Raw genomic sequence first — 57,671 nt, forward strand, 5'->3', positions numbered from 1 at the left:
CGTCATCCCCGAGTTCAACATGTACGAGTTCAGCCGCCCCATGGCCCGGGACAAGTGCCGCAAGCCTGCGCGTATCTACTCCCACATCTCCCCCTACATGGGCGGCCCGGAGAAGATCAAGAACACCAACGGGGCAGGGGACGGGGCGCTGTCCGCCGTGCTGCACGACATGGTGGCGAACGCCTACCACCGCATGAACGTGCCGAACTCCGCCAAGCATCTCTCGGAATTCCTGACCTACTCCTCTCTGGCCCAGGTGTGCAAGTACGCCAACCGGGTTAGCTACGAGGTGCTGGCCCAGAGCAGCCCGCGCCTCTCCCGCGGGTTGCCGGAGAAGGAAGACAGCCTGGAAGAGGTGTACTGGGAGCGGTGATACCTCTTCCTGTCGACCACGAGAAAGGGTGCCACTGGGCACCCTTTCTTGTTTTTGGGGCTGGATCATGTTTTTGGCATCGCTTTTGCTGACATCGTGGACAGCCCGCGTCGCGGCGGCATACCTTGTGTTAAGGATATGTAGCTGCTGCGGGGCGAGGGTATGTTGAGACAATGGAGTATCGGTCGGCGTCTGTCGTTGGTGACCCTGATGGTGCTGGCGCTGCTGGGACTGCTGCTGTTCTTCTGCCTGCAGATCTATCAGCAGGGGCTGATGGGGGAGAAGAGCCGCCAGACCCAGGCTCAGGTGGAGACCGCCTACAGCCTGGTGGCGGGGCTGGAAGCCAGGGTGCGCAAGGGGGAGATGGACGAGGCGAGCGCCAAGGCCGAGGCGCTGGCGCTGATCAAGGGGTTGCGTTACGGCAACGATGACTACTTCTGGATCAACGACAGCCACCCCACCATGGTGATGCACCCCATGAAACCCGAGCTGGACGGCAAGGATCTCTCCGGGGTGGAGGACAAGCAGGGGCTCAGGCTGTTCGTCGCCTTCGCCGATCTGGCCCGGGCCCAGGGCGCGGGGGAGGTGGCCTACTACTGGCCCAAGCCGGGGGTGGACGAACCGGTACGCAAGATCTCCTACATCAAGCGCTTCGCCCCCTGGGACTGGATCATCGGCACCGGCGTCTATGTGGACGACGTCGAGGCCCAGTACCGGGAGGTGCTGCACACCCTGCTGGGGATCGGGCTGGTGCTGGCCCTCCTGCTGTTTGCCGTGGTCGGCCTCATTGTGCGCAGCATCGTCGTGCCCCTCTCCCGCTCGGTCTCGGCCCTTGGCAACATCGCCAGGGGGGAGGGGGATCTGCGGGTACGTCTGCCGGAGTCGGGGCGTGACGAGCTGAGCCAGCTCAGCATCAACTTCAACCTCTTCGCCAGCCAGATGGCGCAGCTGGTGGCCCGCAGCCAGCAGATAGCGGATCAGAACCGGGTGCATGCCCACCAGCTGGCCGAGGTGGTGGAGCGTACCGGCGCCATCGTCACCGGCCAGGAGCAGGATACCCTGCGGGTGGCCAGCGCCATGGAGCAGATGACGGTGAGCAGCCGTGAAGTGGGCCAGCACGCGGCCCAGGCCGCCGATGCGGCGGACTCGGCCCTCAATCTGGCCCAGCATGGCCGCGAGGTGGTGGTCCAGACCCGGGAGTCCATCAGCCAGTTGGCGGACGAAATGGTGGAGACGGTGCAGGCGGTGAGCCGCCTCGAGCAGGAGACTCAGCAGATTGGCTCCGTGCTCGACGTCATTCGCGGGGTGGCGGAGCAGACCAACCTGCTGGCCCTCAACGCCGCCATTGAAGCGGCACGGGCCGGGGAGCAGGGGCGCGGCTTTGCGGTGGTCGCCGATGAGGTGCGTACCTTGGCGACCCGCACCCACAGCTCCACCGACGAGATCCGGCAGATGATCCAGCGGCTGCAGGAGGGGGCCGGCAAGGTGGTCAGCGGCATCAGCCAGTTGCAGCAGCTCTCCCGCGCGACGGCGGACAGGGCCGGCGATGCGGATGTCGCCATCAATGCCATCGATGGATCCGTCCACACCATTACTGCCATGAATGGGCAGATTGCCACGGCGGCGGCGGAGCAGAGCCGGGCGGCGGAGGAGATCAACCAGCGGCTGGTGGCCATCACCCAGCTGGCGGCGGATGCCCTGGCCCAGAACCGGCTGACCGAGCAGGCATCCGGGCAACTGGCGCTGGCCTGCGACGAGCTGGGGGCCCTGGTGGCGAAATATCGCATCTGACGGCCTTTATCCCCGCTTTTTCGGGATAAGGCTTGAGTCTGGGGGGCTTTTGGGACACCATCTGCCCCATTCTCGGCCAGCCCTGGCCGACAGCCTGCCATTGCTTTGCAAGAGAGAGACCCCATGAGCAAACTAACTGACAATCTTGACGCCAATTTCCAGCTGTTCATCGAAGAAGTCCGCGAGTCGGGTCAGGTGTGGGGTCTGCGCTACGGTGAAGACTGGGTGGTGTGCCGCTCCGCCGAGTTCGAAGATGCGGACGTGATGCCGCTCTGGTCCGCCGAAGGGGATGCCCGCCTGCACTGCGTGGACGAGTGGGCGGATTACGAGCCGGAAGTGATCGAGCTCGAAGAGTTCCTGGACATCTGGATCAACGATCTGGACGAGGATGACGTGCTGGTCGGCCCGAACTGGAACGCCGATCTGGAAGGTCAGGAGCTCGAGCCCATCGAGCTGGCCAAGGCGCTGGTGGAACTGGACGCCTGAGTCAGCCGACCTGCCGGATTGTGATGAACCGGCCCCCTTCGGGGGGCCGGTTTTTTTATGGCCGCCATGGGCCATGAAAGGCGATTTGCCTTTGCACCCGTCCCGGGGATGGGTCATCATCAACCCTTTGCCGATCGGGAGGTGCCATGTTTGTCTTTGACGTGACCACGAAGGCGGGGGCGCAGGGGAGGATCCAGGTGCAGGCGCTGGACTGGAGCCAGAGCGGCCCGGTGAGCTTTCAGTGTGACAGCGACGAGCTGGCCCTGGTGCTGCTGAGCGGGTGCCGCTGCGATGCCGTGGGGTACTTCAATCTGCTGGGGGGCTGCAAGCCGCTCTACGTGGAGCAGTGGCTCACCTATTTGCAGGAGCGTGGCCAGCTGGAGAAGGTCACGGCCCGCCAGGAGAGCCCGTCCCAACCCGATTACCTGACCCGGGCCGGGCTGGCGGATGACGAGCTCAATGCCCTGCTCGGCCAGATCTACAAGGTGGCCGGGTTCAACCGCCTGCAGATCAACCGCTACCTCAAGCATCGCCACAACCCGACCATGCTGGCGACCCGTTACGATCAGAAGGAGCTGGAGCGTTATCGCCAGCTCAACGACATCATTCTGACCCTGTTGAAGCTGAAACCGTCTCCGTGAAGATCCCCATCTGACCGATCTCCGGCCCCAGCTCCTGGGGTCGGGCGATGAGGTAGCCCTGCAAGCCGTCCACATACATGCTCTGCAGCATCTGCTTCTGGCCTATCTGTTCCACCCCTTCCGCGATCACCAGGCAGCCCATGCGATGGGAGACGTCGACGATCATCCGCACGAACTGCTGATTGGTGAGATCCTGCTCCAGCTCGGTGATGAGACCGGGGTCCAGCTTGATGTAGTCGGGTTTGAGCTCGCGAAACAGGCTGAAGGAGCCGATCCCCTTGCCGAAGTTGCAGATGGCCGAGCGGCTGCCGTGGCGCCTGAGCAGCTCGAACAGCCGCCTGGACCCGGTCAGGTTGCGCTCCAGGTGCTCCTCGTCGAGCTCGAACACCAGGTTGGCCCCGATGTCGGGGTCTTTTTGCAACTGGTGATCAAGCCAGATGAGAAAGGCGCTGTTTTGCAGCAGGGAGCCCGGCAGGTTGAGACCCCATCGGCTGTTGTGGCCTCCGAAGGCGCGGTATTGGCGGATGACGTGGCGGATCACCATCTGGGTCAGGCGCAGTACCATGTCCAGCCGCTGCGCCATGGCGAGCAGGGTATCACTTGGCAGCACGGTGCCGTCGCTGCTGCAAAAGCGGGGATAGATCTCGTGATAGGCGAGCATGCCGCGATGCAGGGGCTGGATAGGCTGGCAGGTGAAGTTGACGCTCTCCTGCTCCAGCAGATCGGTCAGCACCTGGGTCCAGTGACGCTGACCCTGCACTTCTACCACCTCGTCGTTCTGCTGGATGGCCCAGCCATTGACTACCTCTGTCTGGGCGCGGGCCAGCGCGAGATCCGCCCGGGCCAGAATGGCCTCTATCTTCTGCTCGCTGCTCAAGCGGGTCATGCCCGAGTAGGCGGCGCTCTCGAGCTCGTGATCGTGCTGATAGCGATCGAAGGCGAGCTTCAGATCCCGTCCCAGCAGATGGGGCGGGATCTGGGCCAGGGGGGGCAGCAGGACGGCAAAATCGGCCCCCGAGATGCGATAGACCCGGTGGCCCGGGAAGCGGCTGACGGTGTGGCTGATGAGGGCGGCGATGTCCCGGATGTAGGCATCCCCGGACTGGAAGCCGCGCTGGGCGTTGAGGGTCCCGAGCTCGGTGGCGCGGATGAGCACCAGGATGGCGGTCTGGGTGTTTTCCTGTTGCAGCAGCTCGGTCAGATCGCGCCGGAAGGCGTGGCGGTTGCCAAGGCCCGTCATCTCGTCCCGGGTCGCCTGATTGTGCAATTCGGTGATCTGGCGGTGGGCATCGATCTCGGCCTCATTGAAGGACGCAAGGAGCTGGCGCAGAGCCGTTTGTGCCTGTACGCTGTCGAGCATGGCGGGATCCCGCTGCTGCAGCGCCAGCAGCCAGCGTTGCTCCTGCCTCGCCTTTTCCCCACGGCGCACGCTGTGGGTGAGAAAGAGCAGCAGGGCGAATCCCGTCAGGGTGGTCATCAGGACCAGCAGCAGGGTGAGCGGTGAGGCGGGGGGGGCGAGCAGCACTCCCTGCAACAGCAGCATGGGAATGCAGACCAGTGCGCTGACCAGCAGCAGGTTTCCCTCATGTTTATTCAACATCGTTTCATCCTTGATGATGTTCATGATGTAGAAATTCTAACCAAGTCGCTGGCGCAAAACATGAGTACTCACGCAACTCCACGATAAAGCGCCGGCGGAATGCAACTAAATGTGAGTGAAAACACTTTCATGGTCTGTAAAAAAAGCGAAGATGGGTTGAAAACAGCCCCAACAGAGCAGAGGTAGATATGTTGCTAGAACCCGTAGACACCGCCAAAGCACGGCAACTATTGAATCAGAGTATGGCCTTGGTGCTCGCAGGGGGACGGGGCAGCCGCCTGAAGCAGTTGACCGATAACCGCGCCAAGCCCGCCGTCCACTTTGGCGGCAAATTCCGTATCATCGACTTCGTGCTCTCCAACTGCATCAACTCCGGCATCCGCCGGGTGGGTGTGGTGACCCAGTACAAGTCCCACAGCCTGTTGCGCCACCTGCAATCGGGCTGGTCTTTCCTGCGTTACCAGATGAACGAGTTCATCGACTTGCTGCCCGCCCAGCAGCGGGTGGACGAGGTGCACTGGTATCGCGGCACCGCAGATGCCATCTACCAGAACGTCGACATCATCCGTGACTACGGTCCCAAGTACATCGTGGTGCTGGCAGGGGATCACATCTACAAGATGGACTACGCCGCCATGCTGCTGGATCACGTGCGCCTCGGCGCCAAGGTGACGGTGGCCTGTATCGAGGTACCACGCTGCGAGGCATCGGCCTTCGGGGTGATGGACATCGACGAGCAACGCAAGATCCGCGCCTTCGTGGAGAAACCGGCCAATCCGCCCGCCATGCCGGGCTGCGAGGATCGCTCGCTGGCCTCCATGGGCATCTACATCTTCGAGGCGGAGTACCTCTACCAGTTGCTGGAAGAGGACATCCACAACCAGGAGTCCAAGCACGACTTCGGCATGGATGTGATCCCGCGCATCGTGGGGGAGGGCAAGGCCTTTGCCCACCCGTTCAACATGTCCTGTGTCGGGGCCAAGGAGGGGCAAAAACCCTACTGGCGCGACGTGGGGACCCTGGATTCGTTCTGGGAGGCGAACATGGACCTTGCCTCCGTGGTGCCCGAGCTCGACATCTATGACGAGAACTGGCCCATCTGGACCAGCCAGAACATGTCGCCCCCGGCCAAGTTCGTGCAGGACAGAAACGGCCAGCACGGCATGACCATCAACTCCATGTTTGCGGGGGGCTCCATCGTGAGCGGCTCCTTCGTGCTCAACTCGGTGTTGTTCACCAACGTGCGGGTGCACTCCTTCTGTACCCTGGATCAGGCGGTGATCTTCCCCGGGGTCGAGATCGGGGCTGGTTGCCGCTTGCGCCGGGTGGTGGTGGACAAGGGGTGCAAGCTGCCAGACGGCCTGGTGGTGGGGGAGAACGCGGACGAGGATGCACGCCGCTTCTACCGCTCCGAGCAGGGCATCGTGCTGGTGACCAAGCCGATGCTGGCCAAGCTCGGCTAACCTCGTCAACACAGACAAAAAAAGGGAGCCCTGGGCTCCCTTTCTATTGGTGGTCGATTTATTTCTCGCTGACCAGGGCCTTGCCGGCCATCACCATGGCGGTGCCATGCTTGCCACCGGCGGCGGTCACTTGCGGGACGCCATCTTCGTCGGTGTCGCTGCCGGCACCCTCGATGACGTTCTCGCCGGAGTCGCCGATCCACTCGGCCATCTGCATGCCGCCGTTGACGGTGCCGCGGAACCAGCTCACGTAGCGCTGGGTCAGCTGGGCCAGCTCCAGCTCGGGTGCCTTCTCGGCCCCTTCGTTGCGCAGGTTCAGCATGGCGGAGCGCAGGGCGCCGGAGATGGCGGCCTGGGTCCAGGGGGTGTATTCACCCTGCTTGCCGGCGAGCCAGGTACCAGCCTTCTGGTTGAAGTAGGCCTTGTCGGCGGCGATGAAGAGCTCGCGCGCCGCGGTGCGGTACTTGGCATCCGAGGTGGCCAGGAAGGCGGCGGTCAGGCCGCGGATGGCGGCGAACTGCGCGTCGATGGACTGACCGGCGTCAAGCTTGCCGCCCAGGGTCAGACCGTCATGGACCAGGCCGTTCTTGCCCTTGAGGTTGGCGAGGATGAAATCAGCCTGCTTGCGGACCAGTGCGATCGCCTGCTCACCCTGCGGGGTCTTGAGGTTCAGCTCGCCATTGTCACCGGCGGCGTAACCCACCGGCAGCGCATCCTGGGCGCGCTGGAAGATCTGCAGGGCGACCAGGGCGTAGGCGGCGTCGAAGGTGGTGACGTGCCCGGCCTGTTTGCCAGCCTGCCAGCTGTCGACCAGGGTGCCGGCCTTGGGCTCGAAGTGCAGGGCCAGCAGGTTCTTGAAGGTGAGGTTGGAGAGGTTCAGGGCCAGGGAGAAGGCATCGCTGCCCGCCACCGCCTTGCCCAGATCGTTGGTCTGGTTGGCTGCCGGAGCGGCGGCGAACGGGGCACCGTCAAACACGGCGTGGAAGGCCGGGTTCTGGTTGGTGTTGGCCGTGCGCTGATCGCTGAAGGCGTAGAACTCGGAGAGGGGCCACAGCAGCATCCAGGCGTCGCGCAACTGGGCGGAGCCGTCCACGACCTCCAGCTTGCCGATGGCACCGGCGTCGTTCTTGCTGGTCTCGGTCACTTTCACCTGATGAGGGAAGTAGACAACCCCCTTGGCCGGATCGTACTGCGGGGTGATTTTGGCGCCCAGGGTCTTGCCGTCAAAGCCGAGCTGACCTTGCAGGATGGCGAGCTTGTCGATGGACTGCTCGGTCAGCATCATGCCGTTGAAGCCGTCGGCGGCAGAAACCCCCAGCTTGTGCTTGCCGTCCTGATCCATGGTGGCGGACGCGGCTTCCACCTCTTCATCGGTCTCGGCTACGTGCATGCCGCCGAGGAAGTCCTGGGACCACATCACTTCCTTGAGCAGGATGCCGCCCACGGCGGCCGGGACCAGCAGGTTGTCACTGCCGCTCCAGCGCAGGGTGGCGTAGTCGCGGAAGTAGGCGGGGACCTGGGTCTTGACGCTCTTCTCGTTGCCCTTGGCGGTCTTGATGGTGATCTGGTCACCGTTGACCGGGGTGGCGTTCACGGCCTGGGCGAACTCCGGGTTGGCGGAGGCGTAGGGCAGGGAGAGGGGATACATGCCCTGGGGAATTTCATCGGCGGGGAAGCCGACGGCCTCGGCCATGGCCAGTACCCGTTTGCCCAGGTCGGCCAGGGTACCGCCACGGGCCTGGTTTTGCGGCCCGTTTACCAGATGGGGGCCCATGCCGGACTGGTAGTTGAGGGCGTACATTGCCTCTTCGGAGTATTCATAGGATTCGATGCCGGCGGCGAAGTCGAACGGGGTCGGCTCGTCGGCGCGGTTGGCGTCCAGCACATCCAGATCCAGACCGAGGGCCTCGGCCAGCGGCTCGCCGGAGAGCTCGAATTCGGTGTAGGCCAGCATGTTGGCGGCGGTGTTGAACGTCTTGTCCTCCACCTTGACGGCAGCCTGTGCGGCGCTGCTGAGGAGTGCGCAGGCGATCGCCTGCACCAGTACGGTTTTTCTCATGTCCTTCTCACCATATTGTTGATTTTATTATGACGCTTCTCATGAATCTAAATGAGAATGGTGTGCATTATGGGGCAAAGGGCGGGGCTTGAGAAGAAAAAAACCGCGCCCCGGTGGGGTGAAGAGGAGAGGCGCGGCGGCAGGTGTCACATCAGTTTGAAGGGGATGACCAGTCGGCCCGGCTCCACCTTGAGGGCTTCGACCTTGTCCTTGATCCGCGCCTCGTTCTGGCGGCTGCCATCGAGCCGGTAGACGGGGGTCTGGGAGAGGAACAGGGAGAGGGACTGGTTGAAGGTGGGCAAAAGCGGGGAGAGGGCGGTGCCCACGTCCGCCGGCTCGGTCTTGACGGAGAGCAGCTCGAGATCGCGCAGATAGATGGCGCCCTGTTCGGCCACGTAGTCCGGGCGGGCACTCAGGGAGAGGCGGATCTTCATCTGCTGGCTGCCCAGCGGGCTCGCCACCTGCAGCTCGCCGGCGGCATCCAGCTCGACCTTGTCGGCCTGGCTGCGGCCGATGCGGCTTTGCATGTCATCGAGTCGGATCTTGCTCGACATGATGCCGGGGATCCCCAGCTGTTTCTCGAAGGCGACTCGCTCCTTGAGGTACTGGTTGATCTCCCCTTCGCTGACGCTGTACTGGGTCAGCGAGCAGGCCGCCAGCAGCAGGGCGAAGGGGAGCAGAAGCAGGTGTTTCAACATGGGAGGGTTCCATTTTCGGGGCTGTCACAAGAGGTGGCGCCATCTTAGAGGCAAAGCGGGTTGGCCGCCAGTGGGGCCGCCCTGACCGGTTTCTGTCGCATCCCCCATATGGGGATGGCAATCCGTTTTCATTCGAGTAGCTATTTCCCTTCACCGCCAGCAGGCCCGCCCTGGCGTCATCCCCGACATACCCACAGACAAGCTCCTGTTTTAACGATGCAAAATCCCATTGACCCCGCGATTTCAAAGCGAGTATTTTACCGCCGCACAAAGTCAAATTGATAATCATTATCATTTTGAATCTTCTTTGAGGGTATGACGTGAAGACTCGAGTAATGGACAATGGCACACCTGCCGAGGCGAAGATGTCGCCTGATTTCTTGTTTACCTCGTGTCAGGGCACGATCAGTGCCACTGACCTGGGGCAACCCATCACCACCCCCGCCTGCGAGTGGCCCCTGCTGGCACAGCAGATAACCCTGGCCCTCGATGCCGCCAGGGCTGCCGGCCAGAGCAACCCCCTGCTCATCGGTGCTTTTGCGTTTGATCCGGCAGAGGCTTCCTGCCTCTATGTGCCCGGCCGTTATGAGCGGAGCGAGAAACTGGCCCCGACAGAGCCGACACCGGCGACAGAAGTGGAGCAGACCGTCGAGGCCAACCGGGTCATCTCGGTGCAGAGCACCCCGCCGGCCAGCGAATTCCAGGCCTCGGTCAGTGCGGCGCTGGATGCGTTTGCACAAGGCAAGCTCGCCAAGGTGGTGCTGTCGCGCAAACTCACCCTTACCCTGCACCAGCCTGCCGACCCTAAGCAGGTGATGGCCCGTTTGATGGCCCAGAATCCCCACGCCTTCCACTTCTCCCTGCCGCTCGGCCAGGGTCGCCGCCTGCTGGGCGCTAGCCCAGAACTGCTGCTGCGGGTCAGCGGGGGAGAGGTGTTCACCCATCCGTTGGCGGGCTCCGCCAGACGGGTGAGCGAGCCGGCGCAAGACGAAATGGTGGCCCGGGATCTGCTGGCCTCTCGCAAGGATCAGCATGAACACAAGTTGGTGATCGACGAGATCCGCCGGGTGCTGACCCCCCACTGCCGCGAGCTGGCGATCCCCGCTCATCCCTCGCTGATGAGCACGGATACCCTCTGGCATCTGGGCACTCCCATCGCTGGCCGGCTCAATGGCGGCGAGGCGTCGGTGCTCTCCTTGGCCTGCCAACTGCATCCCACCCCGGCCCTGTGCGGCTATCCCACCGATCTGGCCCGCCAGTTCATCCGCGAGCAGGAGCCCTTCCGGCGAGCCTTGTTCAGCGGCATCGTCGGCTGGTGCGACAGCCAGGGCAACGGCGAGTGGGCCGTGGTGATCCGCTGCGGCGTGCTCGATGGCCATCAAGTGGAGCTGTTTGCCGGCGCCGGCATCGTCGCTGGCTCGGATCCCGCCATGGAGTGGGCCGAGACCGGCACCAAGCTGGGCACCATGCTCAAAGCGCTGGGCCTGGGCTTGGAGGTGGCGCAATGAGCCAACGTCAATATCTGGGCTGGCAGAGTGGACAGTCGAATCTGGAAGCCCTGGGCCTGAGTCCGGAGGTGGCGCAATGAGCCAATTAAACCACTTCCTGCCCTATACCCGCTGGCCTGACGAATTGGCCCAGCGTTACCGCACCAAGGGGTATTGGCGCGGCGAGCCGCTGACCGCCATGCTGGCGCGTCAGTGCGAGCTGGCCCCCGACGCCGAGGCCATCCTCTGCGGCGAGCGCCGCTTCAGTTATCGCGAGCTGGACGCCGCTTCGAGCCGGCTGGCCGCCAATCTGGCCCGCCACGGCCTGGGGGTGGGGGATACCGCGCTGGTGCAGCTCCCCAACGTGGCCGAGTTCTATCTGGTGTTCTTCTCCCTGCTCAAGGCCGGCATCGCGCCGGTCAACGCGCTCTTTAGCCACAACCGGCTGGAGCTTCTCTCTTATGCCGAACAGATCACTCCGCGCCTCTTTGTCGGCTCGCTGACCCATCCGCTGTTTGCGAGCAAGGGTCGAGAGAGCGAGCTGCTGACAACCATCGGCACTGAGCTGGTGCTGCTGGATGGCGACACAGGGGCGCTGGGGCTGACCCACTGGTTGACGAAGGGGGATGAGAGTGAGCCAGTGAAATATGGCCCGACCCCGGCGGACGAGGTGGCCTTCTTCCAGCTCTCCGGTGGCAGCACCGGCACCCCCAAGCTTATCCCCCGCACCCATGACGACTATTACTACAGCGTGCGTCGCAGCAACGAAATTTGTTGCCTCGGCCCCCATACCCGCTATCTGTGCGCCCTGCCGGCGCCCCACAACTTCCCCCTGAGCTCCCCCGGGGCGCTCGGTGTATTCGAGGCGGGCGGCACTGTGGTGCTCGCACCCGATCCCAGCCCCATCAGCTGTTTCCCGCTGATCGCCCGCCACCGGATCAATCTCACCTCGCTGGTGCCGCCGGCGGTCTCCCTCTGGCTGCAGGCCGCGGAAGCGGATCCCACAGCGCGCACCCAACTGGCGAGCCTCGACTTGCTGCAAGTGGGTGGCGCCAAGCTGGGGGAGGCGGTGGCCAGCAAGATTGGGCCGCTGCTCGGTTGCCGGCTGCAGCAGGTGTTCGGCATGGCGGAAGGGCTGGTCAACTACACCCGTCTGGACGACCCCGACGAGAAGGTGATCCATACCCAGGGCCGCCCCATGAGCCCGGACGACGAGGTGCGCATCCTCGATGAGGCGGGCAATCCGGTTGCCCCCGGCGAGCCTGGTGCCCTGCACACCCGCGGCCCCTATACCTTCCGCGGTTACTACCAGAGCCCGGCCCACAACGCCCGGGTGTTCGATGGCGAGGGTTTCTACTGCTCCGGCGATCTGGTGGTACAGGATGCCGATGGTTACCTCACCGTGGTGGGGCGGCAGAAGGATCAGATCAACCGGGGCGGCGAGAAGATCGCGGCGGAAGAGGTGGAAAACCAGCTGCTGCACCACCCTGCCATCACCCATGCGGCCCTGGTCTCCATGCCCGACAGCGCCATGGGGGAGAAGAGCTGCGCCTTCATCGTCAGCACGGATCCCGCCTTGAAGCCGCTGGCCTTGCGCAAGTTTCTGCGCGAGCGCGGGGTGGCGGACTTCAAGCTGCCCGACCGTTTCGAAACCCTGGACGCCCTGCCCATGACGGCGGTGGGCAAGATTGACAAGCAGGGGCTGCGGGCGCGCATTGCGCACGCCATCGCCGCCAACCAGTCCCTGACAACAGCATAAAACTAAAAAGGAATCATGACGTTATGGCTATCCCAACCCTGAACAATTACGCCATGCCCAGCCAGTGGAAGGCCAACAAGGTCGACTGGTCTCTGGATCCCAAGCGCGCCGCCCTGCTGATCCACGACATGCAGGAGTACTTCACCGCCTTCTATGGCGAAAACAGCCCGCTGATCGCGGCGCTCACCGAGCGCCTGGCCGCCGTGCGCAAGCAGTGCAAGGCCCTCGGCATCCCGGTCTTCTACACCGCCCAGCCCAAGGATCAATCCCCTGAAGATCGCGCCCTGCTCAACGACATGTGGGGCCCGGGTCTCAACAAGCGGCCCGAGCAGCAGCAGGTGGTGGCAGCCCTGCGCCCGGAGCGGGACGACACCGTGCTGGTCAAGTGGCGCTACAGCGCCTTCCAGCGCTCCGAGCTGGAGCAGATGCTCAAAGCGTTGGGACGGGATCAGCTGCTCATCGGCGGTATCTACGGCCATATCGGCTGCATGATGACAGCCTGTGACGCCTTCATGCGCGACATCCAGCCCTTCTTCCTGGCGGACGGGGTGGCGGACTTCTCCCTGGCCGACCATCAGATGGCGCTCGACTACGTGGCGACCCGCTGCGGCAAGGTGATCCGCTGCGAGGAGGTGCTGGCCCTTGCGCCGGTTGCCGCTTCTGCCGTCCAGAGCAATCCGTTGCTGACGTATGAGGGGCTCAAGGCGCGGCTGCTGAGTCATATCGACGAGGACGAAGGGGAGTTTGACCCTGACGAGAACCTCATCGACTACGGTCTGGATTCGGTGCGGATCATGGCCCTGCTCACCGAGTGGCGCGCCGCCGGGGTCGAGCTTGGCTTCGTGGATCTCGCCAAGCTGCCGACCCTCAACGGCTGGTGGCGCCTCATCGAGGCCAAGCTGGCAGCCCAGGCCCTGGAGGTGACCCCATGAACCGCTTCCCCTTGACCATCCCTCAGCAGGGGCTCTGGTCCGGGCATCTGCTCAATGACGACAAGGCGATGTTCAACACCGCCGAGTGCATCGCCTTCGACGGCAAGGTCGAGGCGGCCGTGCTGGTCGCGGCCCTTGCCAAGGCAGTGGGGGAGTGCGAGGCGCTCAAGGGCCACTTCGAGCAGGACGGCGAGGCGGTCTGCTTCGTCTCGCATGAGCTGCCCCTGGCCTATGAAGAGGTCTCCCTCGAGCGCGATGACGAGACGCTGGCCCGCGCCTGGGCCTGGGCCGATCTGCGCCGCCCGTTCGAGTTGACCCAAGCAGCGCCCTGCCGCTTCGCCCTTTTGCGCGGCCCCGGCCGCGATTATCTCTACAGCTGCGTGCACCACATCGCCCTCGACGGCTTTGGCACCACCTTGCTGTTCCAGCGCATCGCCGAGCTGTATGCAGAGGGGCTGGCCGGTAAGATGAACTCCCCATCGCCCTTCGGCTCTCTGGCGGAGGTGCTGGCAGAAGAGGCGAGCCGCGAGCAGAGCGGCAAGAACGCCGCCGCCCGCGCCTTCTGGCAGGAGCAGTTGCAAGCCTGGCCCGAGGTGAAGTCCTTTGGCGAGACCCGCGCACCGATTGCCGCCGAATTTATCCGCGAGAGCCGTCCGCTGCCGGCGGCGCTCTGGCAATCCCTGACCGGCTTTGCCGACGAGCACAAGCTGGGCTGGCCCGATCTGCTGCTGGCCGGCCTCTCGGCCCAGCTGTCGCTGTCGAGCGGCCAGAATAAGACCCTGCTCGGCCTGATGATGATGAACCGCATCGGCTCGGCGTCGCTGACCGTACCCTGCATGCAGATGAACATCACCCCCCTTGCTCTGGAGCTCGAAGAGGGGCTGGATCTTGCGGGGGCTGCCGGCGCCGTGGCCAAGGCCAAGCGCGGGGTGCGCAAGCACCAGCACTACCGCTACGAGCTGCTGCGCCGCGACCTTGGCCTGGTGGGGGGCGACAAGCGCCTGTTCGGCCCGCTGGTCAACATCATGCCGTTCGATCACGCTCGCCGCTTCGGGCCGTTATCTGCCCATATTCTCAACATCAGCGCCGGCCCGGTGGAGGATCTCACCATCGAGGTGCAGGTCGGCGTCGATGGCCAGCCACGCCTGGATCTGGATGCCAACCCCGGCTGCTACCAGCAGGCCGATCTGGCGGTCATCGCCGATACCCTGTTTGCCCTGCTGGGACGTTGGCTGGCCGAGCCCGCCCAGACCCTGGGTGCGCTCAAGGCCGACTGGCTGGCCGAGCAGCGAGCCAGCGCCCTGATCGCCGGCCCCGCCCATGAAGCTCTCCAGGTGCGTCCTGTGCTGGAGGCGCTCTGCCACTTCGCCGCCCAGACCCCGGACAAGATTGCCTTGATTCAGAGCACGGCGCAGGGAGAGGTCCGCTTCAGCTACGAGGCGCTGCTGGCCAGAGCCGAACAGATGGCGGCCGCTCTGCAGGCCGAAGGCGTCGCCCCCGGCGACAAGGTGGGGGTCATGCTGGCCCGCACCCCCCAGGCCATCTTCGCCCAGCTGGCGGTGCTGCTGGCCGGCGCCGTCTACGTGCCCCTCGATCCCGAGCAGCCGCTGGAGCGCCAGGGCCATATCCTGCGGCTGGGGGAGGTCAAGACCCTGATCACTCAGGCCGAGTACCGTCACAAGCTGGCCAGCCTGTTTGAGGGGCGCACTCTCTTGGTTGGGGATCTGCTGGCGGGGGATCTGGTGAGCGATAACCGCTTGAACCAGCCGGCCGCCGGCCGCGCCGTCGCCTACCTGATGTTCACATCGGGCTCGACCGGTCTGCCCAAAGGGGTGGCGGTGAGCCACGGCGCGCTGGATCACTTCGCCGCCGCCGCCCGCTGCCGTTATCACCTGGATGAAGAGGCGCGGATGCTGCAATTCGCCCCCTTCAACTTCGACGCCAGCATCGAGGAGGTGTTCGCCACCCTGAGCGCCGGCGCCACCCTGGTGCTGCGCACCGACGCCCTGCTCGAATCCATGCCCGCCTTTGCGGCCGGGGTGGAGCAGATGGGGATTACCCACCTCGACCTGCCCACCGCGTTCTGGAACGAGTGGGTGGTGGCGCTGACGGCGGGTCAGGCCCACATTCCTGCCGGGCTTACCACCGTGATCATCGGCGGCGAGGCGGTCTACCCCGAGCAGCTGGCCCAGTGGCAGCGCCAGGGCCGCTCCGATGTGCGCCTCTTCAACACCTACGGCCCCACCGAGACCACAGTGGTGGTGACCACCCAGGAGCTGCAACAGGAAGACCCGAGCCAGGCCCAGTTGCCCATCGGCCTGCCGCTGCCCGGCATGCAGGCGCTCATTCTGGGGGCGGGGGAGCAACCTGCCGAGGAAGGAGAGTTGGTGCTGCTCGGCCCACAGCTGGCCAACGGCTATGTGGGCAGCGCGCAGAGCGCGAATGTGCAGAGTGCGCAGGGCGGTTTCGGCACCCTGCGGGTTGGAGCGGAGCAGATGCCCGTCTATCGCACCGGCGATCGGGTGCGCCTGGTGGCCGGCCGGCTGGTCTACCTCGGCCGGCGCGACAACGAATTCAAGATAAGCGGCTATCGCATCCAGCCCGGCGAGGTGGAGGCCCAGCTGCTGGCCCTGCCGGGGGTGGATGAGGCCTGCGTGCAGGGGGTGAGCATCGGCAGCGTGCGCCGGCTGGTGGCCTTCGTGGCGGGGCCGGAGCGCGACAGCCGGGTCATCAAGGCGCAGTTGGCCAGGGTGCTGCCTGCCGCCATGATCCCCACCGACTATCGCCACTATGACCAGCTGCCCCGCACCGGCTCCAACAAGCTGGATCGCAAGGCCCTGCTGGACGCCTACCAGGCGGGCGGCGAAGCCCTGACCCTGGGCAGCGAGACCGAGAACCGGGTCGGCGCCATCTGGCAGCAGATCCTGGGGCTCGCCACCATGGCGCCCACGGACAACTTCTTCGAACTGGGGGGCCAGTCCCTGCAGACCATCCAGATAGTGAACCGGCTCGGCGCCGAGTTCGGGGTGCAGGTCAAGGTCTCCGACGTGTTCGATCACCCTCGCCTAGATGATTTCTGCCGTTTCCTCGACGGCCTGCTTGCCGAGGACGAAGAGAGCGTGGAGATGGTGTGGTGATGGATAAGGAGCAACAAGCAATGGCCTTTGATTTCACTGGCAAGCGGGTCTGGGTGACCGGGGCCGGGCGCGGCATCGGCCGCGAGGTGGCGACGCAGTTCGTGGCGGCCGGTGCAATCGTGGTGGGGCTGGATCTGGCGTTTCCCGAGGCCGACTACCCCTATGCCACCCGGCTGCTCGATATCGGCGATTCGAAGGCGGTCAACGCCTGCTGCGCAGCGCTGCTGGCGGACGGCGGGCTCGATGTGCTGGTGAACGGGGCCGGGGTGCTGCGCCTCGGCCCCACCGAGACTCTGAGCGATGACGACTGGCACGACTGCATGACGGTCAACGCCAGTGGCGTCTTCTATCTGCTGCGGGCCCTGGTGCCCCACTTCAAGGGGCAGCGGCGCGGCGCCATCGTCACCATCGGCTCCAACGCCGCCCATGTGCCGCGCATGCAGATGGCGGCCTACTGCGCCTCCAAGGCGGCGGTCACCAGCCTGACCCAGACGGTGGGGCTGGAGCTGGCTCCCTTCGGCGTGCGCGCCAACCTGGTGTCACCGGGCTCGACGGATACCCCCATGCTGCGCGGCATGCTGCCAAGCGAGGAGGCCATGGCCCGCACCATTGCCGGGTTGCCGGAGCAGTTCAAGCTCGGCATCCCCTTGCGCAAGGTCGCCACCCCGGCGGAGATCGCCCATACCGTCCTCTTCCTGGCCTCGGATCTGGCCAGCCACATCACGCTGCAGGATCTGGTCGTCGACGGCGGCGCCACCCTGAGTGCCTGAGGCTTGAGAAACAGATGAACAATATGATTTTGCTGTTGAAACAGCTGGAACGGCTGGATGGTCAGAGCGTCAAGCTCGCCCTGAATGAGAAGGGGCAGGACGGTTTTTCTTCCTATCGCGCCACGCCGGCTGTCTGAGGTACAGATGAACAATATGATTTTGCTGTTGAAACAGCTGGAACGGCAGGGAGTCAAACTGGCGCTGAACGACAAGGGCCAGCTTATCTCCCAGTCGAGCAAGGAGGCGGTGACACCGGCCATCGGCGCCACCATCAAGGCCCACAAGGATGAGCTGGTGCGCTGCCTGGCGGCCCGCGCCGCCTTCGAGGCGCCTATCGTCGCCGAGGGCGCCCGGCAGGGGCCGCTCTCCTCGTCCCAGAGCGGGCTCTGGTTTATCGAGCAGTACGAGGAGGCCTCCCACCTCTACAACATGCCGGTCTATTTTCGCGTCAAGGGAGAGCTGGACACGGCGGCGCTGGAGTTTGCTTTCGACCACCTGTTTGCCCGCCACCCCAGCATGCGCACCCGCTTCATCAAGGACGAGGCGGGCAGGGGGGCCCAGGAGATCCTGCCCCACACGCCCTTCAAGCTGCAGATAGAGGATGTCAGCGCAGAGCCCATTGCTGAGCGGGAGGCCTATGTGGCTCGCCGGGTGCGCGAAGAAATAGGCCGCCCCTTCTCCCTGACCCAGGGGGATCTGAGCCGGGTGCACCTTATTCGGCTCGGCAGCCGCGAGCACGTGCTGCTGATCACCCAGCATCACATCATTTCCGACGGCTGGTCGGTCAAGAACATGTTCGCGGATCTCAAGCGCGCCTTTCTTGCCCATCAGAACCGCGAGCCTCTGCAGGTGAGCGAGCTGCCGCTCACCTACATCGACTATGCCCGCTGGTTCAACTCACCGCGTTTTCTCGATTATCACGCCGAGTTCAAGCCGTTCTGGGTCGATCGGCTCGGTGGCAGCCCCGAGGTGCACGGTCTGCCGCTGGACAAGCCGCGCCCGGCCCATCAGGACAGCGGCGGCGAGCTGGTCTTCTCCACCATCGAGAGCGACCTGTGGGAGAGCTTCAAGCGCCTGTGCCAACGGCACAGCACCTCCAACTTCATCGGTCTGCACGCCCTGTTTGCCTTGCTGATGGTGCGCCAGAGCGGCGAGAAGGAGGTGGTGATCGGCACCCCGCTTGCCTATCGCGAGCGTCACGAAATCGAGTCGCTGGTGGGCTTTTTCGTCAACACCCTGGTGCTGCGCACTCAACTCAGCGGCAAGCCCAGCTTTGTCGACTATCTGCAGCAGTGCCGGGAGGAGGATCTGGCGGCCTTCGATCACCAGCTCTACCGCTTCGAGGCGCTGGCCGAAGCCATCGGAGCCGATCGCACCACTGCCATCAACCCCATCTTCCAGATCATGCTGGTCTATCAGGCCAAGGTGGACTTCAACGATCTCATCCCCGGCTGCCAGCTGGTGGAGGAGACCTCGCCTGTGCTGCCGGCCAAGACCGACATCTCGGTCAAGGTGACCGAGCTGATGGACTCCGTCCGGGTGGACTGGCTGTTTGCCACCGCCCTGTTCGAGCGAGAGACCATCCAGGCCTATGCCGATCGCCTGCTGCACCTGATGCGCGCCGTGGTGGCGGCCCCCGAGACCGACATCTGGCAACTGCCGCTGGAGGCGGGCACCGACCAGGCAGCGCTGGCCGCACAGCTTGTCGACCTGCCGCCGGATTACCCGAGCCGCGACACCCTGCTCTGTCATATCGAACGGCGCGCTATTCAGTTGTCGGACGCGTTGGCGGTCAGCGACGGCGCGCAATCGTTGACCTATGGCGAGCTGGAAACGCGTGCCAACCGGCTGGCCCACTGGCTGCTGGCTCAGGGCGTCACCCCGGGCGCCGCCATCGGCATCCAGGCCAGGCGCGATGTGGCCTTCGTCATCGCCCTGCTCGCCTGCTGGAAGGCGGGGGCGGCTTATGTACCGCTCGACCCTGCCTATCCCGCCGAGCGGCTGGCCCATATCCTCACTGATGCATCCATCAGCCTGGTGCTGGGGGGCGTGCCGGACCCGCGCCTTGGCGAGGCGCTGGCGGGCACGACGGCCGAATATCACGATCTGCACCAGCTGGCGCTGGACAAGATGCCAACCAGCACGCCCGCACTGCCTCGGGACGCCGCCATGCTGGCCCAGATCATCTACACCTCCGGCAGCACCGGCCTGCCCAAGGGGGTCATGGTGGAGCAGGGCAGCCTGGTCAACCTGATGGCGGATCACGGTGAGCGCATCGCCCTTGATCAGAATGGGGCCATGTTCAACTGCATGTCCCTCTCGTTCGATGCAGGCAACATGACCAGCTTGCTGCCGCTCTACTGCGGCGCGGCCCTGCACTTCGGCGAGCCGGGCGAGGGGGTGATCAGTGCCGCGATCGCTTGCGGTGCCAGCCATATGATCCTGCCCACGGCGCTGTTGGCGAATCTATTGCCCCCGGCGGATCTCGGTTCCCTCAAGGCTATCGGCTTTGGCGGCGAGGCGTGCCCGAGCAGCCTGGTGGAGCGCTGGGGGGAGCGGGTGGCGCTGTTCAACATGTACGGCCCGACCGAGTGCACCGTCACCGCGCTCTGCGCGCGGCTCACCCCGGGGGCGCCCATCACAATCGGTCGACCCGTCAACCACCTGAAGGCACTGATCCTGGACGAGGCGGGCAACCTCTGCCCGGTGGGAGTGCCCGGCGAGCTCTGCCTGGCAGGGCTGGGGCTGGCCCGCGGCTACCTCAATCTGCCGGAGCGCACCCAGGAGGCCTTTATCGAGCTGGCCTTTGATGCAATGAATGAGGAACGTACCCATCGCCTCTATCGCACCGGCGATCGGGCCCTGCTGCGCCGCGACGGCAACATCCAGTATCTGGGCCGGATAGACGAGCAGATCAAGCTGCGGGGCTATCGTATCGAGCCGGGGGAGATAGAGACCCGGCTTGCCGAATTGTGCCCGGTCATCCGCCAGATCAAGGTGGTGGTGCAGGAGGGACGCCTGCTCGCTTACGCCTGTTTGCAGGCCGGGGCCAGGGAGCCCGATGGCGATGCCCTGCTGCAGCGGGCCGGCGAGTGCCTGCCCGAATACATGGTGCCGGCGCGCCTCTGCTGGCTGCCCGAGATGCCGCTCACCCCCAACGGCAAGCTGGACTTGCGCCGCCTGCCCGCCATCGTCTGGCAGCAGAGCAAGGGCGAGCCGCAAAACGAACTGGAGCAGACCGTGCTGGCCATCTGGCAAGGGGTGCTCAAGCAACCGCTCGGGGTGGAGGATGACTTCTTCCGCTTAGGCGGTGACTCCATCCTCAGCATCCAGCTCACCACCCGGCTGCGGGATGCGGGATTGCACTGCAGCGTGAAGGATGTGTTCGAAGCCAAGACGGTGCGCCGCCTCTGCCGCCAGCTCGGCCAGCAGCAAGCCGTCAGCCACAGGAGCGAGCAGGGCAGCCTGACCGGCGAGTTCCCGCTCCACCCCATTCAGCACTGGTTCTTCGAGCAGGGCTTTGCCAAGTCCGGTCACTGGAACCAGGGGGTGATCCTGCGCCTGCCGGCCGGGGTGGACGATGAGGCTCTGCGCGGCTGGCTGAATGCCCTGCGCCAGCACCACGATGCCCTGCGTCTGGCGGTGACCCCGACCGGCCAGCGCTATCTGGCCGAACTGCCATTGCCGCCGCTGCCGACCCTGGATGCCGCCAATCTCGATGAGGCTGAGCTGCAAGCCCGCCTGACCGAGCTGCAGGGAGAGCTCGACCCTGCCACCGGCCACACCCTGGCCTGGGCCCGCCTGCGCAATCTCTCTCTGGAAGGTGCGCGGGAGGGCGAGACGGTGGAGGGGCTCTTCCTCGCCTTCCATCACCTGGTGATCGATGCCGTCTCCTGGCGCATTCTGGCCGAGGATCTGGCCCGGGTGAGCAGGGGCGAGCCGCTGCCCGCCAAGGGCAGCAGCTATCGCCAGTGGGGCGAGGGGCTCGCGGCCTACGCCAAACGGGAAGAGGAACAGCTTGGCTTCTGGCTGGCTCAGGGGGAAGGCAGCCAGGGTCACCTGCTGGAAACGGCGCGCGCCGCCGATGGCCGCGCCGCCGCCAGCCTGTTGCAGCTGAGTCAGGAGACCACGGCTCGTCTCATCGACACCGCCAACCAGGCCTACTTCACCCGGGTGCCCGACCTGCTGCTGGCTGCACTGACCCGTACCCTGAGCGAGCAGGGTTACGGCAGCCGTCACTGCGTAATGCTGGAAGGACACGGCCGCGAGGCCATCGATGCTGAACTGGACGTGAGCCGTACCCTGGGCTGGTTCACCAGCACCTACCCGCTGGCGCTGGCGGATGCCGGGGCGTGGGATGCACTGGTGTGCGCCACCAAGGAGCAGCTGCGCGCCGTGCCGGACAAGGGGGTGGGCTTCAACGCCCTGCGGCTGCACCACCCTCGTGGGTCTGAGCTGCCCCAGGCCCTGGTGGTCTTCAACTATCTGGGGGTCAGCCATCAGGGCGAGGCCGCTCAAGCCTGGCAGCCCCTGCCGATGGCGCCGGGGGCACCCAGCTCCCCTGACAACCTGCCGCGCGAGCTGGTCAGTCTGCACGGTGGCGTGTTTGATGGCCGCCTCACCCTGCGCCAGGTGGGCGCCCTCACTCAGCAGGCGAGCGACGCCCTGATGGCGCGGCTGGCGGACAATCTGACGGCGCTGGTGGAGCACTGCTGCACAGTGAAGGCCCCGCGCCATACCCCGAGCGACTTCCCGGGGCTTGGCCTCTCGCAAGCCGCGCTCGATGGGGGGCTGAGCGGGCGCGAGGTGGAGACCCTGCTGCCCATGACCTCGCTTCAGCAGAGCATGTTCCATCACAGGGCGTTGCTGCCCCGAGATCACGCCTATCACCTGCAGACCGAGATGGACTATCACCAGCCGCTGGACGTGGCGGTCTACCGTCAGGCCTGGCAGGGGCAGATCGCCCGCTGGCCGGCCCTTCGCAGCGAACTGGTGCTGGCGGATGGGGTGGCGCTCCAGCGCATCCTCAAGCACGCCGAGTTGCCATTCCACTATGAGGACTTGTCTGAAGTGGAAAATGCAGAGACACGGGTCCAGGCCTATCGCGAGCAGGATCTGGCCAGCCCGATCCCGCTGGAGCAGGCGCCCCTGCTGCGCCTTGCCTGTTTCAAATTGGCCCCCGATCACCACAAGGTGATCTTCAGCGCCCATCACGGCGTGCTGGATGGCTGGAGCGGCCCCGTGTTGCTGGGTTCCTTGCATCGCGGCTATCAGGCGCTGATGAACGGCCTGTTGCCGCAGGGCGAGCCGGATACCGCCTGGCTCGAATTTGGCCGCCATATCGCCAGCCAAACCCGCAGCGCCGACGCCTACTGGCAGGGGCGGGGCGAGCTCTTGGCAACGCCTAACGATCTCGCCTGCCTGTTCGGGGTGACGCTGGACGCGGGCTCAAGCGGGCGCCATACCCAGCAGCGACCGGCACTGTGCGCCACGTCGTTGCCGGCCGAGGTGGCGACCTTGCTCGCCCATCGTGCCCGCGACCTTGGCGTGACCGCAGGCCTGTTGGCCCAATATGCCTGGCACCGTCTGCTGGCTCGTCGCTCTGGCGATGCCGTTACCCTGGTGGGCAACGTGACCCCAGGGCGGGATTACCCCATCGAGGGGATCACCGCGAGCGTCGGGCTCTACATCAACAGCCTGCCGTTGGCGCTTGAGTGGCGCACCGAGCTGACCCTGGCCGAGCATATCGCCCGGTTGCAGACCGACCTGATGGCGCTCAATGAGCACGGCACCCAGTCGCTGGCGGCACTGACCAAAGGCCGGTCGCGTCTGTTCCAGAGTCTGTTCGTGTTCGAGAACTACCCCATGCCGGCGGCCCCTGTCGCCCCCGAACCTCACCAGCTGGTGCCGCGCTTTGGCGCCGTGGTGGAGAAGGTGGAGCTGCCGCTCTCCTTGGTGGTCAGCAGCCGGGGCGAGACGCTCCAGCTGCGCCTCGAGTTCGATGGCGAGCAGATCCCCGAGGCCCGGGCCGAGGCGGTGCTGGCTGACTGGCTGGCCGAGCTCGACTGGCTGGCGCAGGCGGATCTGGGCCAGCCGGCCAGCGTGGCGGCGGCACCGTCCCCGGCGAAGGCGCAAGTGGCCGCCACACCATCGACTGTCACACAAGTGGCTGCCCCCGGCCTGGCTCAGCCGCCGGCCGAGGCCCGCATGCTGGTGGCCCTGTGGGAGCGCCAGTGCGGCGTACCCGGCATCTGGCAGCAGACCTTGATGGAGCTGGGGGTGGATTCGGTGCAGCAGCTCGCCCTGCTGGCGGCCCTCAACGAGGCGTTCGCGCAGGATCGGGCGCCACTTACCCTGCAGACCCTCAAGGCCCACCCATCCCCCAGCCGGCTCTATCGGCACTGGCTGGTGCGCCAAACGGAGGCCGCGCTATGACGGTGACCATCAAGCATAAGGCTCCGCTCGTGCAAACCCGGCCAGCCCCCCGTGAGGGGGCGACCAACCTGGGCGCGCGGCTGGCGGCCTGTCTGGCCGCCACCCCGCTGGCCCCCGCCATCCGTATGGGCGTGGGCATGAGTGTGGACATGGCAGAGAGCCGTGACGGTGCAATCGCAGGGCAGTGGCTCAGCTACGGCGCGCTCAATGCCAGGGTCGGCGAGATTGCCGCCCGTTTGCAGGGGCTGGCGGTGGGGGAGCGGGTTGGCCTCTATCTCTCCCGCAGCCCCGATCTGGTGGCCAGCCTGCTGGCCTGCCTGCGCCTCGGTCTCACCTTCGTGCCCCTTGAGCCGGACTTTCCGGTGGAGCGGCTGCAGGGGATCGCCCGCCAGGCGCGCCTGTCGGCGGTGATCTGCGACGGCGACAGGCCAGCTCCCGCCTTCGGCTGTCCGCTGCGCACCCTCGACGGGCCAGCAGCGGCAGGGGGTGTTTCCTGGCCCCAGGTGGATGATGCCCTGGCTGCCTACATGATGTTCACCTCGGGCTCCACCGGCGAGCCCAAGGGGGTGGTCATCAGCCGGCGGGCCCTGCTCTGCTTCCTCGACGGGATCCGTGAGCGGCTCGGGCTTTCACCTGGCTGCCACTGGCTCTTCATCACCACCCCGGCCTTCGACATCTCGCTGCTGGAGATGCTGGGGCCGCTCTGGGGCGGTGGCCGGCTGACGGTGGCCGGCGGCGAGCACAACAAGGATCCCCTGGGGATGCTGGCCTTGCTCGAGGCAGACCCCTCCATCAACTGGCTGCAGGCCACCCCGGCCTGCTGGCGCATGCTGCTCAAGGCGGGCTGGCAGGGGCGCAATACCCTCACCGCCCTGTGCGGTGGCGAGGCGCTGGACCCAGGTCTGGCCGAGCAGCTCTGTGCCCGCACCCGGCGGCTGTGGAACTGCTACGGGCCGACCGAGGCCACCGTCTGGTCCCTGGTGAGCGAGGTGCGCTGGCCGCCGGTTGGCGGGCAGATCACCATCAGCCACAGCCTGCCCGGCTATCGTCACTGGGTGCTGGACGAGGCGGGGCAGCCGGTGGCAGAGGGGGAGTGCGGCGAGCTCTGCATCGAGAGCCCGGCCCTGTGCGAGGGGTACTGGCGCAAGCCGGCCTTGACCAGCGCCGCCTTCCTGCGCCTTGCCACCCATCGCCTCTATCGCACTGGCGATCGGGTGCGCCTCCTTGGGGCGGACCGCTTCCTCTATCTGGGGCGGCGTGACGATCAGGTCAAGCTGCGCGGTTTTCGCATCGAGCTCGGCGAGGTGGAGGCGGGACTGCGCCACCAGGCCGGGGTGCAGGAGGCGGCGGTGCGTCTGGTGGGCGAGGGGGACGAGGCCATGCTGGTGGGCTACGTGGAGGCGAAAAGCGGGGTGACCCTCAATCGGCTGGCCCTGCGCAAGGGGCTGCAGGCGACGTTGCCGCACTACATGGTGCCGGCGCGGCTCATCCTGCTGGATGCCCTGCCCAAGACCGGCAGCGGCAAGCTCGACAGAAAGGCGCTGCCCTTGCCCGAGTAGGCGGTCTTGCCGGACGGTAAGAGCGATGGATAAAAAAGAAGCCCGCATCATGCGGGCTTCTTGTTGGCCGTCAACCGAGGGGGGATTAGTGAGCGATGGGGGCGGCATCCGGTTTGGTCAGCAGGCGCTCGACGTCGTCGATCACCTTAAGGGCCGCCTGGGGGCCGCCGGTGGAGGTCCAGAGTGACCCGTCGACGGCGCCGAAGCGCTTGCCCTTGATAGCGCCGAGCTGCTGGAAGGCCGGGGTCTGCTCGGCCTGCTTCATGGCATCCACCGCATCCCCGCTGGTGCTGAGGGTGCCGATCACCAGCCAGTCACCGTCCAGCAGGTTGAGGGATTCGAGGCTCAGGGCCGGGGAGTGGGGGCTCTTGTCGCCAATCTGGTGGGAGGGGCGGGTGAGCCCCATCTCGGTGACCACGCTGCTGGCGAAGGTGCCGCCGTGCATGTAGCTCGGCCCCTTGGGGTTCCAGCGCACTATGCTCATCTGTTCCCCCTGATGCTGTGCAAGCTTGCTGCGGGCCTCTGCCAGGCGAGCCTCATACCGGGTGAGGAACGCCTTGGCCTCGGCCCCCCGGTTCATCGCGTCGGCACTGCGGTCGAACACGGTTTTCCAGGGCTCGCCCCAGTTGCCGGTGACGACGGTGGGGGCGATCTCCTTGAGCAGGGCCAGGAGCTCGGGCTTGGTCTGGCCGGTGAGGATGAGGTCCGGCTCCAGATCGATGAGGGTCTCCAGATTGGGGTTGTCCAGATCCCCGACCACGGCGATCTCCTTGCCCGCCTTGTCCAGCAGATAGCGGGGCAGGGTGGACTGGCCGCGTCCATTGACGGTACCCACCGGCTGCACCCCCAGAGTCAGGGCGCTGTCGAGATCGAGTTCGCTCAACACGACGACCCGCCGGGGCGCATCGGGGACGCTCTGGGGCTGGCCATTGGCATCGATGACCTGGCGGCTGCCCGCCTGGGCCTGGAAGCCCGTCAGGCTGGCCAGCATGAGCAAGGTGGCCAGCGGGGAGAAGATCTTCATGGTGACATCCTTATGGGTGAAATCGGTGGGCCGGAGTCTGTGGAAAGTGCCTGAGAGCCGCCCGGCCAGCCCCGAATGGGCGGGGACATGCTACCACAAAGCAAGTGAGAAACGTTGTCATTTGTATTTGTGGCATGACATCGGCTTGCTTTGGTACCATCGCAGACCCCTGTCAGGAGCCTTGCATGTTGCCTCGTTGTCCCTCACTCGATGGATCCTTTGTCCGTCAATCCGATACCTTGTGCCTGCCGGGCCTGGAGACGCTGCCTCTTCATCGGGTCAGTTTTGATCCCGCCGCCTTCTCGCCGGAGTGCTTTGGGGCCCAGGGCATCATCCTGCCTGCTTCATTGCAGGGGGCTGCCCCCAAGCGCCTCGGGGAGTTTCTGGCGGGGCGCCTCGCGGCCCGCGAGGCCCTGCGCCCCTTCGGCCTGGCGGGGAGTACGGTGGCCATCGGAGCGGCCCGGGAGCCACTCTGGCCTGAAGGGGTGGAGGGGAGCATCAGCCACAGCCGGCTGGCGGGAGAGGGGGTGGCCCTGTGTGCGGTGCGTCCGGGCCAGGAGGGAATCGGGCTGGATCTGGAGGCCTGGCTCGATGGCGACCAAGGGGCGCAGCTCTGGCCCGGCATCATGGATGGGGAGGAGTGGGGACGGCTGGAGGCGGGGGTTCACGACGCCCAGCTGAGCCTGGCAGAGGGACTGACCCTGGTGTTTTCCGCCAAGGAGAGCCTCTTCAAGGGGCTCTATCCCCGGGTGGGGCGCTACTTTGACTTTCTCGATGCCCGCTGGCTCGCCATGACGGCGCAGACTCTCACCCTGGAGCTCAAATGCCCGCTGACGCCGACCCTGCCCGCCGGCTGGCGCGCCACCCTGCACTGGCAAGCCCTGCCGGGGGGCGTGCTTACCGTCTTGCTGCTGTGAGCACGATACAGCGCCCGGATAACGCCAACGCAAAGCCCAGAGAAAGAAACCGCCATCAGGCGGTTTCTTTCTCTGGCACAGGGTCTTGCTCAGGCCGACACGTCATGGTCGGCACGCAGGAGGGGCACTTCGTCAGCGCGTCGGCGGGGCACGATGACAGGGGCCCCGTCGCCGGGGGCGTGCAGTATGTCCACATCGGTCTGGTAGAGGCGATCGATGAGGGGCTTGGTCACCACCTCCCGGGCCGGGCCCATGGCCTGGATGGCGCCATCCCCCAGGGCCATCAGCTCGTCGCAGTAGCGGGCGGCGGTGGCGAGATCGTGGATGACGATAAGCACCGTCTTGCCCTCGGCGGCGACCCGATGGATGGCCTCCATCACCTCGGTCTGGTGGCCGATGTCCAGCGCGCTGGTGGGCTCGTCCAGCAAGATGATGTCCGCATCCTGGGCCAGCACCATGGCGAGCCACACCCGCTGGGCCTGACCGCCGGACAGCGAACTGGCGCTCTGGTGCCAGATGGCATCGAGCTGCATCCGCTCCCGGGCCCAGTCCACCATGCGGGCATCTTCCTCGCTCCACTGATTGAACCAGCCCTGATGGGGATGGCGGCCGTATTGCACCAGCTGCTCCACCAGGATACCGGGGGGGACAAGGGGACGCTGGGGCAGATAGGCGAGTTCCCGAGCCAGGGCTTTGGCGCCATAGGCACCGAGTGGCTTCTCCTTGAGCAGGATCTCCCCGGACCGGGGCTGCTCCTGTCCCGCAAGGAGCTTGAGCAGCGTGGATTTGCCGCCGCCGTTGGGGCCGACGATCCCCACCAGCTTGCCCCGGGGGAGGGAGAAGGAGATCTCCTTGAAGATGGTCTTTTGCGGGTAGCCGAACTGGAGTCGGTTCACGGTGAGCGTCATCGGGCGGCCCTCGGTCTGTATTGAAAATGGATGAATGCCATGGTCAGTCGGCCTTCTGGCGATCTTTGAGCAGGATGAAGAGCAGCAGCAGGCCGCCGAGAATGCGGGTCATGATGCCGGTAGCCACTTCGTGGGGGCTGGCCAGCACCCGCACCAGGGTGTCGCTTGCGAGCAGCATCAGGGCGCCGCACAGGGCGGCAATCCAGAGCGGCACGATGCGATCCCGGCTGAGCCAGGAGGCAAGGATGGGGGCCGCCATGGCGATGAAAACCACGGGGCCGCCGATGGCGGTGCCAAGGGCTGCGACGATGATGGCCTGGGCCAGCACCCCGAGCTGCACCCGGTTCACGTTCACCCCGAGAGTTCGGGCGGTGACCGGTCCCAGGCGCAGCACGCCAAGGGAGCGGGAGAGACAGACGGTCCAGGGACAGATGAGCAGGAGCAGCAGGCTTACCGGCAGCAAGGTGCCATAGCCCTGACCGACGAAGTTGCCCATGTTCCACAGATAGAGGCTGGTGAGGTGCACCAGGGACTGGGTGGACATGACGAACTGGCCGAGGGCGTTCATCAGCTCCGAGACCCCGATGCCGATCACCACGAACAGGTAGCCCTGCTCCCCCGGCTTGTTGCACAGGGCATAGAGCACGGCGGCGGCAAACAGGGCGCCGAAGGGGGCGGCCCACCAGGGCCAGGTACCCAGGGTCAGATAGAGGGAGAAGATGATGATGGCCAGGGATGCCCCCTCGTTGACCCCGATCATGTCCGGGGTGGCGAGGCGGTTTCGCACCAGGGTCTGCACCAGGCAGCCCGAGAGTCCCATGGCGGCGCCAGCCACCAGCACCGCCAACAGGCGCGGCAGTCGGATCTTGAAGACGGTCACCTGATCGAGTCGGCTTCCCTCCCCGAGCAGGGTCTGGATCACCCCCATCATGGTGATCTTGCCGGAACCCAGGGTGAGGGCCAGCAGGGAGAGCAGGGTGAGGGCGACCAGGAGCCCCAGGGTGATGAGCCAGGCGCGGCGGTGCAGCAACAGGGTGCGGCTGCCAAGGCGAAGGCAGAGGGTGCCGCTCGGGAGTGAGAGAGAGTTCTTCATGGGCGTGGCACCTTATTTGACGGCCAGCAGGGAGCGGAAGCCGCCGCTGCGCACCACCAGGATGAGCACGGGCGCCCCGATGAGCGCCAGAATGACGCCGTTGGGCAGCTCGTAGGGCTGGATCAGCCAGCGGGCCAGCACATCGGCACCGAGCAGAAAGAGCACCCCGAACAGGGCGGAGAAACGCACCTGGATGGCGAGGCGAACCGGCTCCACCAGGCGGGCGCAGTAGGCGGCGAGGAAGCCGACAAAGCCGATGGGACCGGCGATGGCGATGGCGCAGGCGGTGAAGAGCGTTGCGGCCAGGAGCACGCCGATCCGCACCCGGGTGGGGCGGATGCCGAGGGCCCTGGACTGGTGATCCCCCATCTGCATCAGGGTGAGAGGGCGACAGAGCGCCAGGGTCAGCAGCAGGGCGGCCAGGGCGAAGGGGACCACGGTGAGTACCGCTTCCAGACTGGAGGCGGCAAGGGACCCTAAGTTCCAGAAGCGGAATTGCTCCAGCACCACCCGGTTGGAGAGCAACAGGAAGTTGGAAAGACCGCCGAAGGTGGCGGAGAGGGCGACCCCTACCAGGATGAGCTTGAGGGGGTTGGAGCGCCCCACCATGAGGCCGAGGCCCAGCACGATGAGGTTGCCGAGCAGGGCCCCCATACCGGACCAGAGCAGATAGCCGTAGGCGGATTCGACGCCAAACCAGGTGAGGCCGATCACCAGAGCAAAGACGGCGCCGGCATTGACCCCGAGCAGGCCGGGTTCGGCCAGAGGGTTGCGGGTGGCACTTTGCAGCATGGAAGCCGCCAGGGAGAGTGATGCCCCCACCACCAGGGCTGCCAGGGTGCGTGGCAGGCGCAGGGTATGGACTATCATGGCGAGCTTTTCATCGGCCACGAAGGCGGGATCGCCCATCAGGAAACCGGCGACCTCGCGGCCACCATAGACACCGGCCCCGGTGGCCAGTGACAGACAAATCAGCAGGAAGAGGAGCAGCACGCCGAGCCAGAACAGCCGAGCTTGGTATCTGAGCACTCAATGACTCCTTGAATTCGGGGAGGCAGAAACGCAAAAAGGGAGCCCCGCGACCGGGGCTCCCGCATACAGGATGGATTACAGCTTGTAATCGACCCCTGCGTAGACGGTGCGACCTTCCAGGATGAAGTCGGCGTCGGTCGCCACCTCGTCACGCTGGGTGTTGGTGAGGTTGGTAATGCCGAGCTTGAAGTCCAGGGCCGGCGTGACGGTCCACTTGGTGTTCACGTCCAGGGTCTGGTAGTGCTTGGAGGTGAATGCCTGGGCGTTGCGGGCCGGCACCTTGATCACCTGGCTGCCGACATACTGCCAGGCCAGGTTGGCGCTGACGACGTCGCTCGCCTTCCAGTCCAGGCCGATGTTGCCGGTGTGATCCGGGGTCTTGGCCAGATCGTCACCCGTGCTCTTGTCTTCGGAGTCCAGCAGGGTCAGGTTGCCGGTCAGCTGCACGTTGTCCAGCACGTCGAACCAGCCGGTCAGCTCCAGCCCCTTGATGCGGGCCTTCTTGACGTTGAGGTAGGTCATGACGGTCGGACGGTAGCCCGGGCCCCACTGATCGCTCTGGATCAGATCCTCGATCTCGTTGTGGAAGCCGGTCACGCCTGCACCGAAGCGATCGGCGTTGTAGGCGGTGCCAAGCTCGTAGCTGACGGAGGTTTCCGGCTTCAGATCCGGGTTGCCTATCACCTTGCAGGCGCCGCGGCAGGCGGTGGTGGCGAACCCTTCGCTGGACTGGGCCAGGGTCGGGGCCTTGAACGCCTTGCCAGCGCCGCCCTTGATCACCCACTCGTCACTCAGGGAGTAGAGGGCGTAGGCACGGGGGCTGAACTCGTTGCCATAGGTCTCGTGGTGATCCAGACGGCCGGAGAGCGTCAGGGCCAGATCCCCAAAGCCGAACTCGTCTTGCAGGTAGAGAGCGCTCTGGCTCGCATCCACACTGCCGTTCTGGATGCTGCGGCTGTGCTCCAGCTCGGTCTTGCGGAACTCTGCACCCGAGGTCAGCAGGTGATCCCCGAGGTAGCCGCTCAACTGGCCATCCACCGTGTTGTTGGTCTGGGTGATGTCGGCGGCACCACCGTTGAGCTGGGAGTCATCCATCAGATCGGTCTGCTCGAAGTAGTAACGAGCGCGGCTGTCGAAGTGTTCCCAACGGCCGTTATGGGTCAGCCCCAGGCTCAGGCGATCGAGTTTCTGCACGTTGTGGGGGGTGGCCGGTGCGGTCGGGGCACGGGGCACGTTGTTGAAGTAGCTGTCCATGTCGTTCTGGTTGTAACCCAGATCGAAGTCGATGTCCTGGTTGTCGGCCACCAGCCACTTCAGGCTGGAGAGCACGTTGACCACTTCCCGTTTCTCCAGGGCGTCGGCATCCGGGTTGTTGGACTGATCGCTCTTCCAGCGATCCCGCTGATAGCCCTCCACCACCACGCTGCCCAGCAGCTTGTTGTCGATGAGGGCGCCGGAGACGAAGGCGCTACCCTGGTTGGCATCCCCGCCATCCCCCTTGGTGGGCATGGTGTGGGTGTAGCCGATGGCCGCTTCGGTGTTCTCCTTGGCCTGGCGCAGGATCACGTTGACCACGCCGCCGAGGGCATCGGCCCCGTACAGGGAGGAGACGGGACCGCGGATCACTTCGATGCGCTCGATGGCGGCCATGGGGATGGAGCTTAAGTCGAAGTCGTTGCCAAAGGAGCTGCCCAGGGTCTCGCGGGCGTTGACCCGCTTGCCGTTGACCAGCAGCAGGGTGTAGTCACCGCCCATGCCGCGGATCTTGATCTCGTTGCGACCCGTGGGGTTGGTGCCGATGATGTTGACACCGGGCACGTGCTTGAGGGCATCGCCGATGTTGTTGACGTTCATCTTGTCCAGATCGGCGCGGGTGACCACGGAGACGCTGGCCGGGGCGGTCAGCTCGGTGTGCTTGGTCTGGGTGGCGGTGACCACCACCGTCTCGTTGGCCTTGACGGACTCGGCCTGGGCCAGGCCCGGTACGGCCAGCAGACCAAGGGAGAGCAGAATGGGGTTCAGTTTAAAGAGGCCGTGCTGCAACTGCATTGTCAAAAACTCCATGGATATAACTGAGGTTATGGGGTCCGGATTCTTCTGATCCGGTGCTCACTGACTTCCTTGTCTGGCGGTGCCAGAGGCAGGATTATTGTTATCTCTTGTGCTCTTCAGGCCCCGGATGAGGAACCAGACACCGGCGCAGGCCACCAGGGTGCATGCAATGTTGATCCAGGCCAGGGTGGGGAAACCGTGCAGGGCGCCCCCCTCGTCGGAGACCAGATATCTGGCGGAGAGCAGGCTGCCGAGGCCCGCTGCCACATTGGTGACCGAGCCCTGGAAAGACATGAAGGCGGCGCGCTGATGGGGGGCCGGAATGGCCGCCGTGACCGCGAGGGTGGTGCTGGCACGGGCGGAGCTCAGGGCCATGAAGAGGGTGAACAGCAGATAGAGAGGCAGGCCTGCCGGCAAGGCAAAGCCCACCAGGGTGATCAGGGCCAGGGCCAGGCTGGTGAGCAGGATGGCGCCCTGGGCGCGGCCCTGATCGATCCAGCCGCCGCACAGGCGCATGGTGGCCATGCTGGCAAGGCCGCCGCACAGATAGAGGCTGGCGATCTGCTCGCGCGGGAAACCCAGGTTGAACTGGAAGTAGTTGGCAAAGTGCGGAATGAGCAGGAAGTGGCCGAACATCTGCAGGCAGAGGATGAAGAGCGCTCCCTGGCAGAGTGGTGACCCCAGCAACTGGCGCATCCCCTGGCCTGCCGGGGCCCGGTTGACCGGCAGGGACGGCAGCCAGATGGCACACAGCAGGGCCAGCAGCAGGCCCCCTGCACCAAACAAGAGGAAGGGGCTCTGCCAGCCAGACCACTGGGCCAGCACGAGGGCCGCGGGCACGATCAGAATGGCGGCCAGGGAAAACGCCATGCCCACGTAGGCGAGACGGCGGCCCCGCTCGGCGGGCGGTACCAGATCCAGCACCGCCGCCATCAGGATGGCCCCCAGGGGGCCGGCCACGCAGCCGGACAGGATGAAAAGCAGCAGCAGTGTCTGGCTATCCTCGGCCAGGGCGCAAGCCATCAAGAGCAGGAAGCGCAGGACCAGCAGTACCAGCAGAGCGGGTTTGCGGTTGACCCGATCGAGCCAGGGGGCGGCCAGGAGGCCCAGCAGAGCGGCGCCCAGGGTGGCGCCGCCGCTGAAGTAACCTGTCTGCTCCGGCAGCATCCCCAGGCGGGTTACCAGTTCCGGGCCAAGGGGCATCACCATCATCATGCAGCCCATGGAGAGCATGTTGATAAGCAGCGCCAGGTGGATGGCGGCAGGGGTGGATGCGACGGATTCTGGCTTCATCAGAGGCTGACTCGAAAAAATGAGTCCGAATTGTATCCGAGGGTTTTTGTTGTGACAACAAATGATAACCATTTTTATTTGTATTGATTGGTATCTTAACGAGTCTTTATCAGGTGCCTCTGTATGGGGTTGCATACCAGGCCCGTTGCAATCGGGGCGCCATGGACCATGATGGCAGGAAGCGAGAGGGTGGCGGTGAACGCCGGGAGGAGAAGATGCGCGCTGGATCAGGGTATTGGGGGCTGGGGTGCTGCCTGTTGCTGGCATTGCCTCTGAGGGCCGAAGTGAAGGTCATACCGGTATTCGAGGCGGATGCCGCGGTGCAGACGCTCAAGGAGATCTACCCGGATCTCGGGGTGAGCGCCATGGGCAACCAGCTGGTACTGAGCGGAACCCCCGCCCAGTTGCAGGAGGCCGAGCGTACCCTGGCGCAAGTGAACCAGCCGCCCCAAAGCCTGCTCATTGAGTGGCGGGTGGATGGCGCCTCCAGCAGTCAGCAGGCCGGAGTGGGGCTGGGCCTGGATGCCAAACGGCAGTGGCTGCTGGAGGGGGATGCCCGGCACTATGAACGCAGCCAGAGTGACAACTGGCAGGTGCGCGGCCTCTCCGGGCGGCCCGTGTTGTTGCAGATGGGGTCCTATCAGCCGGTCACCTTTTACCAGTGGCAGGGGGGAAGGGTGGTGGGCATGATGCCGCTGATGAACGGTCTCTACGCCACCGCGACCCTGATAGGGGACAGGGTGCAGGTGGCCCTCAGCAGTGAACAGGCAAGAGTGGAGCGGGGCAACATACACACCGGCCAGAGTGCCACCGAGGTGAGCGGCGCCCCGGGCCAGTGGCTGACGGTGGGGGAGCTTTCCACAACCCAAGGCAGCCAGGAGGCCGCGATCGCCAATCCATCAGGCATGGGCAGGGCCAGCGGCAGCGAGCGCCAGACTCTGCAGATCCGGGTCACGCGCCAGTGAACCAGTCTGTCAGTGGGGCTGATCCAGGGCGTAATCCCGCAACTGGCGGCTTCTCAGCAGATACCAGAGCGCCCAGAGGCTGGCGATGAGCACCAGGGCGGTGGGCCAGTTGAACGACCACTGCTGCAGATTGAGGCTGTGCAGTTGCATCAGCAGGCCACTGACGGCAGAGCAGAGCAGCAGCAAGGGGCTGTGGCGTCTGAGCCAGGCTCTGGCACTGTGGGTCTGGCGATGGGTGCCGCCGCAGGCGAGCAGCGCCAGCATGGCAGGCACGTCCGTCAGCAGGCTGACATAGAGGGTGAGCTTGTCCGGGTAGAAGAGGGTCAGGATGGCGCTGCCACTCTCCCGGGTGACCCCCGCCATCAGAAACAGCCAGACCGAGCGGGTCAGCAAGAGGGCGATGGGCCAGAACCAGAGCGGGGGGCGCAACTGGCCGTGATCGTCGTAACGGTGTTCGGGGTAGAGGGTCATGGTGGCCCGGTATCCATTCATGCAGTGCGAGTGATGAAGGGGATATGGGGCACAGGGCAGGCCATTGCAAGGCCGGCAACGGCCGGGAATTAATCGGGGGGCCAGGCCCCCCAATCCGCAGTCTTTAGTTGCCGGGTTCCGGCGTCACAGCCAGCCTTTTCGCTTGAAGAAGAGACCGGTGCCCAGCGATGACATCACCATCAGCACCAGGGAGAGGGGATAGCCGTATTCCCAGGCGAGCTCCGGCATGCGGCCGAAGTTCATGCCGTAGATGCTGGCGATGAGCGTCGGCGGCAGGAAGATCACCGCGGCTACCGAGAAGATCTTGATCACCTTGTTCTGCTCCAGATTGGTCACCCCCATGGAGGCCTCCAGCTGGAAGTTGATCTTGTCGAACAGGAACTGGGTATGGGGCAGCAGGGATTCCACGTCGTGCAGCATCTCGTCGATCCACTTGTTCTGCTCCCCCGTCATGCGCTGGCGCAGACTGCGTTTGAGGAAGCGCAGGGCGCGGCGGGTATCGTGCAGGGAGAGACGGATCTGGCCGTTGGCCTCTTCCTGGGCCATCAGCTCCTTGAGCATGGGGTTGATCTGGTCCGGCTCGAAGATCTGATCGGCGGTGTTCTCCAGGGTCTTGTACCCATCCTCGATCAGGTCTGAGAGGTACTCCACCTTGAGGTTCTGCACCTCCAGCAGGATGTCGAGGGCGTCTTCGACCTCCAGCCTGTCCTGGCGCATGTAGTGGCGCAGCAGACGCACCAGGCCGATGTCATCCTCGCGAATGCTGATCAGCAGGTTGTTGCGCAGGGTAAAGGAGACGTGCACACCCTTGGTGTCGCGGCCGATGCGCTGGGGAAACAGGGAGTGGATGTGCAGACCGTCGGTGTCCCAGTAGAAGCGGGCGGATGCCTCGATGTCATCGAGCTCCTCCTTGTCCGGCACCTCCTCCAGGAACAGGCCCGTCAACCATTCTCGCTCCGCTGTGTCCGGCTTGTAGGCATCCAGCCAGACGGTGTTGTCGGGAACGATGTCATCCGGCCCGAGCGTGACTATGTCCAGCACCTTGTTGTTGAGAATGTAGGCGGTGATCATCTGTCCCCCCTTAAGAAGTCATGGGTAATCAGGGATGGTTGCACAGGTTCATGCGGCCTTAGATCGCACGGAAAGCGATCCCATGAAATAGCATAACGAGGCCGATGGACAACCTGAATGCGGCGAACTATACAGGGGCGGGACCCGCTTGTCAGGGCCTATTCATCGGGGGTTCAGCCTGTTCGCTCAAAAAAGCGGCGAGGTCGGATCAGCCGTGGCGACCCCGATGCGGGCGATCCCGACGTCGCCTCCTTTGTTCGCCCTGGAGTGGAGGAGGGCCCGGGCTCACCGGCGGGAATGACGGGTTGCTGGTCGCCCTGCGACAGCCCCCGGCCAAGCGCAGGAAACGGTCTCCGTGCGGTGTTCCGGGGCTGCGTCTCCTTGTTATCTGCTCTGGTTTGCGTGGGCAAGCCTGTTACATATTGGGATAGTTGGGGCCCGAGCCGCCCTGGGGCGGCGTCCAGACGATATTCTGGCTGGGATCCTTGATGTCGCAGGTTTTGCAGTGGATGCAGTTGGCAGCGTTGATCTGCAGCCTTGGCCGGGTATCCCCATCAAGGATCTCGAACACCCCCGCCGGGCAGTAGCGCTGGGCGGGTTCGGCCCAGGTGGGCAGGTTGACCTCGACCGGAATGCGCGCGTCCTGAAGGGTCAGGTGACAGGGTTGATCCTCGTCGTGGCTGGTGCTGGCCAGATAGACGGAGGAGAGCTTGTCGAAGCTGAGCTTGCCGTCGGGTTTGGGGTAGTCGATGGGCTGGCAACGGCTGGCCAGGCGCAGCTGGCGGTAATCCGGCTCCTTGTCCAGCAGAGTAAAAGGAGAGGTCAAGGCAAAGAGTCGCTGCTCCAGCCAGTTGAAGGCGCCGCCGAGCCAGGGGCCGAAGCGGTGCAGTGCGGCCCCAACGTTGCGGGCCCTCTTCAGTTCCCGGGTCAGCCAGCTTTGCAGCAGCGCGTCCTGAAACTCGGCCAGATCTCGTCCCCCTTCATCGCCGCCGCGCAGGCTCATGGCGACGGTGCCGGCCGCCACCATGCCTGACTTCATGGCGGTGTGGATCCCCTTGATGCGGGAGAAGTCCAGGGTGCCCGCATCACAGCCGATGAGCAGGCCGCCCGGAAAGTGCATGCGCGGCAATGAGTGCCAGCCCCCCTTGGTGATGGCCCGTGCGCCGTAGCTGATGCGCTCGCCCCCCTGCAACGTTGCCGCGATGAGGGGGTGGTGCTTGAGACGCTGGAATTCGTCAAAGGGGCTGAGCCAGGGATTCTGGTAGTTGAGATCGACGATAAGGCCGACTGCCACCTGATCCTGGGCCAGATGATAGAGATAAAAGCCCCCCTGACTCTTGTTGCCCTTTCTCTCACCAAGGGGCCAGCCGCTGCCATGGAGCACCCGCCCAGGATGGGATTGTCCCGCAGGCACCTGCCACACCTCCTTGAAGCCGATGGCGTAATGCTGCGGCTGGGCGGTATTTTCCAGATGGAACCGGGCGATCAGCTGTTTGCCGAGGTGGCCGCGCGCCCCTTCGGCAAACAGGGTATAGCGGCCATACAGGGCCATGCCGGGCACGTGATCCGGCTTGGGGTTGCCCTCCTTGTCGAGGCCAAGATCGCCGGTCACCACCCCGCGAACCCGGCCCTCCTCCACGATGAGGGTGCTCGCCGCAAAGCCCGGGTAGATCTCGACACCGAGGGCCTCGGCCTGCTTGCCGAGCCAGCGGCAGAGGGTGCCGAGGCTGATGATGTGGCTGCCGTCGTTGTGCATGCGGGGTGGCACCGCCCAGTGGGGCAGTTGCAGGGAGCGGCTGTCGCTTTGCAGCAGATGGACCTGATCATCTGTCACCGGTACGCCGAGGGGGGCCTCCTGCCAGCTCTCTGGCAGCAGCTCCCTGAGGGCGACGGGATCGAGCAGGGCGCCGGAGATGAGGTGGGCGCCAATCTCGGCCCCCTTCTCCAGCAGGCAGACTGAGAGGGCCGGGGCCTGCTGCTTCAATGCGATGGCGGCGCTCAGGCCTGCCGGGCCGCCACCGACGATGACGACATCAAATTCCATTGCTTCGCGTTCCATCTTGCCTCTGTGCTCGACTTGGCCTAGGGTAGTGCTGGTAGTTTACGTAAACGTAAACCACTTTGTCAGCAGAAAAGTGAGTGACGACAAGGTGGACCCACACAACAGGTATGAGGGATGACCGCCATGAAGCTGCTGGTCGCAGTCAAACGGGTCGTTGATTACAACGTCAGGATCCGGGTCAAGGGGGATGGCTCCGATGTGGAGCTCGCCAATGTGAAGATGGGCATCAACCCGTTTTGTGAAATCGCGGTGGAGGAGGGGGTCAGGCTGCGGGAAGCCGGCGTGGCATCCGAGCTGGTGGTGGTGACCTTCGGCCCCGAGGCGGCGGCCGAGCAGTTGCGCCATGCCCTGGCGCTGGGGGCGGATCGGGCGCTGCACTATGTTACCGGCGAGTCCCTGACTCCGCTCACCGTGGCCCGGGCCCTGCAAACGGTGTGCGGGCAGGAGCAGCCCGATCTGGTGCTGCTCGGCAAACAGTCCATCGACTCTGACAACAATCAGGTAGGGCAGATGCTCGCCGCCCTCAATGACTGGCCGCTTGCCACCTTCGCTTCCGCCATCAGGCTGGTGGAGGGGGAATTGCAGGTGACCCGCGAGATAGACGGTGGTCTCGAGACCCTCGGCATGGCGCTGCCCGCCGTGGTGACCGTGGACTTGCGCCTCAACGAGCCGCGTTTCGCCTCCCTCCCCAACATCATGAAGGCCAAGCGCAAGCCGCTGGAGAGCCAGCCGTTCGCCGCCCTCGGGGTGGTGCCGGCCGGCCAGACACGGCAGCTCGGAGTGATGGCGCCGCCGGTGCGCAGCGCCGGTATCAGGGTGGGCTCAGTGGACGAGCTGCTGGACAAGCTCAAGCACGAAGCCCGGGTGCTCTGATGGGCAGGGGCATGAGAGGGATGCCTCCCGCAGGCGTGAGCGCCATGCATGGGGCAACGGCCCCGGGGAGCAAGGGATCAATGGATGACATGAAGGTGCTGCCATGAGCGTACTTGTGATTGCGGAACATCATCAGGGGCGGATCGCCGACAACCTGGCTCAGCTGGTCACGGCGGCGGGGCGCCTGGGGGGCGAGGTGCATCTCTTGCTGCTGGGGCAGGGGCTGACGGAGGCGGGGGAGCAGGCCGCCGCCCTCACGGGGGTAAACCGGGTGCTGCTGGCAGAACATCCCATGCTGGCGGAGGGGTTCAACGACGGGGTCGACAGACTGCTCGCCGAGGTGGCCAGGGACTACCAGCACTGCCTGATGGCGGCCAGCAGCCAGGGCAAGGATCTGCTGCCGCGAGTGGCGGCCAGGCTAGGAGTGGAGATGATCGCCGAGGTGACCGGCATCGAGGGGCCCGACACTTTCCTGCGTCCCATCTATGCGGGCAACGCCATCGCCCGGGTGGCGAGCAGCGCCCCCGTCAAGGTGCTCACCGTGCGGCCCACCGCGTTCGCCAAGGCCGGGTCCGGGGAGGAGCGTGCCGTGATGGAATCGCTGCCGGTGGCCGAGGTGCGCTGCCGTACCCGGCTCATCGAGCGGCGTGCGGTGCGCTCCGCCAGACCCGAGCTCGGGGCGGCCCGGGTGGTGGTCTCCGGCGGGCGGGCGCTCGGCTCGAAAGAGCACTTTGCCCTCATCGACGCCCTGGCGGACAAGCTGGGGGCTGCCGTCGGGGCATCGCGGGCCGCCGTGGATGCGGGTTATGTCTCCAACGACCTGCAAGTGGGGCAGACCGGCAAGGTGGTGGCCCCCGAGCTCTACATCGCGGTGGGCATCTCGGGGGCCATCCAGCATCTGGCGGGGATGAAGGAGTCCAAGGTGATCGTCGCCATCAACAAGGACGCCGAGGCCCCCATCTTCCAGGTGGCGGACTACGGTCTGGTGGGGGATCTCTTCACCCTGCTGCCGGAGCTCACCGCCAAGCTGTAAATTTGCCACAAAGGGGCGAAGAAAGCCGTCCGTGCTGTCTCGCCCCCGTTTCCATGCATATTCTCTGCAAGCCCTGGCCCGTTCAGGGCTTTTGTCTGATGAGTGCCCGGTGGCGCCAGGGCAAAAGGTTGCGCTGGATCCCAAAAAGCCTTTGCCCCCACGGGGGGCTGTCGTGTAAAAACGTTCGAGTCACCGATCACACACATCCATTCACGGAAAGCGTCATGAGCAAACAGATTTACAACTTCTGCGCCGGCCCCGCCATGTTGCCGGTTGAAGTCATGGAGCGCGCCCAGCGCGAATTTTGTAATTTTCAGGGGCTGGGAGCCTCGGTCATGGAGCTTTCCCATCGCGGCAAGCCCTATATGGCGGTCGCCGAGAAGGCCGAAGCGGACCTGCGCGACCTGCTGGCGGTGCCGGACAACTACAAGGTGCTCTTCATGCACGGCGGTGGCCGCGGCCAGTTCTCCGCCGTTCCCATGAACCTGCTGGGTGGCGCCAACAAGAAGGCGGATTACCTGGTGACCGGCGTCTGGGCCCAGAGCGCCGTGGATGAAGCCCAGAAATACGGTGACATCCAGACCTTCCAGGGGGTGGCCAAGAACGAGCAGGGGGTCTCCCACCTGCTGCCGACGCCGGCGTTTCGCGCCGATGCCGCCTATGTGCACTACTGCCCGAATGAAACCATCGATGGCATCGAGATGTTCGACATCCCGGCCACCGGCGATGTGCCCCTGGTGGCGGATCTCTCCTCCACCATTCTCTCCCGTCCCCTCGACGTGAGCCGCTTCGGCATCCTCTACGCCGGTGCCCAGAAGAACATAGGCCCCTCTGGTCTGGCCATCGCCATCGTGCGCGATGACCTGCTAAACCAGGCCCGCGCCGATGTGCCGTCCATCTTCGACTACCAGCTCACCGCCAAGAACGACTCCATGTTCAACACGCCCCCCACCTACGCCTGGTATCTGGCCGGTCTGGTGTTCGAGTGGCTCAAGGAGCAGGGTGGCCTGGCGGCGATGGAAGCGCGCAACAAGGAGAAGGCCGACTTCCTCTACGGCTACCTCGATCAGTCGAGCTTCTATGGCAACAAGGTGGATGTGGCCTGCCGCTCCCGCATGAACGTGCCCTTCCAGCTGAAAAACGAGGCCCTGGACAAGCTGTTCCTGGCGGAATCGGAAGCGGCCGGTCTGCTGGCCCTCAAGGGACACCGCATCGTCGGTGGCATGCGCGCCAGCCTCTACAACGCCATGCCCCTGGAAGGGGTCAAGGCCCTGGTCAGCTTCATGGATGACTTTGCCAAACGCCACGGTTGAGGCGTGTCTCCCCATTGCCAGACGCCGGGGACTCCCCGGCGTCTGTTTTTCAGACCCATCCTGACCCAGGCCGCCCTCTCCCGCGGTCGTGCCACTGTCGAACTTGCCGCGGGGGACGCGGGCTGTTAACGTCCGGTCAGGTGATTTAATTGAGATCGAACAGGAAGTCTATGAATTCGTTGCGTTTGGAACCCATTTCTAGCGTGGCCGGGCTGGTCAATCTGCCCGGCTCCAAGAGTGTCTCTAACCGGGCCCTGCTGCTGGCGGCCCTGGCCCGGGGCACCACCCGGCTGACCAACCTGCTCGACAGCGATGACATCCGCCACATGCTGGCGGCGCTGACCCAGCTCGGCGTCAAGTACAAGCTCTCCGCCGACAAGACCGAGTGCACAGTGCACGGTCTGGGTCGCAGCTTCGCGGTCTCGGCACCGGTCAACCTGTTCCTCGGCAATGCCGGTACTGCCATGCGCCCCCTGTGCGCCGCCCTGTGCCTGGGCTCCGGCGAGTACACCCTGGGCGGCGAGCCGCGCATGGAAGAGCGCCCCATCGGTCACCTGGTGGATGCCCTGCGCGAAGCGGGTGCCCACATCCAGTACCTGAAGAAAGATGGCTATCCGCCCCTGGTGGTGGATGCCAAGGGGCTCTGGGGTGGCGATGTCCACATCGACGGCTCCGTCTCCAGCCAGTTCCTGACGGCGTTTTTGATGGCGGCCCCCATGGCGGCTGGCGACACCCGCATCCACATCAAGGGGGAGCTGGTCTCCAAGCCCTACATCGACATCACCCTGCACATCATGAAGCAGTTCGGGGTGGTCATCGAGCACGACGACTACAAGGTGTTCTACATCAAGGGCAACCAGACCTATGTCAGCCCTGGGGACTTCCTGGTGGAAGGGGATGCCTCCAGCGCCTCCTACTTCCTCGCGGCGGGCGCCATCAAGGGCAAGGTGCGGGTTACCGGCATCGGCAAGCACAGCATCCAGGGGGACATCCACTTCGCCGACGTACTGGAGAAGATGGGGGCCCGCATCACCTGGGGCGATGACTTCATCGAGGCCGAGCAGGGGCCGCTCAAGGGCATCGACATGGACATGAACCACATCCCGGATGCGGCCATGACCATCGCCACCACGGCGCTGTTTGCCGAGGGCACCACCACCATCCGCAACATCTACAACTGGCGGGTGAAGGAGACCGACCGCCTGCACGCCATGGCGACCGAGCTGCGCAAGCTGGGCGTGGAAGTGGAGGAGGGGCACGACTTCATCACCGTGATTCCGCCCGCACAGCTGACCCACGCGGCCATCGACACCTACAACGATCACCGCATCGCCATGTGCTTCTCCCTGGTGGCGCTCTCCGATACGCCTGTCACCATCAATGATCCGGGTTGCACCTCCAAGACCTTCCCGGACTACTTCGACAAGCTGGCCAGCGTCAGTCAGGCCTGAGCCCTTTCGGCCCGCTTCGTGCGGGCCTTTTCATCTCTGCCCCCCCGCTTTTTTCATGCCTCCTAGCAGCATTATGCAAACTTGCAAGGTGCGATAATAAAATTCCTTGCCGAAGAATGTAATTTTCTATTTACACCGACCCGGCACAGGGCTAGATTGAGATCTCTTTATCGCAGTCATCTAGCAGGAAACTTGGTCATGCAGCATCAAACCGACGACGTTCGTATCAGTGAAATCAAAGAGTTATTGCCCCCGGTTGCGGTGCTTGAGAAGTTTCCGGCGACCGACACCGCCTCGGCCACCGTGTTTGAATCCCGTCAGGCCATCCACAACATCCTGGCCGGCGACGATGATCGCCTGCTGGTGGTGATCGGCCCCTGCTCCATCCACGATCCGGTCGCCGCCCTGGAATACGGCAAGCGCCTCAAGGTGCTGCGCGACGAGCTGAAAGATCAGCTGGAGATCGTGATGCGGGTCTACTTCGAAAAACCCCGTACCACAGTGGGCTGGAAGGGGCTGATCAACGATCCCTACCTCGACAACAGCTGCCAGATCAATGACGGCCTGCGCCTGGGTCGCAAGCTCTTGCTGGATCTCAACGACATGGGGCTGCCGACCGCCTCCGAGTTCCTCGACATGATCACCCCGCAATACGTGGCGGATCTGATGAGCTGGGGTGCCATCGGCGCCCGTACCACCGAATCCCAGGTACACCGCGAGCTGGCCTCCGGTCTCTCCTGCCCGGTGGGCTTCAAGAACGGCACCGACGGCACCATCAAGGTGGCCATCGACGCCATCGGCGCCGCCAGCGCCCCGCACCACTTCCTGTCGGTGACCAAGTACGGCCACTCCGCCATCGTCTCGACCGCTGGCAACCCGGACTGTCACATCATCCTGCGCGGTGGCCGCGAGCCCAACTACAGCGCCCGTCACGTGGATGAGGTGGTGAGTGGTCTGGACAAGGCCGGTCTGCCCCAGAAAGTGATGATCGACTTCAGCCACGCCAACAGCAGCAAGCAGTTCAAGAACCAGATGCTGGTGGCCGAGGACGTGGCCGGTCAGCTGCGTGCCGGCAGCAAGGCGGTGTTCGGCGTCATGGTGGAGAGTCACCTAGTGGAAGGGCGTCAGGATCTGGTGGACGGGTGCGAGCTCACCTTCGGCCAGAGCATCACCGACGCCTGCATCGGCTGGGCCGATACCGAGGTACTGCTGCGCAACCTGGCGGACGCCGTGGCCGCTCGCAACGCCCTCTGAGCCCAAGGCGCCCCGTTGGCGGGGCAATAAAAAAGCGCGACCCTGGGTCGCGCTTTTTGTTTGGCCATCTCTCGGCAGGTCGCGGTTTACTTGGCCCGCTCCTGGTGGCCGCGCAGGCGGATGTTGATCATCTCCACCACCAGCGAGAAGGCCATGGCGAAGTAGATGTAACCCTTGGGAATGTGCAGATCCAGCCCTTCGGCCATCAGCGCCACCCCGACCAGGATAAGGAAGGAGAGGGCCAGCATCTTGATGGTGGGGTGGGTATCGACGAAGTCGCCGATGGCCTTGGCGGCAAACATCATGACGCCGACGGCGATGATGATGGCCAGCACCATGACAGGGACATGATCCGCCATGCCCACGGCGGTAATGACAGAGTCCAGGCTGAAGATGATGTCGAGGATGGCGATCTGCACCAGAGTGGACAGGAAGCCCGCGGTCTTGCTCACCACACCCGCCTCTTCGGCAGCCCCTTCCAGGCTCTGGTGGATCTCGTGGGTGCTCTTGGCGATGAGGAACAGACCCCCCACCAGCAGGATGAGATCTCGTCCCGAGATGGCTTCCCCCAGCACGGTGAAGAGGGGCTCGGTGAGGCGCATCACCCAGGCCAAGGAGAGCAGCAGCAGGATGCGGGTGCCCATGGCGAGCCCCAGCCCCAGGATGCGCGCTTTCTGGCGCTGGGCTTCCGGCAGACGACCCACCAGGATGGAGATGAAAATGATGTTGTCGATGCCGAGCACGATCTCGAGCAGGGTCAGGGTGGCGAGCGCGACCCAGGCGGAGGGGTCCGCAATCCATTCCAGCATGATTGAACCTTGGTTGAACAGTGATTGAGGTAGAAGCCGCGCATTTTAGCAGGGGGTCATGGCTTGTCCCAGTGGCGGGAAAAGATAAAAATGGCGGCGATCCAACAGGAGGGAAACATGTTTCGATTAGGGCTCATCATCAACCCCGTCGCCGGCATCGGCGGGGCCGTCGGTCTCAAGGGCAGTGACGGCATGGTCGCCGAGGCGCTGGCGCGCGGGGCCGTCCCCAAGGCCCGGGAGCGGGCTCGCCAGGCCCTGTTGCCCCTGTGCGAGCTGACCACCCCATTCGAGCTGCTGACGGTGGCCGAAGAGATGGGGGCCGACCTCGCCGCCGAGCTGGGGTTGCCCCATCGCATCGTCCATCGGCCTGCCGGGGCGCAGACGAGCGCCGAGGACACCCGGGCTGCCGCCCTGGCCCTGCGCGATGCCGGGGTGGATCTGCTGCTCTTCGCCGGTGGCGATGGCACCGCCCGTGACATCTGCGCGGCGGTGGGGGAGTCCTGCCATGTGCTCGGCATCCCGGCGGGGTGCAAAATCCACTCCGGGGTCTACGGGGTGACGCCGGCGGCGAGCGGCCGGGTGGCGGCCAGAATGATCGCAGGGGAGCTCCTGAGCCTGGTGGATGCGGAGGTGATGGACATCGACGAGGAGGCGTTTCGCGCCGGCAAGGTGCGCGCCCGCCACTACGGCCAGTTGCTGGTGCCCGGGGATCTGCGCTACGTGCAGGCGGTCAAGCAGGGGGGACGGGAGTCCGAGGAGCTGGTGCTCGCCGATCTTGCCGCCGGCGTGGTGGAGCAGATGGAGCCCGATACCCTCTACCTGATGGGGTCGGGGAGCACGGTGGCCGCCTGCATGGGGGAGCTGGGTCTGGAAAATACCTTGCTCGGTGTGGATCTGGTGGAAAATGGCCGGCTTATCGGGCAGGATCTGTCCGCCGCCGAGATCCTGACCCGGATCCGCGGCCGTCGCTGCCGTCTGATCATCACCCTGATCGGCGGTCAGGGACATCTGTTCGGGCGCGGAAATCAGCAATTGAGTCCAGACGTGATCCGGGCCGTCGGGCGCGAGCATATCCAGGTGCTCGCCACCAAAGCCAAGCTGGCGGCGCTAGAAGGCCGTCCGCTGCTGGTGGACACCGACGATCCGGCACTGAACCGGTCGTTGAGTGGTTATCTGCGCATAACCACGGGATACAAGGATCAGGTCATCTACCCGGTGGCCAACCCGGAATAGGACATCAAGGATGCGGCTGGCCTGGCGCCAGAGAGCCGCGATCAACCGGATCGCGGTTCCACTCCCCGAATTTTTTGCCGGCAACCCCGGAAATGAGGCTGCGTTAAATGACGATTCACGATTTTGAACACAAGTTGTTGGGACTGATCGACGCCATGGTCGCCACGGCCAGCGAAGACGAGCTGTTTGCGGGTGGCTATCTGCGAGGGCACATCTCCCTTGCGGTGGCGCGCGCCGAGCTAGAGGGCAAGACCCTGGTGCGGGACGTCAAGAGCTATGTGCTGCGCAGCCTGAACGAGGCCATCTTGCAGGGTGAGCTCTCCGAGCAGGACGAGGTGCTGGTGCAGGAGATGTGGAAGCGTCTGCAGGCCCAGGCGGAAGCTTGATCCCATTCGCAGTTCAAACACAAGTTTAAGTAATCTGCTTCCCTGAGTGTTATCAAAAGGTTAATAATGAGGCTCGCCTTTTGTTTCAGGGATTAAACCATGGCCTCCACCTCACGCATTGCCACCAGACTGCCGCTCGAGATGCTCTATCACTGGGAGCGGCAGTGTCCCGACCGAATCTATCTGCGTCAGACCATCCACCGCGAATACGTCGACTTCACCTGGGGTGAGGTTGCCGACGAGGCGCGGCGCATGGTGACGGCACTGCGCGCCCTGGGCCTGGTGCCCGGTGACAAGGTGGCCCTGCTCTCCAAGAACTGCGCCCAGTGGTTCATCGCCGATCTGGCGATGCAGATGGGGGGATACGTGAGCGTGCCCATCTACCCCACCGCCAACGTCGACACCATCGAATACGTGCTGCGCCACAGCGAAACCAGAGCGATCTTCGTCGGCAAGCTGGACGACTGGAAGAGCCAGGAGGCGGGGGTGCCCGGGGATCTGCTGCGTATCGCCCTGCCTTACGACACCATGCCGGCCGCCCACCAGTGGGACGATCTGCTGGCGCAATACGACCCCATCCCGGACAGCCCGGTGCAGGCGCCGGATGCCCTGCTGAGCCTGGTCTACACCTCCGGCAGCACCGGCAAGCCCAAGGGGGCCATGCTGAGCGTGGAGCGCTACGCCTGGTCCTGCGAGAAGCTGGTGGAGGCGGTCTCCCTCACCGCCGAGGATCGCGGCTTCTCCTACCTGCCCCTTGCCCACATCACCGAGCGGGTCTACATCTACGGCGGCAGCCTGTTCAGCGGTGCCACCATCGCCTTCCCCGAATCCCTCGACACCTTCATCGAGGACGTCAAGCGCTGCCGTCCCACCGTCTTCATCTCGGTGCCGCGGCTCTGGGCCATGTTCCGCATCAAGATCCACGAGAAGCTGCCCCAGAAAAAGCTGGCGCTGCTGCTCAAAATCCCCCTCGTCTCCAGCCTCATCAAGAGCAAGCTGCAAAAGGGGCTGGGGCTGGATCAGGCGCGGGTGCTGGGCTGCGGCTCTGCGCCGGTGGCCCCGGCGCTGCTGGAGTGGTATCACAGCATCGGCATCCATATCACCGAGGCCTGGGGCATGACCGAGAACCACGCCTACTCCACCCTCAACTACCCCTTCCGGGCGGACAAGATAGGCACCGTCGGCAAGGCCGGGCCCGGGGTGACCATCAAGATCTCCGACGAGGGGGAGATCCTCTGTCGCTGCGACGGCATGATGGTGGGCTACTACAAGGATCCCGAGCACAGTGCAGAGGCCATCGACGCCGAGGGCTGGCTGCACACCGGTGACATGGGCAAGCTGGACAGGGAGGGTTACCTCACCATCACCGGTCGCATGAAGGACGTCTTCAAGACCGCCAAGGGCAAGTACGTGGCCCCGGTGCCCATCGAGGGGATGCTCGGGCAGGAGCCCATCATCGAGCAGCTCTGCGTCATCGGCTACGGCATGCCGCAGCCGGTCGCCCTGGTGCAGCTCGCCGAGAGCGCCATGAAGGGGGACAAGGCCGGGGTGGAAGCCCAGCTGGAGGCTGCCCTCAATCGGGTCAACGACAAGCTGGAATCTCATGCTCGCCTGCGGGGCATCCTGGTGGTCAAGAGCCCCTGGAACATCGAGAACGGGGTGCTGACCCCCACCATGAAGATCCGCCGCCACCTGCTGGAACAAAAATACGCGGACATCGGCGAGCGCTGGTCCGGCAGCCAGCGCATCCTGTGGGAGTCCTGACAGGGGTCGGTGCCGCCATATCGGCCACATCAATGACAGTCGGGGGAGCCAGTGGCTCCCCCGCTGTATTTCAGGGGGAAGCAAGCCGACAGGGGGCGGGTGGGACTGGGGCATTGACGCCTTCTCCGATGCTTCCCGCTGCCGCCATGCCGCCCCGCGGCGGGGGAACAGGCAGGGAAAGGTATTTGCAAAATCCATGGAGAGGCGGGATCCCAGTGGCTGGGCGAATGCATCTTGGGGTCACACACGGGGGCCGCAAAGGGCAGGGGCGGGGCATTGACCCCTTCCCCGACGTTTCCCGCCGCCGCCATATGGCCCGTCGTCGGGGGAACAGGCAGGGAAAGGTATTTGCAAAATCCATGGAGAGGCGGGATCCCAGTGGCTTGGTGAATGCATCTCGGGGTCACACACGGGGGCCGCCAGGGGCGGGGACGAGGTATTTACCCCTTCCCCGACCTTTCCCGCCGCCGCCATGCCGCCCCGCGTCGGGGGAATCGGCAGGGAAGGTATTTGCAAAATCCATGGAGAGGCGGGATCCCAGTGGCTGGGTGAATGCATCTTGGGGTCACACACAGGGGCCGCAAGGGGCGAGGCGGGGTATTGGCCCCTTAACCTGGGCTTCCCGCCACCGCAGAGGAGGTCTGCCAAATAAGGTCATCGGAGGGAGGCCGCCCTCACATGGGGCAGGGGGGCATCTGATGCACGGCGCCAGAGGCGCAGAGAAAGAGGGTGAGGGGCAGGATGAGAGCCGCAGAGAGCAAGAAGGGGAGCCGCAGCTCCCCTTCCCGTTGGCGGATGCCGGGGTCAGACGGCTTTGTACTCAAGCTCGACCGAGCCCAGGGCCTTCAGGGTGGACTGGGCCGAATCCCGCTGACTGATCTGGCCATCCTTGCTCTCCAGCAGCACGGCGCGGCGCACGGTGGCGAGATCCTCGCCACCCAGCACAGCGTGGGCGCAGGCCATCTGCATGGGGGGCAGGCTCGGGTTGAAGGCGGCGTTCTCGGCATAGCGGCCGCAGAAGATGCGCCCGTCCTCGAACTGCAGCGCCACCGCGGCATAGCCCTGGCTGTAGGGGGCATAGCTCTGGCGGGCGGCGGCGAGCGCAGCCTGCCACAGGGGGTCGTCGCTCTCGAGTACCAGCTCGTCGTGGGCCTGGGGGCTCATCAGGGCATCGGTGATCTCGAGATCGGCGGGGCCGAAGGAGTGGGGCAGGAAGGATTGCAGCTCGCTGAGATCGTCCGGCAGGGAGACCTTCAGGGTCTTGGCGGTGCTCAGCTCGTTCATGAACTGGCGGCAGTGGCCGCAGGGGGTGTAGTTCACGGTGATCTCGGAGATCCCGGTCTCGCCACCCAGCCAGGCGTTGGAGATGGCGGACTGCTCGGCGTGGACCGAGTGGAACAGCCCCTGGCCCGCGAACTCCATGTTGGCGCCAAAGTACCAGGTGCCGCTCAGGCCGCAGGCGATGGCGCCGACGAAGAACCTGGAGATGGGGGCCACCGAGCAGGCGGCCGCCAGCGGCAGCAAGGCCAGACGCAGGGCCCTGTCATCCAGCCCGGTGGCGGCTTTCAGGGTCGCGACCTGGTCCGGGGTGAAACGGGCCTGGAAATCGTCCCCCAGCATGGGCAGCAGGGCGGCCTGGAGCGGGGCGGAAAGGGTCTCGAATGGCTTGGCAAAGCGGGGATGCATACTGTGTCCTCAAAGGCCAATTGGGGGGCCATTGTAGGGAGCAAGCGCGGCGAATTGTGTGAGCGCGCTCACGCCTTGATGGGCAAAGGGGCGGGGATGGTAAAGGAAACGTTTGTCTTTCGCAATCTGTGCGCCAGCTCCCGGCATCAGGGAGGCGAGGGTATCGGATGGAAACGGTGAAAGGGCACAGAGGCCATGGCCGCAGGGGCGGCCATGGCAACGGGGATCAGGTCAGCCAGTGGTAGAGGGCGAACAGCAGGGGGGCGATGGCCGCGGTCAGCACACCGCACACCACCATGGCCAGCGACGAGAAGGCGCCCTGGGTCACTCCCTGCTCGGCGGAGGCGGCGGTGCCGATGGCGTGGGCGCAGGCTCCCATGGCGAGCCCCTGGGCCTCGGGGTCGGTGACCCGCATCAGCTTGAGCAGGGGATAGCCCGCCAGGGCCCCCAGGATCCCCACCACCACCACCACGGCGGCGGCGATGGCGGGAATGCCGCCGAGGGACTGGCTGACGCTCATGGCGAGCGGCGTGGTGATGGACTTGGTGGCGATGGAGGCGAGCAGCGCCGGATCCGCCCCCATCAGGTGGCCGACCCCCAGGGTGGTGCAGACCGAGATGAGCACTGCGGTGAGGGTGCAGGCCAGGATGGGTGTGAGCTTGTCGCGGATCTGGCGCGCCTGCTGGTAAAGCGGCAGGGCCAGGGCCACCACGGCGGGTTCCAGCAGGGCGGTCAGGGGCGAGGCCCCCTGCTGGTACTGATCCAGAGGCAGATCGAGCCAGAGCAGCAGGCCGATGATGACGGCGGTGGGGATCAGCACCGGATTGATGACGGGCCAGGGCAGGCGGCGGTAGAGGGCCCGGGTCATGAAATAGAGGGCCAGGGTCAGGGGAATGGCCAACCAGAAGATCATGGCTGCATCCTTGTGATGACAGGGTAAGGTGAGGTGAGGGGCAGGGCGAACCAGAGGATCATGGCTTGTTCATCCTTTGATAGAGGTGGCCGACCGCGCCCAGGATGAGCACGATGCCGAGCACGACGCAGAGCATGATGAGACCGAAGGATTGGCGCAGGGGCTCGAGCCAGGCCACCAGGCCCACCGCCACCGGCACGAACAGCACCCCCATGTGGCGCAGCAGCAGGCCGCCCCCCAGCTCGACCCAGGAGAAGCGGACGATCTGCAAGGAGAGCAGCACGAACAGCAGCAGCATGCCGATGATGCTGCCGGGGAAGGCGAAGGGCAGGATGGCCGCCACGGCCTTGCCTGCCAGCAGACAGGCGATGATGACCAGAAAATCACGAAGGTAGCGCAGGGTGCGTTGCAGCAGCACGGGGGCCTCATCTTGGCAAGTGTGAGCGAGGTCGCAGTTTAACAGGCACGGGGGGGAGGGAACAGGGTCAACTGGCCCGCAGGGGATACAATGGCCCGGCTTCAACCCCATTCACAAGAAGGAGTTCCCATGTCGACCCCCTCTCTCCTGGCCCGGTTGCGCCAACTGCCCGCCGATCCCGCCCTCCCTGACACCCTGCTGCAAACCCGCCAGTGGGAGGGGCCGCTTTGCCGGGTGAGGCTTGACAACACCGGGAGGCAGTCCGAGGCCGTCCACCACTGGCGGCTGTTTGAGGGGGATCTCGGACTTGCGCCCGACGCGGCCATCTACGGAGAGGGGTTCCAGATGCTGGCCCAGACCGGGGGACGCTGGAATGCCCCCGAGCACCTGGGCCGCTGCCCCGATGCGTCTGTCTATCGCATCACCGCCGACCATGGCTACCACACGGTGCACAACCTGCTGCTGGTGGCGCAGGAGGGGGGCTGGCTGCTGCTGGGCTTTGCGAGCTGCCAGCGCTTTGGCGGGGAATTTCGTCTCCATCCCGACGGGCGCCTCGAGATCGTGATGAACACCGAAGGGCGCACCCTGGCGCCGGGTGCACACTGGCAGAGCGAGGCGCTGATCTGCCTGGAGGGGCCGGACAGGGAGGCCCTGCTCGCGACGCTGGCGCAGCATATCGCCGCCGAGCACGGCTCCCTGGTGGGGGAGGTGCCCACGCGCCCGAGCGGCTGGTGCTCCTGGTATCACTACTACGCGAACGTGAGCGCGGCGGACATTCGCGAGAACCTGGCGGTGCGGGCCGAGCGTTTCCCGGCCCTGCGCTACGTGCAGATAGACGATGGCTATCAGGCCAGGATGGGGGACTGGCTCACCCCTTCCGCCAAGTTCGAGGAGGGGGTGGCGGCCCTGGCAGGGGAGATCCGCGCCGCCGGTTGCGAGCCTGCGCTCTGGGTCGCCCCCTTTATCGCCGAGCCCGGCTCCCGGGTGTTCCAGGATCACCCTGACTGGTTCGTGAAAGGGGAGGATGGCCTGCCGCTCCCCTCGGAGCGGGTCACCTACGGGGGCTGGCGCTGCACCCCCTGGTACGTGCTGGATGGCACCCACCCCGAGGTGCAGACGCACCTGGAGCAGGTATTTCGCACCCTGCGTACCCAGTGGGGCATCCACTACTTCAAGCTCGATGCCAACTTCTGGGGGGCCATCCACGGTGGTCGCTTCCACGACCCCGCCGCCACCCGGGTGGAGGCCTATCGGCGCGGCATGGCCGCCATCCTGCGCGGCGCCGGGGAGGGGGCCTTCCTGCTCGGCTGCAATGCGCCGCTGTGGCCGAGCCTCGGCCTGGTACATGGCATGCGGGTGAGCGATGACGTGGAGCGCCAGGGCCCCCGTTTTCGCCAGATAGCGCGAGAAGCCTTCTGCCGCGCCTGGCAGCACGAGCGGCTCTGGGTGCTGGACCCCGACTGCGTCTGCCTGCGGGATATTCCGGGCCAGCACGGGAGCCGCGCCGAGTACGACTTTCACCTGGCCGCCCTGGTGGCGAGCGGTGGCATGGTGCTGGCGGGGGACAGATTGCAGGATCTGGACGCGGCGCAAGGGGCGCGCCTTGGCAAGCTGCTCGCCCTGTGCGCCGCGCGCACCCCGGCGGCCCGCTTCGAGGGGATGGCATTCGAGCGCGGGCGGGTGGCGCTGCCCGGGGGCGGCGAGCTGCTCTGCCTGTTCAACTGGGGGGAGCACGCCTGCGAGTGCCCGTTGGCGCCGGGGGGCACGGACTTCTGGGACGAGACGCCCCTGGGGAGCACCCTGGTGCTGCAAGGGGGGCAGGGGGCGGTGATCCGCTACCCCTGATGGCGTTGCACGTAAAAAAGGCTCCCTCGGGAGCCTTTTTTACGTGGCGAAATGGTCTCTAGAAGTGCCACTCCATCCCGATGGCGTAATTGGCGGAGCCATAGCCCGGGATCTCGTTGCTGGAGGCGAGCGCCTTGACGGTGAGGCGGGTTGTCAGGGGGATGCCGAGCCCCATGCCGATGGCGATCTCGTCGCTCTGATCCCCCATCATGTCCACCCGCAGGGTGCGATAGAGGGAGAGATCCTGGCTCATCTGGGCATAGATCTGGGACGACTTGTTGTAGAGCTGGCCGAACACCTCCATCTGGAAGCCGTTTTGCGGCGTGATGGCCAGGGGAATGCCGGCGAAGCGGTAGAGATCCGAGTGGTTGAAATAGCTGTTGGTGATTTGCGGGGTGAAGTCGGTCTGCTGGTAGAGGGTGCTGAAGTTGTGCTCGATGAGCCGGTAGGTCTGCTCCGGCAGGCGCAAGAGGTAGTCTGGCACCTCGAACCGGGCGCCAGCGAGGGCGGCCTGGGGCAGCAGGGCACAGGCGACGAGTGTCAAAGCAGGCAGAGCTGAACGCATAAAACGAGAGTTCCCCAACAGTCGAAAGCACGGCATCCATGCCGTCAGCGCATCTAAATATTCACACTATCAGGAGCTTGGGCTCCCTGCCCATTATGTCGCGAGCCGGGGAAACGCATCGGTTTTTAACTGTGAAACGGCTCACATCTCACAGATTTTCAAGGTAGTGATAGAGACTCTTTAGAATCGCAAAGTTCCGTTCGTTCCCCTGGTTCTGTTCCGCCAGGGCTTCCAGGCGCGGCACATAATCCGGCAGGCGGCGGCTGAAGTAGTCGCTGCAGTGCAGGCGCCAGCGCTTCTGCTCCGCTTCGCTCAAGGTGTGGGGCCAGTTGCGGGCGCGGTAACGAAACAGCATCTCGGGCAGACGGGGATCCGTGAAGGCAAACTCCCGCTCCCCCAGCAGATCCGCCGGGGTGGCGCGCACCAGATCCATGGTGGACTTGTCGCCGTGGCCGAAGAAACCGGCGTAGAGCTGGGTGTCGGGGTCGCCGTCGGTGCTGCCGGCAAACTCCTGGTTGAATACCTCCACCAGTTTTTCCCGCACCTCGGGGTGGGCCCGCAGCAGATCCAGGCTCTTGCGGCACTGTGCCCGATTGATGCCCAGCTCGTCCGCCCGCTCCGGCGTCAGGGTGGCGGCCGGGGCCAGCACCGGGCACTTGTTGATGTGCACCAGTTTGACCGGAATGCCGGCCAGATCCCCCAGCTCCTCTTTTTTGGTGTAGAGGCGCTCGCGGATCTCCTCGCAGGATAGCTCGATGAGCGGAGTCGGGTCACGGGTCAGATCCACCATGATCACCGCGTTCTGGTTGGTGGGGTGCCAGGCGAGCGGCGACACCCAGCTTGCGCACCCCTGCCAGGGGGAGAACATGCCGGAGACGTGCACCAGGGGTTTCATGGTCACCACGTCGATGAGGGCCTTCACCTTGTTCTTGTTGCGAAGATCAAAGAGGTACTCGAAGAGCTTGGGCTGAGCCTTTTTCACCAGCCTGGCCATCTCGATGGTGGCCAGCACATCCGAGAGCGCATCGTGGGCGTTGGCGTGGGCCACGCCATTGGCCACCGTCAGCTTCTCCAGCCGGAAGCTCGGCTTGCCCTCTTCGTCAAACGCCCACTCTATCCCCTGCGGGCGCAGGGCGTAGCAGGCCCGCAGCATGTCGAGGATGTCCCAGCGGGAGTTGCCGTTCTGCCAGGCGTAGGCATAGGGGTCATAGAAGTTGCGATAGAGGGTGTAGCGGGTCACTTCGTCATCGAAGCGGATGCTGTTGTAGCCGAGCACGCAGGTGCCCGGGGCGGCGAACTGCTCGTGGATCTGGCGGATGAAGTCCGCCTCGCACAGCCCGTCCTTCATCGCCTTTTGCGGCGTGATGCCGGTGATGAGGCAGGCTTCCGGCTCCGGCAGGTAATCCGCCGGCGGCTTGCAGTAAATCACCAGCGGCTCGCCGATGACGTTGAAATCCGCGTCGGTGCGAATGCCCGCAAACTGCGACGGCCTGTCTTTGGCCGGACTGATGCCGAAGGTCTCGTAGTCGTGGAAGTAGAACGTGGGCCCGCTGGCCGGGTGCGCTGATGTGCTCATGTTGCTCGAAAGGAGTATCCGATGACGGCGGCGCCTGGCGCCTGGGTGGGGGTGCCATGCACCGCAATTGCCTGCATGGTAAACCATCGCGCTGGCAGAGCGAAGTCCGGGGCGTTCGCCTGGCGCTTTAATGGGCAGTGGGCGTTGTCCGTGAGCCTGGTCATCCCATCGGTCCGGCTCAGGGCAGGGGAAAGTGAGGGGTCAGGGTATTGAGGTCCAGCAGGGTGAAGTAGCCGCCCTCCTCGGGATACCAGCCGCCGGTGTCGATGTAGTTGACGTTGCCAAGGCGCACCGGCACCCTCACCGGAGTGTGGCCCACCACCAGGGCGGCGAGATCCGCGACCCCGTCCTCGTCCAGCCGTTCGATACGGCGCCTTGACCAGAGGCAGACGTTCTTGATGGCCCGAAGCCGTCCGCCGCTCACCCCGGCATCGAGTTGGTCCAGCAGCCCCTGCCAGGAGGAGAAGGGGCAATCGGCGTGAAGCAGCCCGACGGGGCCGGCCGTGGTGGCCACCTCGATGGCCAGGGGCAGGCTGCGGTAGTGGACGGCGAACGCCGCCTGTTCGGCAGGGGTCAGCTGCTGAAACCAGCCGCCGCCGTTTCGGATCCAGTTCTCCCGATCGCAGCTCTCGTAACGGCAGACGTAGTCGTCGTGATTGCCGCAGACCGGGTGAAACCAGGGTCTGGCCAGCCAGTGGATCACCTCGCTGCACTCGGGCCCGCGATCCGCCAGATCCCCGACGCTGAAGAGACGGTCCCGGGCGGGATCAAAATCCAGGGTGTCGAGGGCCTGCTGCAACAGGGCGAAGTGGCCGTGGATGTCGCCGACGGCCAGATCGCGCCCCAGGGTGTTTTGGGGGAAGCGTCTTATCAGGGGGGAGGGTGTCATGGCGTCTCCTGCCTCTATCCCGGACGGGGATGTTTTGTCTGCCTGTACATAAGGTTACAGAAGAAAAGTGGCGAGCGGGCAGGGCCTGGTAAATCATAGGATTGCCCCCGTGAACGTGCGGCGTCACGCGCCGCCTGTGGGGGAGTCACTCCGGGAGGGCGTCTTGTCCGCCCGCTTTCGGAGCCTCTCTTTCTCCACGCTTTTTGACAGGAATCTTGAATGCGGCGTCAGCTGTTGATCTGGATAGGCCCCCTGTGCAGCCTGCTGCTGCTGGGGGCGGCCTTGACCGTCCTCTATCATTTGACCCACCTGTGGCACTGGCACGACATCCGCCAGGCCATCTGGTCACAACCCTTGCCGCAGTTGGGGGGGGCCCTGCTGCTCACCCTGCTCAGCTATGGCTGCCTCTGCTGCTACGATCTGCTGGCCCTGAAGGTGCTGGACAAGCGACTGCCCTGGCAGCAGGTGGGGATGACCTCCTTCATCGCCTACACCTTCTCCAACACCCTGGGCTTTGCGCTGCTCACCGGCTCCTCGGTACGCTACCGGCTCTACTCCTCCCTGGGGCTTGGCACCGGGGAGGTGGCCAGGGTAATCCTCTTTTGCTCCATCACCTTCTTCCTCGGTCTGCTGGGCTGGGGGGGCAGTGCCCTGCTGCTGGGGCAGGGGGCGGCCCTGCTGGTGGACTGGCCCCGCTGGGCGACCGGGCTGTTGCAACTGACGGGGGGCCTGGCCCTGCTGACAGTGCTGGCGTATCTGGTGTGGCCGGGGACAGCCCTGGTCTGGCGCGGGCACCCGCTGTTGCTGCCGCGCATCAGATACCGCCTGCTGCAACTGCTCATCGCCCTGCTCGACTGGATGGCCGCCGCCGCGGTGCTCTATGTGCTGCTGCCATCGGGCAGCGTGCCCTATCCGGTGCTGCTCAGTGCCTTCGTGCTCTCCAGCCTGCTCGGGGTGCTGGCCCATGTGCCGGGGGGCATCGGGGTCTTCGAGGCGAGCATGAGCCTGCTGCTCACCCACTATCTGCCGGTGGACAAGCTGCTCGCCTCCCTGCTTATCTACCGCTGCACCTACTACTTCCTGCCCTTCCTCTGTGCCCTGCTGCTGTTCGCAGGTCAGGAGCTGCTGCAACAGCGGGCCCGCCTGCACCGGTTGCAGGGAGTGATGATGGCGACCCGGGAGTTCGTGCCCGCCCTGGTGAGCATGGGCACCTTCGCGGCGGGCACCCTGCTGCTCTGCTCCGGGATGATCCCGACCATGAAGGGGCGCATCGAAGCCTTCCTGCAGGTGCTGCCCCTGCACCTGCTGGAGCTCTCCCATGTGCTCGGCAGCGTCAGCGGCGTGTTGCTGCTGTTGCTGGCCCACAGCCTCTACCGCCGTCATGACGGGGCATTCAGGATCACTCAGTGGCTGCTGGGGCTTGGCATGCTGTTCTCCCTGTTCAAGGGGTTTGACTGGGAGTCGGCCCTGCTGCTCGGGGGCTTCTTGCTCATCATCACCCCCTGCCGCCCTCTCTTTTATCGCAAGGGTTCCCTGCTTCACGCCCGGTTCACCCCTTCCTGGC

Annotated in this window: 44 protein-coding genes (2 of these 44 cut by a window edge); 25 read left to right on the forward strand and 19 right to left on the reverse strand. The window is 65.1% G+C overall.

The genetic code is table 11. From position 1 onward, the window contains the following. The 4 genes from AB7E19_RS03990 to AB7E19_RS04005 all read left to right on the forward strand — a co-directional run. Positions 1-373: the end of an inosine/guanosine kinase gene (locus AB7E19_RS03990; RefSeq protein WP_010674425.1), read on the forward strand. Its footprint begins 932 nt before the window's first position; the window shows 373 of its 1,305 coding nt (coding positions 933-1,305); its start codon lies off the left edge, out of view; its stop codon occupies positions 371-373. A gap of 162 nt (positions 374-535) precedes the next feature. Beyond that, entirely contained in the window at positions 536-2,164 is a 1,629-nt protein-coding gene (locus AB7E19_RS03995; RefSeq protein WP_225315776.1) for a methyl-accepting chemotaxis protein, read from the forward strand. 123 nt (positions 2,165-2,287) lie between these two features. After that, positions 2,288-2,650 (forward strand): DUF2750 domain-containing protein, encoded by a 363-nt coding sequence (locus AB7E19_RS04000; RefSeq protein ID WP_010674427.1) that lies wholly within the window; start codon positions 2,288-2,290, stop codon positions 2,648-2,650. 146 nt (positions 2,651-2,796) lie between these two features. Next, complete coding sequence (locus AB7E19_RS04005; protein WP_010674428.1) at positions 2,797-3,291, forward strand: hypothetical protein; 495 nt, start codon at positions 2,797-2,799, stop codon at positions 3,289-3,291. Here AB7E19_RS04005 and AB7E19_RS04010 read toward each other — a convergent pair. Beyond that, positions 3,254-4,891, reverse strand: coding sequence for an EAL domain-containing protein (locus AB7E19_RS04010; protein ID WP_069652607.1), 1,638 nt, complete (start codon positions 4,889-4,891; stop codon positions 3,254-3,256). The two genes, AB7E19_RS04005 and AB7E19_RS04010, sit on opposite strands and share 38 nt — an antisense overlap. A gap of 188 nt (positions 4,892-5,079) precedes the next feature. Between AB7E19_RS04010 and glgC the strand changes: the two genes are divergently transcribed. After that, the gene (gene glgC / locus AB7E19_RS04015) at positions 5,080-6,354 is read left to right on the forward strand and encodes a glucose-1-phosphate adenylyltransferase (RefSeq protein ID WP_039038908.1); all 1,275 of its coding nucleotides are present in this window, start codon (positions 5,080-5,082) and stop codon (positions 6,352-6,354) included. A 58-nt stretch (positions 6,355-6,412) separates the two neighbouring features. On the opposite strand, the gene AB7E19_RS04020 is transcribed toward glgC, so the two are convergent. Together AB7E19_RS04020 and AB7E19_RS04025 are read right to left on the reverse strand one after the other, a co-directional pair. Beyond that, on the reverse strand, positions 6,413-8,413 hold the full coding sequence (locus tag AB7E19_RS04020) for a hypothetical protein (RefSeq protein WP_427934645.1): 2,001 nt from the start codon (positions 8,411-8,413) through the stop codon (positions 6,413-6,415). A gap of 146 nt (positions 8,414-8,559) precedes the next feature. Then, complete coding sequence (locus AB7E19_RS04025) at positions 8,560-9,111, reverse strand: lipoprotein (protein WP_336578138.1); 552 nt, start codon at positions 9,109-9,111, stop codon at positions 8,560-8,562. A gap of 320 nt (positions 9,112-9,431) precedes the next feature. On the opposite strand from AB7E19_RS04025, the gene AB7E19_RS04030 reads away from it, so the two are divergent. From AB7E19_RS04030 to amoH, 8 genes are all read left to right on the forward strand, one after another. Beyond that, positions 9,432-10,619, forward strand: coding sequence for an isochorismate synthase (locus tag AB7E19_RS04030; RefSeq protein WP_427934647.1), 1,188 nt, complete (start codon positions 9,432-9,434; stop codon positions 10,617-10,619). Positions 10,620-10,695: 76 nt separating this feature from the next. Continuing rightward, on the forward strand, positions 10,696-12,357 hold the full coding sequence (gene amoE / locus AB7E19_RS04035; protein ID WP_427934648.1) for an amonabactin biosynthesis (2,3-dihydroxybenzoyl)adenylate synthase AmoE: 1,662 nt from the start codon (positions 10,696-10,698) through the stop codon (positions 12,355-12,357). 23 nt (positions 12,358-12,380) lie between these two features. Continuing rightward, positions 12,381-13,289: an amonabactin biosynthesis bifunctional protein AmoB gene (gene amoB / locus AB7E19_RS04040; RefSeq protein ID WP_427934649.1), complete on the forward strand. Its 909-nt coding sequence runs from the start codon at positions 12,381-12,383 to the stop codon at positions 13,287-13,289. Then, entirely contained in the window at positions 13,286-16,426 is a 3,141-nt protein-coding gene (gene amoF, locus AB7E19_RS04045) for an amonabactin biosynthesis non-ribosomal peptide synthetase AmoF (protein WP_427934650.1), read from the forward strand. The genes amoB and amoF overlap by 4 nt, the downstream gene beginning before the upstream one ends. Positions 16,427-16,446: 20 nt before the next feature. Next, positions 16,447-17,196, forward strand: a complete 750-nt coding sequence (gene amoA, locus AB7E19_RS04050; RefSeq protein WP_005301647.1) for an amonabactin biosynthesis protein AmoA — start codon at positions 16,447-16,449, stop codon at positions 17,194-17,196. Positions 17,197-17,210: 14 nt separating this feature from the next. Next, positions 17,211-17,333, forward strand: a complete 123-nt coding sequence (locus tag AB7E19_RS04055) for a hypothetical protein (RefSeq protein WP_427934651.1) — start codon at positions 17,211-17,213, stop codon at positions 17,331-17,333. 7 nt (positions 17,334-17,340) lie between these two features. Continuing rightward, positions 17,341-23,631: an amonabactin biosynthesis non-ribosomal peptide synthetase AmoG gene (amoG, locus tag AB7E19_RS04060; RefSeq protein ID WP_427934652.1), complete on the forward strand. Its 6,291-nt coding sequence runs from the start codon at positions 17,341-17,343 to the stop codon at positions 23,629-23,631. Then, on the forward strand, positions 23,628-25,190 hold the full coding sequence (gene amoH, locus AB7E19_RS04065) for an amonabactin biosynthesis glycine adenylation protein AmoH (RefSeq protein WP_322131549.1): 1,563 nt from the start codon (positions 23,628-23,630) through the stop codon (positions 25,188-25,190). The genes amoG and amoH overlap by 4 nt, the downstream gene beginning before the upstream one ends. Positions 25,191-25,275: 85 nt before the next feature. Here the strand turns inward: amoH and AB7E19_RS04070 are convergent, their stop codons facing one another. Continuing rightward, the gene (locus AB7E19_RS04070; RefSeq protein ID WP_322131550.1) at positions 25,276-26,214 is read right to left on the reverse strand and encodes an iron-siderophore ABC transporter substrate-binding protein; all 939 of its coding nucleotides are present in this window, start codon (positions 26,212-26,214) and stop codon (positions 25,276-25,278) included. A gap of 185 nt (positions 26,215-26,399) precedes the next feature. On the opposite strand from AB7E19_RS04070, the gene AB7E19_RS04075 reads away from it, so the two are divergent. Then, positions 26,400-27,131 (forward strand): 4'-phosphopantetheinyl transferase family protein, encoded by a 732-nt coding sequence (locus AB7E19_RS04075; protein WP_427934653.1) that lies wholly within the window; start codon positions 26,400-26,402, stop codon positions 27,129-27,131. Positions 27,132-27,220: 89 nt separating this feature from the next. Here AB7E19_RS04075 and AB7E19_RS04080 read toward each other — a convergent pair whose 3' ends face one another. The 5 genes from AB7E19_RS04080 to AB7E19_RS04100 form a co-directional block, all read right to left on the reverse strand. Further along, on the reverse strand, positions 27,221-28,039 hold the full coding sequence (locus AB7E19_RS04080) for an amonabactin ABC transporter ATP-binding protein (protein ID WP_322131878.1): 819 nt from the start codon (positions 28,037-28,039) through the stop codon (positions 27,221-27,223). A gap of 43 nt (positions 28,040-28,082) precedes the next feature. Further along, positions 28,083-29,132 carry an amonabactin ABC transporter permease subunit 1 gene (locus AB7E19_RS04085; RefSeq protein WP_103259983.1) on the reverse strand — a complete coding sequence of 350 codons (1,050 nt, stop codon included), beginning with the start codon at positions 29,130-29,132 and terminating at the stop codon, positions 28,083-28,085. 12 nt (positions 29,133-29,144) lie between these two features. Beyond that, positions 29,145-30,161 carry an amonabactin ABC transporter permease subunit 2 gene (locus tag AB7E19_RS04090; RefSeq protein WP_010674444.1) on the reverse strand — a complete coding sequence of 339 codons (1,017 nt, stop codon included), beginning with the start codon at positions 30,159-30,161 and terminating at the stop codon, positions 29,145-29,147. Positions 30,162-30,239: 78 nt separating this feature from the next. Beyond that, positions 30,240-32,213 carry a siderophore amonabactin TonB-dependent receptor gene (locus AB7E19_RS04095; protein ID WP_279989553.1) on the reverse strand — a complete coding sequence of 658 codons (1,974 nt, stop codon included), beginning with the start codon at positions 32,211-32,213 and terminating at the stop codon, positions 30,240-30,242. Between the two features lie 60 nt (positions 32,214-32,273). Continuing rightward, positions 32,274-33,509 carry an MFS transporter gene (locus AB7E19_RS04100; RefSeq protein ID WP_182976547.1) on the reverse strand — a complete coding sequence of 412 codons (1,236 nt, stop codon included), beginning with the start codon at positions 33,507-33,509 and terminating at the stop codon, positions 32,274-32,276. 215 nt (positions 33,510-33,724) lie between these two features. Here AB7E19_RS04100 and AB7E19_RS04105 point away from each other — a divergent pair, with 215 nt between their 5' ends. Continuing rightward, positions 33,725-34,474: a hypothetical protein gene (locus AB7E19_RS04105; RefSeq protein WP_319885305.1), complete on the forward strand. Its 750-nt coding sequence runs from the start codon at positions 33,725-33,727 to the stop codon at positions 34,472-34,474. A gap of 9 nt (positions 34,475-34,483) precedes the next feature. Here the strand turns inward: AB7E19_RS04105 and AB7E19_RS04110 are convergent, their stop codons facing one another. From AB7E19_RS04110 to AB7E19_RS04120, 3 genes are all read right to left on the reverse strand, one after another. Further along, positions 34,484-34,945 carry a DUF2919 domain-containing protein gene (locus AB7E19_RS04110; protein WP_171865095.1) on the reverse strand — a complete coding sequence of 154 codons (462 nt, stop codon included), beginning with the start codon at positions 34,943-34,945 and terminating at the stop codon, positions 34,484-34,486. Between the two features lie 144 nt (positions 34,946-35,089). Then, positions 35,090-36,037 carry a magnesium/cobalt transporter CorA gene (corA, locus tag AB7E19_RS04115; protein WP_005301617.1) on the reverse strand — a complete coding sequence of 316 codons (948 nt, stop codon included), beginning with the start codon at positions 36,035-36,037 and terminating at the stop codon, positions 35,090-35,092. 415 nt (positions 36,038-36,452) lie between these two features. After that, positions 36,453-38,096 (reverse strand): electron transfer flavoprotein-ubiquinone oxidoreductase, encoded by a 1,644-nt coding sequence (locus tag AB7E19_RS04120; protein ID WP_427934654.1) that lies wholly within the window; start codon positions 38,094-38,096, stop codon positions 36,453-36,455. Between the two features lie 126 nt (positions 38,097-38,222). On the opposite strand from AB7E19_RS04120, the gene AB7E19_RS04125 reads away from it, so the two are divergent. The 5 genes from AB7E19_RS04125 to aroG all read left to right on the forward strand — a co-directional run bounded on the left by AB7E19_RS04125 (position 38,223) and on the right by aroG (position 44,023). Then, positions 38,223-38,972: an electron transfer flavoprotein subunit beta/FixA family protein gene (locus tag AB7E19_RS04125; protein ID WP_161469562.1), complete on the forward strand. Its 750-nt coding sequence runs from the start codon at positions 38,223-38,225 to the stop codon at positions 38,970-38,972. Between the two features lie 103 nt (positions 38,973-39,075). Beyond that, positions 39,076-40,005 (forward strand): electron transfer flavoprotein subunit alpha/FixB family protein, encoded by a 930-nt coding sequence (locus AB7E19_RS04130; RefSeq protein ID WP_322131876.1) that lies wholly within the window; start codon positions 39,076-39,078, stop codon positions 40,003-40,005. Positions 40,006-40,229: 224 nt separating this feature from the next. After that, positions 40,230-41,318, forward strand: coding sequence for a 3-phosphoserine/phosphohydroxythreonine transaminase (gene serC / locus AB7E19_RS04135; protein ID WP_010674452.1), 1,089 nt, complete (start codon positions 40,230-40,232; stop codon positions 41,316-41,318). Between the two features lie 170 nt (positions 41,319-41,488). Further along, complete coding sequence (aroA, locus tag AB7E19_RS04140; RefSeq protein WP_427934655.1) at positions 41,489-42,769, forward strand: 3-phosphoshikimate 1-carboxyvinyltransferase; 1,281 nt, start codon at positions 41,489-41,491, stop codon at positions 42,767-42,769. 198 nt (positions 42,770-42,967) lie between these two features. Next, the gene (aroG, locus tag AB7E19_RS04145; protein ID WP_041212942.1) at positions 42,968-44,023 is read left to right on the forward strand and encodes a 3-deoxy-7-phosphoheptulonate synthase AroG; all 1,056 of its coding nucleotides are present in this window, start codon (positions 42,968-42,970) and stop codon (positions 44,021-44,023) included. An 86-nt stretch (positions 44,024-44,109) separates the two neighbouring features. Here aroG and AB7E19_RS04150 read toward each other — a convergent pair whose 3' ends face one another. After that, positions 44,110-44,832, reverse strand: coding sequence for a TerC family protein (locus AB7E19_RS04150; protein WP_010674455.1), 723 nt, complete (start codon positions 44,830-44,832; stop codon positions 44,110-44,112). 117 nt (positions 44,833-44,949) lie between these two features. Here AB7E19_RS04150 and AB7E19_RS04155 point away from each other — a divergent pair, with 117 nt between their 5' ends. From AB7E19_RS04155 to AB7E19_RS04165, 3 genes are all read left to right on the forward strand, one after another. Then, entirely contained in the window at positions 44,950-46,065 is a 1,116-nt protein-coding gene (locus tag AB7E19_RS04155) for an ATP-NAD kinase family protein (RefSeq protein WP_069652588.1), read from the forward strand. Between the two features lie 107 nt (positions 46,066-46,172). After that, positions 46,173-46,451 (forward strand): YfcL family protein, encoded by a 279-nt coding sequence (locus tag AB7E19_RS04160; RefSeq protein WP_010674457.1) that lies wholly within the window; start codon positions 46,173-46,175, stop codon positions 46,449-46,451. A gap of 99 nt (positions 46,452-46,550) precedes the next feature. Continuing rightward, positions 46,551-48,215: an AMP-binding protein gene (locus AB7E19_RS04165; RefSeq protein WP_043155860.1), complete on the forward strand. Its 1,665-nt coding sequence runs from the start codon at positions 46,551-46,553 to the stop codon at positions 48,213-48,215. An 804-nt stretch (positions 48,216-49,019) separates the two neighbouring features. Here AB7E19_RS04165 and cdd read toward each other — a convergent pair. From cdd to AB7E19_RS04180, 3 genes are all read right to left on the reverse strand, one after another. Next, positions 49,020-49,901 carry a cytidine deaminase gene (cdd, locus tag AB7E19_RS04170; protein ID WP_010674459.1) on the reverse strand — a complete coding sequence of 294 codons (882 nt, stop codon included), beginning with the start codon at positions 49,899-49,901 and terminating at the stop codon, positions 49,020-49,022. 226 nt (positions 49,902-50,127) lie between these two features. Then, positions 50,128-50,814 (reverse strand): LrgB family protein, encoded by a 687-nt coding sequence (locus AB7E19_RS04175; RefSeq protein WP_151027702.1) that lies wholly within the window; start codon positions 50,812-50,814, stop codon positions 50,128-50,130. A gap of 58 nt (positions 50,815-50,872) precedes the next feature. After that, positions 50,873-51,232: a CidA/LrgA family protein gene (locus AB7E19_RS04180; protein WP_010674461.1), complete on the reverse strand. Its 360-nt coding sequence runs from the start codon at positions 51,230-51,232 to the stop codon at positions 50,873-50,875. Positions 51,233-51,361: 129 nt separating this feature from the next. On the opposite strand from AB7E19_RS04180, the gene AB7E19_RS04185 reads away from it, so the two are divergent. Further along, a complete protein-coding gene (locus AB7E19_RS04185) occupies positions 51,362-53,077 on the forward strand; it encodes a glycoside hydrolase family 36 protein (RefSeq protein WP_427934656.1) in 1,716 nt (571 codons plus the stop codon). 58 nt (positions 53,078-53,135) lie between these two features. On the opposite strand, the gene AB7E19_RS04190 is transcribed toward AB7E19_RS04185, so the two are convergent. The 3 genes from AB7E19_RS04190 to AB7E19_RS04200 form a co-directional block, all read right to left on the reverse strand. Beyond that, entirely contained in the window at positions 53,136-53,642 is a 507-nt protein-coding gene (locus AB7E19_RS04190; protein WP_010674463.1) for a hypothetical protein, read from the reverse strand. Positions 53,643-53,790: 148 nt separating this feature from the next. Beyond that, a complete protein-coding gene (gene sbcB, locus AB7E19_RS04195) occupies positions 53,791-55,218 on the reverse strand; it encodes an exodeoxyribonuclease I (protein WP_427934657.1) in 1,428 nt (475 codons plus the stop codon). Positions 55,219-55,396: 178 nt separating this feature from the next. After that, positions 55,397-56,107 (reverse strand): metallophosphoesterase, encoded by a 711-nt coding sequence (locus AB7E19_RS04200; RefSeq protein ID WP_427934658.1) that lies wholly within the window; start codon positions 56,105-56,107, stop codon positions 55,397-55,399. 219 nt (positions 56,108-56,326) lie between these two features. On the opposite strand from AB7E19_RS04200, the gene mprF reads away from it, so the two are divergent. Further along, a protein-coding gene (gene mprF, locus AB7E19_RS04205; RefSeq protein ID WP_427934659.1) for a bifunctional lysylphosphatidylglycerol flippase/synthetase MprF crosses the window boundary here: on the forward strand, positions 56,327-57,671 show its 5' portion. Its footprint extends 1,211 nt past the window's final position; 1,345 of the gene's 2,556 nt are visible here — the first part of the coding sequence; the start codon lies at positions 56,327-56,329; its stop codon lies off the right edge, out of view.

It is taken from the genome of Aeromonas sp. (genome assembly GCF_050252055.1).
GTDB lineage: Bacteria > Pseudomonadota > Gammaproteobacteria > Enterobacterales > Aeromonadaceae > Aeromonas > Aeromonas caviae.

Excerpts from the sequence above, each read along its gene's own strand:
- serC (WP_010674452.1), top strand. The coding sequence starts at position 40,230 with ATGAGCAAACAGATTTACAACTTCTGCGCCGGCCCCGCCATGTTGCCG.
- amoB (WP_427934649.1), top strand. The coding sequence starts at position 12,381 with ATGGCTATCCCAACCCTGAACAATTACGCCATGCCCAGCCAGTGGAAG.
- sbcB (WP_427934657.1), bottom strand. The coding sequence starts at position 55,218 with ATGAGCACATCAGCGCACCCGGCCAGCGGGCCCACGTTCTACTTCCAC.
- AB7E19_RS04080 (WP_322131878.1), bottom strand. The coding sequence starts at position 28,039 with ATGACGCTCACCGTGAACCGACTCCAGTTCGGCTACCCGCAAAAGACC.
- AB7E19_RS04150 (WP_010674455.1), bottom strand. The coding sequence starts at position 44,832 with ATGCTGGAATGGATTGCGGACCCCTCCGCCTGGGTCGCGCTCGCCACC.
- aroG (WP_041212942.1), top strand. The coding sequence starts at position 42,968 with ATGCAGCATCAAACCGACGACGTTCGTATCAGTGAAATCAAAGAGTTA.
- AB7E19_RS04105 (WP_319885305.1), top strand. The coding sequence starts at position 33,725 with ATGCGCGCTGGATCAGGGTATTGGGGGCTGGGGTGCTGCCTGTTGCTG.
- amoF (WP_427934650.1), top strand. The coding sequence starts at position 13,286 with ATGAACCGCTTCCCCTTGACCATCCCTCAGCAGGGGCTCTGGTCCGGG.
- AB7E19_RS04160 (WP_010674457.1), top strand. The coding sequence starts at position 46,173 with ATGACGATTCACGATTTTGAACACAAGTTGTTGGGACTGATCGACGCC.
- AB7E19_RS04175 (WP_151027702.1), bottom strand. The coding sequence starts at position 50,814 with ATGATCTTCTGGTTGGCCATTCCCCTGACCCTGGCCCTCTATTTCATG.
- AB7E19_RS04085 (WP_103259983.1), bottom strand. The coding sequence starts at position 29,132 with ATGAAGAACTCTCTCTCACTCCCGAGCGGCACCCTCTGCCTTCGCCTT.
- AB7E19_RS04070 (WP_322131550.1), bottom strand. The coding sequence starts at position 26,214 with ATGAAGATCTTCTCCCCGCTGGCCACCTTGCTCATGCTGGCCAGCCTG.
- corA (WP_005301617.1), bottom strand. The coding sequence starts at position 36,037 with ATGATCACCGCCTACATTCTCAACAACAAGGTGCTGGACATAGTCACG.
- AB7E19_RS04200 (WP_427934658.1), bottom strand. The coding sequence starts at position 56,107 with ATGACACCCTCCCCCCTGATAAGACGCTTCCCCCAAAACACCCTGGGG.
- AB7E19_RS04185 (WP_427934656.1), top strand. The coding sequence starts at position 51,362 with ATGTCGACCCCCTCTCTCCTGGCCCGGTTGCGCCAACTGCCCGCCGAT.
- AB7E19_RS04010 (WP_069652607.1), bottom strand. The coding sequence starts at position 4,891 with ATGTTGAATAAACATGAGGGAAACCTGCTGCTGGTCAGCGCACTGGTC.
- glgC (WP_039038908.1), top strand. The coding sequence starts at position 5,080 with ATGTTGCTAGAACCCGTAGACACCGCCAAAGCACGGCAACTATTGAAT.
- amoE (WP_427934648.1), top strand. The coding sequence starts at position 10,696 with ATGAGCCAATTAAACCACTTCCTGCCCTATACCCGCTGGCCTGACGAA.
- aroA (WP_427934655.1), top strand. The coding sequence starts at position 41,489 with ATGAATTCGTTGCGTTTGGAACCCATTTCTAGCGTGGCCGGGCTGGTC.
- AB7E19_RS03995 (WP_225315776.1), top strand. The coding sequence starts at position 536 with ATGTTGAGACAATGGAGTATCGGTCGGCGTCTGTCGTTGGTGACCCTG.
- AB7E19_RS04095 (WP_279989553.1), bottom strand. The coding sequence starts at position 32,213 with ATGCAGTTGCAGCACGGCCTCTTTAAACTGAACCCCATTCTGCTCTCC.
- AB7E19_RS04155 (WP_069652588.1), top strand. The coding sequence starts at position 44,950 with ATGTTTCGATTAGGGCTCATCATCAACCCCGTCGCCGGCATCGGCGGG.
- AB7E19_RS04110 (WP_171865095.1), bottom strand. The coding sequence starts at position 34,945 with ATGACCCTCTACCCCGAACACCGTTACGACGATCACGGCCAGTTGCGC.
- AB7E19_RS04005 (WP_010674428.1), top strand. The coding sequence starts at position 2,797 with ATGTTTGTCTTTGACGTGACCACGAAGGCGGGGGCGCAGGGGAGGATC.
- AB7E19_RS04075 (WP_427934653.1), top strand. The coding sequence starts at position 26,400 with ATGTTGCCTCGTTGTCCCTCACTCGATGGATCCTTTGTCCGTCAATCC.
- AB7E19_RS04055 (WP_427934651.1), top strand. The coding sequence starts at position 17,211 with ATGAACAATATGATTTTGCTGTTGAAACAGCTGGAACGGCTGGATGGT.
- cdd (WP_010674459.1), bottom strand. The coding sequence starts at position 49,901 with ATGCATCCCCGCTTTGCCAAGCCATTCGAGACCCTTTCCGCCCCGCTC.
- AB7E19_RS04165 (WP_043155860.1), top strand. The coding sequence starts at position 46,551 with ATGGCCTCCACCTCACGCATTGCCACCAGACTGCCGCTCGAGATGCTC.
- AB7E19_RS04025 (WP_336578138.1), bottom strand. The coding sequence starts at position 9,111 with ATGTTGAAACACCTGCTTCTGCTCCCCTTCGCCCTGCTGCTGGCGGCC.
- AB7E19_RS04000 (WP_010674427.1), top strand. The coding sequence starts at position 2,288 with ATGAGCAAACTAACTGACAATCTTGACGCCAATTTCCAGCTGTTCATC.
- amoA (WP_005301647.1), top strand. The coding sequence starts at position 16,447 with ATGGCCTTTGATTTCACTGGCAAGCGGGTCTGGGTGACCGGGGCCGGG.
- amoH (WP_322131549.1), top strand. The coding sequence starts at position 23,628 with ATGACGGTGACCATCAAGCATAAGGCTCCGCTCGTGCAAACCCGGCCA.
- AB7E19_RS04125 (WP_161469562.1), top strand. The coding sequence starts at position 38,223 with ATGAAGCTGCTGGTCGCAGTCAAACGGGTCGTTGATTACAACGTCAGG.
- AB7E19_RS04130 (WP_322131876.1), top strand. The coding sequence starts at position 39,076 with ATGAGCGTACTTGTGATTGCGGAACATCATCAGGGGCGGATCGCCGAC.
- AB7E19_RS04100 (WP_182976547.1), bottom strand. The coding sequence starts at position 33,509 with ATGAAGCCAGAATCCGTCGCATCCACCCCTGCCGCCATCCACCTGGCG.
- AB7E19_RS04120 (WP_427934654.1), bottom strand. The coding sequence starts at position 38,096 with ATGGAACGCGAAGCAATGGAATTTGATGTCGTCATCGTCGGTGGCGGC.
- AB7E19_RS04020 (WP_427934645.1), bottom strand. The coding sequence starts at position 8,413 with ATGAGAAAAACCGTACTGGTGCAGGCGATCGCCTGCGCACTCCTCAGC.
- AB7E19_RS04190 (WP_010674463.1), bottom strand. The coding sequence starts at position 53,642 with ATGCGTTCAGCTCTGCCTGCTTTGACACTCGTCGCCTGTGCCCTGCTG.
- amoG (WP_427934652.1), top strand. The coding sequence starts at position 17,341 with ATGAACAATATGATTTTGCTGTTGAAACAGCTGGAACGGCAGGGAGTC.